Origin of the sequence: Asaia sp. HumB, assembly GCF_030263835.1 — a bacterium.
GTDB lineage: Bacteria > Pseudomonadota > Alphaproteobacteria > Acetobacterales > Acetobacteraceae > Asaia > Asaia bogorensis.
The window spans coordinates 1,167,501-1,225,171 of record NZ_JARPML010000002.1; the positions used below are offsets into that span (position 1 = coordinate 1,167,501).

Consider the following 57,671-nt stretch of genomic DNA (forward strand, 5'->3'; position numbering starts at 1 on the left):
AAAAAAGTCCAAAAAAAAGGAAAAAACTCACACCACAGGAAACGCAGGACTCAAATGACCACCAACGCGAACCGCCTCAATCCTCACCGCCAACCCCGTCCGGTCATCCGTCTCAACAAAAACCCCACACACGGTCGCCTCACCTTCGGCCGGTTGCAGGCGCTCACCCGGCAGCTTGCGTACGAAGCGATAGAGCGAGGCTTCCTTGCCCATGCCAATTACACTGTCATAGTCGCCGCACATGCCTGCATCGGTCTGGTAAGCCGTCCCCTTCGAGAGGATACGATAATCAGCCGTCGGCACATGGGTATGCGTACCCACCACAAGCGAGACCTTGCCATCGAGGTAATGACCAAATGCCATTTTCTCGCTTCCTGTCTCGGCATGCAGATCCACGATAATGGCATGGGCGGTCATGCCAAGCTTGTGACGCGACAGGCACTCCGTGACGGCCCGGAAGGGATCATCAAGCGGGTCCATGAAAAGACGCCCCATGACATTGATCACGAGCACCTTACGCCCGTTGGGGAGCACGATCACGAAGGACCCCTGCCCCGGCGTGCCCGGCGGAAAGTTCAGCGGCCGAATGATACGCGGCTCCGCGTCGATCTCGCGCAGCAGCTCCTTCTTGTCCCAGGCATGGTTTCCCAGCGTGATCACATCGACCCCCGCCTTGAACAGATCGGTGGCTATAGCAGAGGAGAGCCCAAAGCCATGTGAGGCGTTTTCGCCATTTACCACCACGACATCGAGCTTCAGGGTTTCACGCCACGCTGGCAGACACGCCATGACCGCCTCACGGCCCGAACGCCCCACAATATCCCCAAGAAAAAGTAGTCTCACCCTGCTCTGCCTTCCCCGGCCTGTTGTCTGATAATTTCCCGCTCCGTCACGATCCGGTCGAGGGGCTCGTCATGCGCGCCCACGGGCACCGAAGCCACTTCCTGCCATGACAGCGCAAAGCCGAACGCCCTGCATTTCAGCGCGTCGAGAGTACGGTCGTAATACCCCCCGCCATAACCAAGCCGATTGAATGTCCGATCAAACGCCAGCAGCGGCACCAGCACGAGATCAGGGCGATCGTAATCGCCATCGGGATGGTGTGTTCCAAAGCGCCCCGCCACCATCTCGCAATCCGGCCTCCACCGTCGAAACAGCAGAGGCTCTCCCTTGGGCGTTGTCTCAGGCAGCAGCACATGCCGCCCGGCGTTGAAGAGCAGATGGCACAAGGCGCGCAGGTCCGCCTCACCAGGGAGGGGCCAGATGCAACCGATCTGGCCCAGATCTGGCTCAGCCAGAATCTGCATGGCGAGATTATTGTTGAGGGCCGTGTTTCCAGCGGGGGAGATGGGGCGTTCGATCCGGCGCTGTCGCATGATGCGGCGCAGAGCCTGCTTTTCTTGATCGATATTCATGTGTGGAACCACCATGGCCGTCGGTCTTTCAGCCCTCCCGGACCTGCTCACGCAGGTGGGCGCCAGATATCATGACCACGATCACGACAGAGCCAGCTCCCTAAGGAAGTGCTTATCGGCCCAGGGGTTGAGTTGCCTGACGTACCCGGCAGTCCCACCCGACACTAACTAGGCACTCTCCAGCTCGGCTGCAATGCCTTCGGCACGCTCCGCCAGCAAATTAAGCTTCTGCTCGCGCGATTCATTCTCGGCGATGATGCGCTCGGCACGCTGGACGCGCTCATTCGTGGTGGTTGGCAGAATTTCCTTGGCCAGATCATGCAATTCATCCGCCATGAACAGCGCCGCCATGACGAGCGTCCATGACTCGCCACCTTGCGTGCCAAGCCCGCGCACACGATCGATACGCCGCTCAACCTGCCTGGCCAGATCCTGAAGATAGCGCTCCTCGCCATCCTTGCAGCCAATTGTATAGGAATAGCCGTTAAGTCGAATGGAAACCTGTGCCATGATCAGACAGCCTCCTCATCAGCCAGATACTCGATCATGTCCCGTACCCGCAGCCGAAGCGCTTCGATATTGGCCGCAAGAGGCTGCCAGTCCATGGGCTCAGGCGCGTTCGCCTGCGGATGATGCAGAGCATAGGCGATGCGATCGAGCGCCTGCTCGATCCGGTCCTCAGGTCTTGCCTGTCCTGTGGCGCTATCGGTCTGATCCGTCAAAATGGCCTCATCATCCACACCGGGTTTCCGCTTGTGCTAGAGAAGCTCTCATAATGTCACAAGGTCAAGCATGAAGCCGGTGCAACATCTTCCCCGTAGGATTGTCGCTCTCTCGGATGACTCGCTCCTCCCGCTCCTCAGCCAGTCGGGTTTCAGCGTCCCCTATGCAGTCATATCCGGTGAGGGGCTTGGGCCCATCATGGGGTTTCCGTGGTGGTGCGCCCTGACCGAGGGCCTTACCGTACCCACGATTTTCGATGCTGGTTACGCCGCCTCACTCGCAGCCTGCGCCCTGCGGGAGGGTCAGAAATGGGTGATATGCACGGCAGATGCCCCCTCTATCGAGACCGTGCGCGATATTGCACGGCAGTGCGGTGGCCATCTTTTGACAACACGCCCCGCTGCACTCGCTCTTGGCAGGCCGCCTTATAACGCTTACCGGATTGGACAGCTTCACCAATATCTCGCGCCAGAGTCCTGAGCGCCCTATCGGACGGATTGCCACCATGCTGCCTTGCGAACTCTATCTGGTCACAATGCCGGATTTCGACCCGTCACGTGAGCTGGCCGATCTGGCGAAAGTGCTTGAGCGCTGGACCCCCGCCGCCCTCCGTCTGTCCACAACCGATGAGACCCGTGCCAGAAGCTGTGTGCATGCCATTCGCGAGACCGTGCAGGCCAGCGGCACGGCCCTGATCCTGACCGACCTGCCGGCTCTAGCGCATGAGCTGGGTTGCGACGGCGTGCACCTCACCAGCAGCCCGGCCCAATGCCTGACTGCCCGTGAAGAACTGGGGCGCGATCTGCAACTTGGCGTCTATTGTGGCACAAGCCGTGACGAGGCCATGAGCGCAGGCGAACTGGGCGCTGACTATATCGCCATAGCCCCCAATGCGCCTGATCTGGCCGCATGGTGGTCACAGATGATGGAGTTGCCGGTCATCGCCGAGGACATTGAGACAAAGGAACAGGCAATCGCCATGTTCAAGGCCAATGTCGATTTTCTCGCCGTCCCCCTCAGCTTCGTCGATGCCGACGAAGCCGGGGCAAGACTGAGCGATATCGTCAGCCGCGCGGCGGAAGAATATCCTGGGTGATATAAAGCGTCCCGTTGGACTGCGGGGCGCCATTAAGCCAGATTCTGGCGACACGACCGGTCATATTCACCAGCGTGAATTGCCCGCTCGACGCGTCGCGCTGCAGGGTGAGCGCATCTCCGCCAAGTGTCTTCAGCGCGATGCGGTCACTCTTCAGACGTTTCATCGTGGCATTCAGTCCGGCTGGTGACCAGTTGCCCCGTACGATCGTGTAACCAAGTATCTGTCGCAGGGTCGTCGCGTTTTGCGGGTTCATCAACCCACCCGGCACCTGCGCTGCATAGCGTTCGAAGGGCTCGTTGGGGATGGCGAACACCGTAAAGGGCCCGTTCCGGCCCAATCGGGCGAACATGGCCGATTGACGCAGGGCCTTGCGGTAGTCGGCCAGTTCCAGAGACGCCGATATGTTGTCCAGCAGCGGCCTGTCGCTGAACGAGAAAGTCGGGGGTTCTTGATAGGCAACCGGGCTCGACGTCTCGCTCTTGGTCGAGGCGTGGTACATGTGACTGCTACTCACAGCCGGCATCTGCACAGCGGAGAGTGAACCCTTGATATACAGAGGGTCCTGGGCAGCCCTGCTCTCGCACCCGGCCAGAGCAAGAGCCATCACTGCCCCGCCCAACACCCGTGTTCTTATTGTTCTTGTTCTAGTCGGCAACATAAGGTTCAGCATCCATCTCCACGCATGGTCCAGCCGACCACACGACTATTGGTCAGCTCGAAAGTCGTCTGACAGGTCGTATTGTAATAGCTGGGCGGGAAGCCGCCAAAGCCACCGCCAAAGCCGCCATAACCACCCCAGCCGCCGCCCCAGCCGCCATAGCCGCCCCACGGGCCGCCACCCCAGCCCCAACCCCAGCCACCAGTACCCGGTGAGTAGTTGGTCTCGTTGTCGATATAGGCGAGGAAGTCATGACCGCTGGCCTGATAGGTGCGCGTGGGCACGCCGAAAGTCCGCAACACATCCACATCGCTCTTGCCGATCATGGAATCCAGCACCTTGCGTTGCTGAACGGTCGGAACATCGCATGCCGACAGGGTCAGCAGCGCAGCAAACGACAGAAAAACTGTTTTCTTCATCATCCTGATACCCTTTCCGAAGCTGAAGCCGCCTGCCGGATCAGTTCGAAGCTGGCGCCACTGTAGGCCATGAGAACGATTTTGCCCCTCAAAAAGGTGCATTGCTATCATAAGGTTTAAGAAAACCACACAATGTCACACAAGCGCGGCGCGCCGGTTGCCAGCATCACAAGCCGGTCAAACCCCAATGCAATCCCACTGCACGGCGGAAGATCCGCCAGATCAGCCAGAAAAGCCTCGTCGAGCGGCCAGTCCTGATCCGGCGTCAGAGCGATCCGCCGCTCCCTGTCCGCCACAAAGCGCGCACGCTGTTCCACCGGATCGGTCAACTCCTCGAAGGCATTGGCCAACTCGATTCCTGCGGCATAGAGCTCAAAACGCAGCGCCACACGCGGATCTTCCGGGTCACGTCGCGAAAGCGCTGCCTGCGCCGCAGGCCAATGCGTCAGGAAAGTCGGTCGATCACGCCCGATATGCGGCTCGATACGCTCCAGCAGCAATCGGAAGAAAAGATCCTCCCATGTCTCGCCGACGCGCAAGACCGTGCCGGCCTCCTGCGCCAGACGGGCGGCGTCGTTGCCAATACCCAGCAGATCGACCCCGACATAGCGCCTGAACGCCTCGGCCATCGTCAGTCGCTCGAAAGGCGCGTCAATTCTGATCGTGGTATCGCCGCAGGTCAGGGTGGGCGGCAATAAATGCTGCAACAGCGCCTCGGTTTCATCCATCAGGGAGTTGAGCCCCGCCCCGGGCCTGTACCATTCCAGCATGGTGAATTCAGGCGCATGCAAGGCACTCTGCTCGCCATTGCGCCAGACACGCGCCAGCTGAAAAACCGCGAGCCCGGTAGCCGCCACAATGCGCTTCATCGCAAATTCGGGACTGGTGTGCAGGTAGCGCGGCTCTGTCGTGCCATCGGGTCGCTCGAGCTCGGTCCGGAAGCAGCGCAGATGCACCTCCTCACCCGGCACAGGCACCGCGCATGGCGTCTCCACCTCCAGATAATTGCGGGCGTCGAAAAAGGCACGCACACCACGTTGCAGCAGGGCGCGACGCTGCAAGAGCGGCAGCCTGTCTGAAATTGCGTTTCGTCCCGCCATGATATGCGCTCTCCGGTTGCGAAAACAGTTGTGCCTGAAGTACAGCCCCCTGATGCCAGAAAAGGTCAATCCCCCCGCCGAACCGCGCAACGCCGGGCCACGCCCTGTCGTGCGCACGCCATCGCAGCTGATTGCGCTTGGACTCGTTCCGCCGGATCAGGCTTCGGCGCTTGAGGCTCTCTCCAGCCAGTTCGCCACAGCCATCCCACCGGCCTTTCTGGATCTGATCAACCATCCGGATGATCCGATCGGGCGACAGGTTGTCCCGACTCCTGCCGAACTTCAGACCGCCCCATGGGAATTGCATGACCCGATTGGCGATGACGCCCTTTCTCCCGTACCAGGTATCGTTCATCGCTATGCCGATCGCGCGCTGCTCAAGCCTTTGCTGGTCTGCCCGCTTTATTGCCGGTTCTGCTTCAGGCGCGAGCATGTGGGGCCGGACGGTGGACTCCTCTCAGACGAGGCCCTGAACACGGCACTGGACTGGATTGCCGATCACCCCGCCATCAGTGAGATCATCCTGACGGGTGGGGACCCACTCATGCTGAGCCCGCGTCGACTGCGCCATATTATCGAGGCGCTGTCGGCCATGCCCCATATCCAGACCATCCGCATCCATAGCCGTGTGCCTGTGGCCGACCCCGCACGGATTACATCGGCCCTGCTGGACGCTCTCGAAACCGATCGCGCCCTGTGGATCGTGCTCCATGCCAACCATGCAAGCGAAATGACGGGTCAGGCTCGCGCCGCCATACGGCAGATCCAGAGTCGCGCGATACCGGTGCTCAGCCAGTCGGTCCTGCTGCGCGGTGTCAATGACACCGAGGAAGCGCTGGAGGCCCTGCTTCGTGCGTTCGTTACCGCCCGCATCAAGCCCTACTACCTGCATCAGCTCGACCCCGCCCCCGGCACATCGCATTTCCATGTGCCGATCGATGAGGGGCGTGCCCTGCTGGCCCGCCTGCGCGGCCGCGTGACAGGCCTCGCCTGGCCAACCTACGTGCTCGATATCCCGGGCGGTGCGGGCAAGGTGCCGTTGGGGCCGGATTACTACCACCCCAAGACGCAGCCCGGCGCCGTGCAGGACCCGGCGGGCAACACCCACACTCTGCCCGCCATCCCGTCAGAGCGGGGATGAACCGGAGAACATCTCGCCTATCAGCCCCTTGAGCACCCGCATCGTCAAACGGCGAAGTGCGGGAGAGACACGATAGGGCTGTGTCTCGGGATCGGCCATGCGGGTGATCGTTTCACGCATCGAGGCTGGCAGGGTCGGAAACGGGTCAACCCCTGTCACCCTGACCAGCGTCGCAACAGGAACCTGCGTGCAGGATGGCGAGAGAGTGTTCTTGCACACATAAACCGTCACCGCTTGGCGGGACGGCAGATAGACCGCCTTCCATGTCGAGGTCGGCACGGGCAGTTCACCGGGTCCGATATGGGCAGGGGTCTGCGTACGATAGGCTGGCCCCGTCACGACATAGGCCTCACCCTCTGAAAGCACGAGCTCGCGCACCTTCTTCTCGACCCCGGCCCAGAGGCCGCGATTGAGGTCAGGTGTCTGCGGCACCATATTCGCAAGCGAGAATGTCTCCTGCTGTGAAGCCCGGCTGGGGGCATCACCGCTCGGCATCATGTGCCCGCGGTCGAACCCGGACCGCTGGTAATCGGCCAGACGGGCCCTGTCCGCCTCCGGCTGGCGTGTTTCCTCGTGAAATTTGCCCTCGCGCAATTGATGCTGGGCATGGCGTATCTCGTCACGGGTAAGATGCTCTGCCACCCAGACAGGTTCATGCGTGACCCCGGACACGAGAACAGCGAAATCCGTGTTGCACAGAAACGTATTGCGCGTTGTGGGGGCGGGTGCCGTCAGGGTCGGCGCAATTCCACCGGAGAAATCTGCCGCGCACGCAACCGTGCCTGGCGTCTGTTCAGCTGAAGCCGGAGCCTCGGCATAGGCGCGCGACAGGCCCGCAAAGCCCGAGGCGCCGGAACTACCCCAGAAAACAAGACCCAGCCCGGAGAGGGCAAACACGCAAGAAGATCGAAACCGCATGGCTGCGCTCTAGCTGTCACTTTGCAAATACACAACCAGGTCGCACACAGCGCCTCCAGCGCGGCATCCCGGAGGGCAGACCATGCATCTTGCTTGCTCTTGAGCGCCCGCTTCGTTAGAACCCCGCCTTTCACGGCGGCACAGACCCGTCGTATCCACATCACGATTCCCGGGATCTTTCTTCCATGAAGCAGCAGGCAAACCTGATTCGCGCCGGACAGGTTATTGAGCATGACGGTCGTCGCTGGACGGTTCTCAAGCAGCAGATCATCACGCCGGGCAAGGGTGGCGCTTTCATCCAGGTCGAAATGCGCGACCTGAACACAGGCAACAAGACCAATGAGCGCTGGCGCACCGCCGACACCGTCGAGCGCCTGATGACGGAAGACAAGGACTACACCTATTCCTACACGGATGGTGACAACATCGTCCTGATGGACCCGGAAACCTTCGAGCAGGTAATGCTGCACAAGGACATCTTCGGCGACCAGCTGCCCTTCCTGCAGGACAACATGGAGCTGAACGTGAAGCTGGTTGAAGGCGACCCGGTTGGCGTTTCCCTGCCGCCGCACGTCACGCTCGAAATCACCGAGGCCGATCCTGTGGTCAAGGGCCAGACGGCCAGCTCGTCCTACAAGCCCGCCATGCTGTCCAATGGCGTCAAGACCATGGTGCCGCCCTTCATCGAAGCCGGTGAGCGCGTGGTTGTCCGTACGGACGACGCCTCCTACGTCGAACGCGCCAAGGCCTGATCACCCTCTGAAACGGGGGCGCAGCCACGCTGCACCCCCGCAAGGCCAAGCCTGCCTGCCGGGCTTGGCCTCAATACGACTACCCTGCTCTTTCACAGTTTCTCATCAGGATTATTGCCATGCGTCTCTCGCCGCATATGACCGTCATGCAGAATGCTGCGCAAAAAGCAGCCAAGCGTCTCCTTCGCGATTTCGCCGAAGTTGAGCAGCTTCAGGTCAGCATCAAGGGCCCCGGTGACTTCGTCTCGCAGGCCGATCTGCGTGCCGAGCAGACAATCCGTGAGGAACTTGCCCGTGCTCGCCCCGGCTACGCCTTCCTGATGGAAGAGAGCGGCAATTCGGGCGGTGAGAACTGGACATGGCGCTGGATCGTCGATCCTCTGGATGGCACATCGAACTTCCTGCATGGTATTCCGCAATGGGCCATTTCCATCGCCCTGCAGCGTCGCCACCCCGATGGCTCGACCGAAATTGCCGCTGCCATGGTCTATAATCCTGCCGCCAATGAGATGTTCTGGGCAGAGAAGGGCATTGGTGCCTTCCTGAACGAGCGTCGTATTCGCGTCTCGGCACGTCGTGACCTGTCCGAATCGCTCATCGCCACCGGCATTCCCTTCGCCAAGACACCCGCCGATCGCCGTCTGCCGTTCGGTCGCACACTGGCGGCACTCATGCCCCATGTCGCAGGTTTCCGTCGCTTCGGTGCCGCAGCGCTCGACCTCGCCTGGGTTGCTGCCGGTCGTTATGAAGCCTTCTGGGAAATCGGCCTCAAGCCCTGGGATTGCGCGGCCGGTCTGCTGATCGTGCGCGAGGCTGGTGGCTACGTGACCGATCCGGAGGGTCTGGAAATCACCGATCTCGACAATGACGTGACGCTGGTCGCCGGTAACGGCCACCTGCATGGACCGATCCGCAAGATCGTGCTCGACGCCCTGACCCGCAAGGCTTGAGATCCCAACCTGCCCGCGCTCCGGCGTGGGCAGGCTACGAAAACCGGTTATTCCGCAAATAAAACCGGATAGCGTGGGAACCATCGGGATAACGAGATCTCATTCCCCATTGCTAGCGCGGGGGGAGCGCGATTAGGATCACCCGGTCATGAAACGGCCGATCCTCCTCTCCCTCCTGTTTTCGGCCGGTCTTCCGGCTGCCCTGCTGACCGCGATGCCTGTACAGGCGCAGGTCACCTCCAATGATGATGCCATCCCCGCAGCCAAGCCTGCGGCGAAATCAGCATCGCAGAAGAATTCCCAGAAAGCCTCCAAAGGCAAGACCGAGAAGGCAGACCACAAGAGCGAGCGTAAAGCGGATACAAGCTCCGCCACCAAGGGCAAATCTGCCCCGTCCCATCCGGCTACGTCCTCGGCCACCAACCCGGCACCCAACAGCAATCTGCCCGGCAAGAGTGCACCGGCCGCAACACCCCGCGCCCCTGCAGCACAGCGCGTCGGCGCACCACCGGATGTTCCCGCCCAGCCCCCGCGCCCCGTTGTCATTCCGCCGCCCGGCGTGACCGTACCGACTCACCCCCCTGTCCCGCCTGAGGAGGTCAAGCCCGACCCGGCATCGAAGGGCAAGGTCGAGAAGCAGGCAAACGGCCTGCGTGTGCTGTTCGATGCCAATAGCAGCGGCATGAGTCAGGCCATGATCGACGCTGTGCGCGATGAAGCCAGGGTGCTGGCAGGCAAGCCCACCCTGCGTGTCACGCTCTGGGCCTCGGCCAGCGGCACAAATGAGGATCTTTCCACCCCGCGCCGTATTGCGCTTGCCCGCGCACTGGTCGTGCGCTCCATCCTGATACGCGAAGGCGTGGCTACTACGCGCATCTATCCGCGTGCCACCGGTCTGGCAAAGCCCGGTACGGCACCGGCAGACCGTCTCGACATCGTCGCCGAGGGTGCCGTACCGGCCCCGATTTCTGAAGCCCAGTTCGGAACCGCATCGAGGACCCCCACGCCATGACCCGCCCCACCCTTTACCTCCTGCGCATGGGGATCTTTCTGGTCCTCGTCGCAGCCGTAGCCGCCCTGCTCAGCAAGACGCTCTATGCCGCCTTCTTTGCCAATCCGGCGCTGGATGGACTGATTCTCGGTGTGCTGGTCATTGGCATCCTGTGGAATCTGCGCACGGTGCTGCGTCTGATGCCCGAGGTGAAATGGGTCGATCAGCTGCGTGTGAACCGCACCGGCCTTGCCCAGCCCCAGCCCCCTCGCCTGCTTGGCGCGCTGGCGCGTAATCTCGCGGCCCGCACGGCAACAGGTCGGCTGAGCCTGTCGCACCAGTCGGCTCAGGCCACGCTCGACAGTCTTTCGGGCCGCCTTGACGAATCCCGCGATATCTCGCGCTACATGACCAGCCTGCTCATCTATCTGGGTCTACTTGGCACGTTTTACGGCCTGCTGCTCACGGTCAGCTCCATTGCCGGGGTGATTGGCAGCATGAGCGTGGGTGATGGCAATCTGGACGCCATGTTCGGCCAGCTCAAAACCGGCCTTGCCGAACCTCTCAAGGGCATGTCCACCGCCTTCTCGGGCTCGATGTTCGGTCTTGCGGGAGCGCTCATCCTGGGCTTCCTCGATCTCAACGCAGGCCAGGCCCAGAACCGGTTCTTCAATGAAGTCGAGGAATGGCTGGTCGGTATCACCAAGCAGGGCGGCACCCTGATCGAAGGAGGCGATGCCTCAGTGCCCGCCTATGTGCAGGCTTTGCTGGAACAGACAGCCGAGAATCTCGAAACCCTGCAGAATGTCGTCTCGCGCAGCGAGGAAAGCCGCATGCAGCAACTTCAGGTCATGGACGGGCTGCAGGAGCGCCTCAAGGCCATGACGGACCTGCTCCAGTCGAACCAGAAGATGATGAACCGTGTGGCGGAAGGGCAAGCCCTCCTCGGTCCGTTCCTCAAGCATGTCGGCGAGGCCGCAACACCTGGCACGACAGCCTTTAACGATGCGAAGGACAGCCGCGAGCAATTCAGCCGAATCGAGGGCCATATCGTACGCCTGATCGACGAGCTTCACAGTGGACGTGCCCAGATGGCTGGCGAGATCCGCAATGATCTGCGCGTTCTGGCGCGCACCATCGCCGCCACCAGCCCCGGCGGGTCAACGGTCATCCCCCCTTCGGCGCAATAAGGCGAGGCGGCTCTCATGGCACGACGCTCAAGACGCAGCTCCCACGGCGGAGAACTCAATGCCTGGCCCGGCTATGTGGACGCCCTCTCCACGCTGCTCATGGTGGTCACCTTCGTTTTGCTGGTTTTTGTGCTGGGCCAGCAATTCCTGTCCGTGGCCCTGAGCAAACGCACCCACTCGCTCGATGCCCTGCGCCAGCAACTCGCTGCCCTGCAGCAGACATTGTCGATGACTGAGGCCAAGAACACGCAGCTCAGCTCGATGGTGGCGAGCCTCACGACCGATCGCGACAGTGCCAAGCGTCAGGCTGATGTGCTCACACAGCAGCTTGCCACGCTGAATGGCACCATTGCTGAAAAGGAGCAGGCGCTCGCCGCTGCCGGTCAGGCCACGCAATCCGATCAGGCCACTATTGCCGAACTCAAATCACAGCTCGAACAGCTCAACCAACAATTACTCGCCATCGGCCAGGCGCTCGATATCGCGAAAAAAGATGTCACGGCACGCGACCAGCAGATCACGGATCTGGGCAACAAGCTCAACGTGGCGCTGGCCGACAAGGTCAATCAGCTCAAGCGCTACCGCTCAGAGTTCTTCGGTCGCCTTCAGGATATCCTGAAAAACCAGAAAGGCGTCGAGATTGTTGGTGACCGCTTTGTTTTCCAGAGCTCCATTCTCTTTCCTCAGGGCAGCGCCGATCTGACGCCAGAGGGTGAAAAGGAAATTGCGGCGCTGGCCCGTACCTTCAAGCAGGTCTCAAGCCAGATCCCGGCCGATATTCCCTGGATTCTGCGCGTGGATGGCCATGCCGACAAGCAGCCCATTCATACCGCCTTCCCCAGCAACTGGGAGCTGTCGAGCGCACGTGCGATTACCGTGGTCAAGGTGCTCATCCGCGAGGGCGTGGACCCGCATCATCTCGCAGCGACCGGCTTTTCGGATTATCAGCCGCTCGACCAAGGCAATACGGCAGCCGCCTATACCCGTAACCGCCGCATCGAATTCCGTCTGACCGATCGCTGAAGGCCTCAAAGCAGCCCTGAACAGGCAATGAAACGTCAGGGAGAAATCGTATGGCGGCGGTTTCTCCCCAATGACAAGAACGGCGCAATCGCTTATGTATCGCGCCATGACCGGCACGCCCCTCTCCCAGATCCGCAATTTCTCGATCATCGCCCATATCGATCACGGCAAGTCCACGCTGGCTGACCGTCTGATCCAGGCCTGCGGTGCGCTTACGGCACGAGAAATGAAGGAGCAGGTGCTCGACAATATGGAGCTCGAGCAGGAGCGCGGCATCACCATCAAGGCGCAGACCGTGCGCCTGACCTACCCGGCCAAGGATGGCAAGACCTACATCCTGAACCTCATGGACACGCCGGGCCATGTCGATTTTGCCTATGAGGTCAGCCGCTCCCTTGCCGCCTGCGAGGGCTCCATTCTGGTGGTCGATGCCTCGCAGGGCGTCGAGGCCCAGACACTGGCCAATGTCTATCAGGCGATTGACGCCAATCACGAGATCGTTCCGGTTCTGAACAAGGTCGATCTGCCTGCCGCCGATGTCGAGCGCGTGCGCGCCCAGATCGAGGAAGTGGTCGGCATCCCGGCCGATGACGCTGTCGAGGTGTCGGCCAAGACCGGCCTCAACATCGAAGGCGTGCTTGAAGCCCTCGTGACACGTCTGCCCCCACCGAAGGGCGATGCCAGCAAGCCGCTCCAGGCTCTGCTGGTCGATAGCTGGTATGACCCGTATCTCGGCGTCATCATTCTCGTGCGCATCATGGAAGGCACGCTCAAGCGTGGCGACAAGATCCGCATGATGCAGGCTGGCTCGACCTATCACGTCGATCAGGTGGGCGTGTTCCTGCCCAAGATGACCGCAGTCGAAACCCTTGGCCCGGGCGAGATGGGCTATATCAATGCCGCCATCAAGACGGTGGCCGATGTGGCGGTGGGTGATACCGTCACCCTTGATCGTACCCCTGCCGACAAGCCCCTGGCCGGGTTCAAGCCTTCTATCCCTGTGGTGTGGTGCGGTCTCTTCCCCATCGACGCCGATGATTTCGAGAAGCTGCGCGACTCGCTCGCCAAGCTGCGCCTGAACGACGCCTCGTTCCATTTCGAGGCTGAGACTTCGGCGGCCCTTGGCTTCGGCTTCCGCTGTGGCTTCCTTGGTCTGCTGCATCTGGAGATCATCCAGGAGCGCCTGTCGCGCGAGTTCAATCTCGACCTGATCGCAACCGCGCCGTCCGTGGTCTACAAGATGCACCTGACCAACGGGACGCAGGAAGATCTGCATAACCCGGCAGACATGCCTGACCCCGGCAAGATCGAGAAGATCGAGGAGCCGTGGATCAAGGCCACCATTCTGGTGCAGGACGAATATCTCGGCAGCGTGCTCACGCTTTGCAGCGAACGTCGCGGCATCCAGATGGATCTGACCTATGTCGGCAACCGCGCCATGGCTGTCTATCGCCTGCCGCTCAACGAAGTGGTGTTCGATTTCTATGACCGCCTCAAGTCACTGACGCGCGGCTATGCCAGCTTCGACTATCAGATCGATGGCTATGAGGAGAGTGATCTTGTGCGCATCTCCATTCTGGTCAATCAGGAACCCGTCGATGCCCTCGCCTTCGTTGCCCATCGCAGCGTTGCTGAAACGCGTGGCCGTGCCATCTGCGGTAAGCTCAAGGATCTGATCCCCCGCCAGCTCTTCAAGATCGCTATTCAGGCCTCCATCGGCTCACGCATCATCGCGCGTGAGACACTGGGTGCCTTGTCCAAGGACGTGACGGCCAAGTGCTATGGCGGCGATATCTCGCGCAAGCGCAAGCTTCTGGAGAAGCAGAAGGAAGGCAAGAAGCGCATGCGTCAGTTCGGCAAGGTGGAAATCCCGCAGAGCGCCTTCCTCGCCGCGCTGAAAATGGATTGAGACTTCCCTGACCCTTCCCAGGGTTGCCGCAGGAATAACAAGAAAAGAAGGATTTCCCCGATGGCCTCCACTGCTGCGATCGTTTTCGTCAAGAATGATGTTGACGATATCGGCTGGTGGATGGCCCATCATCTGGCGGTCGGCTTCGATGCGCTGATCGTGATTGACGATCATTCCACCGATGGCACATGGGATGTCATTCAGAGCGCAGCGTCTATTTTGCCCGTCGAGCCGCAGCGCACTCGCCCTGACGACAAATCCTCTTACGCCGAGCGTCGATCCGATGCTTACGGCCTTGCCATCGAGTCCTGCCGGAACCGGTTCGACTGGGTGATCTGCCTCGAGAGCGACGAATACGTCTCTCCTGAATCCGCTCCCGATATGAGCAGCTTTCTGTCCCGCTTCGATCAGGCCGACGGCATCTTTCTCAACTGGTCCATTTTCGGCTCCAACGGCCATGTTACCCGCCCGACCGAGTCGCCGACCTCTGCCTATACGCGACGTGCGCCGCTGGAATTCGCGGATCATCGTCCAGGCAAGACATTCATTCGCCCTGACTGCTTCACCGGGCAGTTCATCGATGGTTGTCACTGGGCTATTGCGTCGGAGCGTTATTACCGGGCCGATGGCACCCTGTTCGACCCCGAGGCCCCGGTAAACTGGCAGGGTGCGCGTATCCTGCATTACCTGACGCGCAATCTGACACACTACACCAGCCGCCTTGCCCGACTCCCCACTCCAGGTCAGGCAACACCCGATTTGTGGTCGCATTTCAACCGCAACGAGGTCGAGGATCTCGAACCCCGGCGTTTCCTGGCGGCTACTCGCGAATACGCGGCCCGTCTCGGGCGGGTCATGCTCGATACGTTCTATTGGCGCATGCGCAAGGATATTCAGGAGAACAGCCTGAGCTTCATGCCTGACACCTCGCTGAGCATACGCAGTCATCAGAGCATGACCTCGCCACGTCCCTTGCGTTTTGCCTCACTCGTCACATCGGCCGGTGAGACACTGGCTTATGATCCCCTCTCGCATCGCCTGACCTTCCTTCCGGCTGGTGACGTCACGAGTGAGGGGCAGCAGGTCCTGCTCGTCATGGAGCATGTCGAGGCCCGTCAGGATGACGATCTGTCTCAGCCGAATGGCTTCCTTCTCCTGCCCTCCGCCATCGACACAGCCCCCACAGCGCCGGGTGCGTTCCTCACCCACTGGGTGCCCGTCCATTCAGACGCATGCGATGATGACGCGCAGGCAATGGCCCTCTTCCTCCCAGCCAGTGCGCAATGGCTCTCGCGTGACGAAACCGGCGCCATGGCGCTCGAGCCGACGGCATCGCTCAGGCTCACCCCCCAGCCCGTAACACCCGCGCAATCTATCCTATCGCGCATCCGCCCCTTCCATGCCCTGCGCAGTTATGGCGACACGCTTCATGATTTCTGCCTCGGGCTCGATCTGCTGCGGGCGCCTCAGGCCGATGCCATAGCCTGTGCCATTGCCCACCTGCCCACCTCCAAGCGGGGGCTGCTCCAGACCCGTTATCCCGGCCTGATTCCGCCGTGGCTCGCCCAGGCCTGAGACCGAAACGCGAATCCCGGGCGACTGACCAGCGGGTTTTCCCGGCTACCTGACAAAGCCGCCATAAGGCTTCTCCGGAACTCCTTTCTGCCAATCTCGTAATCAACGGATCACCCCGGACAGGGGTGGCGTGTTGGTTGTTGCATCGCGGGTGCCGGGAAAACGGCTCCGACGATACGCCCTTCTGCCTCCTCTGTTCTTATCGGCGTCCCTAGGCAGCAGAAAGGCACAGACCGTGGCAGAAACCGGAAACCCCCCGAACCCGCCACGGCGACGCCCTGTGCACAGAGCGCTTGCCATCATATCAGGCGCACTTGCAGTCATTCTCGTACTGCTCATTCTGTTGTGGAACTGGGACTGGTTCGTACCCTTGGTCAACCGGCGTGCCAGTGCAGCCCTGCACCGTCCCGTCACCATTGCTCACCTGCATGTCCGACTTGGCCTGACGACAACAGTCGCGGTCGATGACCTTCAGATCCATCAGCCCGAAGGTTTCGAGTCAGAAAAAGAGTTGTTCGCCAGCGCCAAAAAAGCGACGGTGGCCGTCAATGTCTGGCATTACATTACCCATAAAGGGCTTGAGGTGCCTCTGATCGCGCTCGACACGCCCAAGGGCGATATCGTCGCGCTGGCCAACGGGCGCAATAACTATACGTTCACCGATCCGAACGCCAAGCCCGAGCCCGCATCGCCGCAGCAATCTACCCCTCTGCCCAAAATCGGCACGGTGACGATCACCGATGGCGATATCCGCGTCGCCATGGCCAAGCTGAAGACGGATATGCATGTCCTGCTTCATACGACGCCGGCCAAGGGTGATCAGGATGGTACCATCGTCGTCGATCTGAAGGGGCGCTATGCGCAGGCACCGATCTCCGGCCATATTGTGGGTGGCTCGCTCCTGACGCTCACCAATTCCACCCGTCCCTATCCTATTGATGCCCGACTGGAAAACGGACCCACTTATGTCACGCTCCGCGGCTCGGTTGATGACCCCCTGCATTTCAAGGGCACGAAACTCGTCCTGCATTTCGCAGGTCCTGACATGTCGCTGCTTTACGCCCTGACGGGAATTCCCATCCCACAAACGCCGTCTTACAGCATCTCGGGTAATCTCGATTACACGGCGGCCCATATCCGCTTCACCAATTTTGCCGGCAAGATGGGTTCATCGGATATCGGCGGCACGATTGCTGTCGATCCTCAAACCAAGCCCATCACGGTCGATGCCAACCTGCATTCGCACAATGTGGATCTGAAGGATCTCGGCGGGTTCATTGGAGCCAAGCCCGGTCATGAAGAGAGCAAGAAGGCCGCGACAAGCGACCGTATCCTTCCCTCGACGCCCATCAACGTCCCGAAGCTGAACTCGGTCAATGCGCATCTCGTCTATAAGGGCGACCATATCGAAAACAAGGATATGCCACTTGACGATATCGTGGCCGATATCGTTGTGCAGGACGGTGCGATCACGATCAACAAGCTCAATTTCGCCGTGGGCAACGGCACATTGGGCCTGTCCGGTGCGCTCGATCCCGTCGCGAATGGCCAGTTCAAGACCCATTTCAAGGTCGACGTGTCGCGCCTGTCGATCCAGCGTTTGATGAAGGCTACAGAAACCTTCAAGGGTGAGGGCACGCTTGGTGGCCATATTACCCTTGCCGCAACCGGCAACTCCATTGCCTCGCTCCTCGGCCATGGTGATGGTGGCGTCACGCTGGTGGTCGATCATGGTGGTGATGTCTCTGCGCTTCTGCCCGACCTCATGGGGCTCAAGGTGGGCAGTGCCATTCTCTCGGCACTCGGCATCCCCCAGCGCTCCGACCTGAAATGCTTCATTGCGGACATGCCGCTGCGTCAGGGTATCCTGAGCACCAACTCCCTGCTGCTCATGACAAACAATACCCGCACGCTGGGTGGCGGAACCGTCAATCTGCGCAACGAGACACTGGACTATCACGTCACGACCCGCTCGACCTCGTTCAACATCCTCTCGTTCCCCGGGCGAGTTAATATCAGCGGCGCGATCAAAAGCCCGACCATCATGCCGGGGGCCGAAATCATCGGTCGTGCCGCTGCTACGGCTGGGCTGGCCATTGCTTTCCCTCCGGCGGCCCTCCTGCCCACCATCCAGTTCGGTGTCGGCAAGGGCAGTGCATGTGAGGATGCCCTGGGTCAGGCCAATGCCAACCCGGCTGCCGGAATCAAGCCGGGGAGCACGACCGGCGCTGGCGCTGCAACCGTCCAGCCCAATGCCCCCGCGTCACAGCCCCAGGGCAAGAGACTGAGCCGCAAGCAGATCCATTCTGTCTGGAAGGAACGCCTGAAGCAGAACTGAGACAGGAGCGTGATATCGGGCGTCACCCGCATCATCACGATTGATCAACAAGCGCCATCCTGCCAGTCTGCATGGATGGCGCGCAAATCCCTGTTCCTCACCGCTCTGTTATGTCTGGCTGGCTGCGAGGCTCCCGCCACACCTGCCAAGACAGACACCCAGAGCGGCCTGCCACCTGTTATCCTGGTCTCAATCGACGGCTTCAGGCCCGATTACCTCCATCATGACGACACGCCGGTACTGGACAGTCTGACGGATGAGGGTGTGTTCGCGCCGATGCGCCCTTCCTTCCCGTCCATCACCTTCCCCAATCACTATACGCTGGTCACTGGATTGCGCCCGGACCATCATGGCGTGGTTGGCAACACCATGACGGACCCGGATATCCCCGGCGAGACCTTCAGTGTGGGGCATCATACCGGCGTCGACGATCCACGATGGTGGAATAACGGCACACCGGCCTGGGTCACCGCCCAGATGCATGGTCTGATGAGTGCCTCTGTTTTCTGGCCGGGCTCGGATGTCCCCATTCTCAACACGCGCCCCGAAATCTGGTACCATTTCGACCATAAGATCACACCGGCAGAGCGCGTCGGGACAGTCCTTTCATGGTTCGACCGCCCGGCTGAAAAGCGCCCGGCCTTGTCTTTGCTCTATTTCGACGGGGTCGATCATCACGGCCATGTGGATGGCCCCTTTGCGCCCGAAACCAAACAGGCCATTCATGAAGTCGATGACGCGCTTGGAGTCCTGATCGCTGGCCTGAAACAACGTCACGTCCAGGCCAATCTCATTATCGTTTCCGATCACGGCATGACGGCGCTCAGCTCCCAACGCGTCATTTCCCTTGCCGCTCTTGCGCCGGCGCAGGCCATGAACGTGGTCACAGCAGGCCCTTATGCCGGCATCAATCCTGTTCCGGGGCATGAACGCGAGCTTGCCCGCGCCCTGTCCGCGCCTCATGAGCACGTAACCTGCTGGCCCAAGGCTCAGATCCCGCCCCGGCTGCATTACGGCACCAATCCACGCGTACCTGCCTGGCTCTGCCTGGCTGAAAATGGCTGGACGCTTGCCCGCGATGCCCATGATCACATCTCGAAAGGCGGGCACGGCTACGACAACCAGGCCCCGGACATGCTGGCCACTTTCATCGCAGCAGGCCCGGCCTTCGTTCCGCACAAGACCCTGCCCACCATCGACAATGTCGATGTCTATCCACTGGTCATGATGCTTCTTGGCCTGCTGCCTGAGAACAATGATGGCACGCTCACCCCCCTGCAGAGCGGCCTGAGGGACAGTTATCGTGCGATCCAGTAACTTCGATCGTCAAACCGCCCTGCTAGCGGGCTACTGGCCCGCCGGTCTGCCTGTCTAAATGGCATCCCGGCCGTGAGATGAAACAGGATGCGCCGGTTATGATGCAGGAACCAAGGAGAGACGCCTCATACCCCTTGTCGTCACGCCCCCTGCCCACCTAGAAGAACGCGACGCCCCTTTCCTGCCTGGAGCCCGCCCTACGTGTCTGCCTCTCCCTTTTCCTCCTGGCTGGAACGTCGCTTCAGTATCGGTCAGCGCGGCTCGACCGTTCAGCGTGAAGTGCTGGCTGGTCTCACGACATTCGGTGCCATGGCCTATATCATGGCGGTCAACCCCGCCATCATGGCCAATGCCGGGCTCGCCCAGCATGACATGATCATGACCACCATTGCCGCAGCCATCTGCGGCACGCTGCTCATGGCCCTGTTTGCCAATATGCCCATTGCGCTGGCCCCCGCCATGAGCAGCAATGCGATCTTTGCCCAGATCGTGGTCAAACAGATGCATGTCGATGTGCGCACGGCGTTCACCATCGTGCTGCTCGGAGGCGTGGCCTTTACCGCGCTATCCGTAACGAAACTCCGGCATCGCATCATCCAGGCTTTTCCCGAACCGATCGTGCTCGGCATTCAGGTCGCTATCGGGATCTTCATTGCCCGTATCGGCATGGTGACAGGTGGGCTTGCTGTCCCGGCAGGCGATGGACTTCATTTTGGCGCCCTCAGCGACCCATCAGTGCTGCTGACATTGTTCGGCGTGTTTCTGGCGGGTGTATTCATGGTGATGCGCGTCCCTGCCGGGATGCTCATCACCATTCTGGCAGTCACCCTCGTCAGCCTGTTCGTGCACAAGAACGGCCATCCTATGGCAAGCCTGCCAAGCCAGGTGGTCGAGTGGCCCCATTATCCCACCCACCTGCTTTTCCCGTTCAACTTCAGAGATTTCTTCTCCCATCTCGAATTGCTGCTGCCCATCACGCTCTATTTCCTGATCAGCGACTTTTTCGATGCGACAGGCACCATGTACAGTGTCGCCAACAGGGCACGTCTGACAAAGCCTGATGGCACCACCCTGCTCGGGCGCGCCGCTTTTGCGGCTGACGGGTCTGCCAGCATCATCGGTTCAGCGCTCGGCACCAGCACGGTCTCGGCCTATGTGGAAAGCCTTGTGGGGGTCGAGGCTGGCGGTCGGACGGGGCTGACAGCGCTGGTCGTGGCGCTGCTTTTCGCTGCCTCTTCTGTGCTGTGGCCGCTCATCGTCATGATTCCCCCCGAGGCTACCGCACCGGTGCTCATCCTCGTCGGCCTCTCGATGCTTTCTGCTCTGGGGCAGGCCGCCAACCATTCGCAGGAGGCCTTGCTGACGCCGGCCTTCATGCTGCTCATTGCCGTGCTCACCGGTAATTTCATGATCAGCCTTGCGCTCGGGCTGCTGTTCTACTCCCTCATGCTCGTCGTCACGCGGCAGTTTGTCCGCCTCACCCCAATGGTGCTCGGGCTCGATGCCGTATTCCTGTTCTATCTCATCCTGATCAGCCGAACGGGACTCGGTCAGGGCTAAATACCAGACCTGATCAGCCATTGGCCTTCAGTCATCACACAGCCCACCCACAGGATGTGCTGTGTGTGCCGTGCCCTCGCCATCCCGTCGGCACGGCAAACCGGCGCAGACTTGCGGATCGTCATCTTGTGATACCCCGCCAGCGCCAACCACTCTGCCTCGATAATCGTTGACTCAGTCAAGCAGGGCCCCATTGCCAGAGGCCCGCATGAATGAAAGAGGCTGCCACCGTGTCTACCCTTCTCAAGGATCTTGCGTCATTCAAGGATGAGTTCGTTGCCCTGAGGCATGATCTGCATACTCATCCTGAGCTCGGTTTCGATGAAAAACGCACCAGCGATATCGTTGCTGAAAAGCTCCAGTCATGGGGCTATACGATCGAACGTGGCTTTGCCGGTACTGGTCTTGTCGCCACGATGCGCCATGGAACCAGCAACAAGGTTATCGGGCTGCGTGCCGAGATGGATGCGCTCCCCATTCTCGAAAAGACCGGTCTGCCCTGGCAGAGCGCCCAGTCAGGCGTTTCTCATATGTGCGGCCATGATGGCCACACCACGATGCTGCTTTGCGCCGCACGCTATCTTGCCGAAAAAAAGCCCTTCGATGGTATTTTGCATCTGATATTCCAGCCTGCCGAAGAACTTTTGTGTGGCGGAAGCCGCATGATCGATGACGGGCTGTTCAAGAAATACCCCTGCGATATCCTGTTTGCCCAGCACAACATGCCCGGCTTCCCCAGCGGTAATTTCTATTTCCATAAAAATGCCAGCATGGCGTCCTCGGATACCGTTCGCATTACGCTCAAGGGTACGGGCGGTCATGGTGCCTTTCCCCAGAAGTCGCATGATCCGGTCGTCGCCTCTGCCCAGCTGGTACTGGCCCTGCAAAGTATCGTCTCGCGCAATGTCGATCCCTTCGCGCCTGCCGTGGTCACGATTGGTGCGCTCAATTCCGGCAGTGCGGCCAATGTCATCCCTGACAAGGCCGAGCTGCTTCTGAGCATCCGCACCATGACCGATGAAGTCCGCCAGCTGGTTCTCAAACGCGTTACGGACATCGCCACCAATACGGCAGCCGCCAATGACTGCGCAGCCATGGTCGAGCATCTGAATGGCAGCCCTGTGCTGGTCAATGACGGCAAGGCCATCGACTTTGCCCGCAGCACCGCCGCCGCGTTGTTCGGAGCGGATCATTGCCATGACAGCCCGCCCTTCATGGGAAGCGAGGATTTTGCCTTCATGCTGCAGGCGCATCCCAATGGCTGCTACTGGTTCATCGGCAATGGTACCGAGGGCTGCAACGGCACCCCGCTCCATAATGGCGGGTTCGATTTCAACGACGACAACATCCTCCCCGGCGCAGCACTTTTCATCGGCCTCGTGGAACGTTATCTCGCTCCGGCCGCCTGAGGCACAGAACGAGATTTCTGCGCTTTTCAGAACGCTTGACGATACAGCCCGATCATCTCATTCTCAGTAATCGGGACAGGGTTGTTCACGAGAACACGGGTCTGGGTTATCGCATCCGCGGCCAGAGCGGGCAGCGACTCCTCGGTGACCCCGACATCGCGCAGACGACGCGGCAGACCACTTTCATCCATCAGATTTTCCAGAAAGCGAATGAATGTCTCTGCCTTTTCGGCGGATGTAACGCCCTGCGTCACGCCAAGATCATCGCCGAGTTCAGCGTAGAGCCTGGCCGCTTCACGCATGTTGAACCGGAGCACATGAGCAAGCATCAGTGCGTTGGACAAACCATGCGGCACATGGAAATACCCGCCAAGCGGATAAGCCATGCCGTGAACGAGACCAACCGGTGAATTGGCAAAGGCCTGCCCGGCCAGCATGGCGCCGAGCAACATCGCCTCGCGCGCAGGGCGATTCTCGGGTTCCCGGCATGCTGTAACCAGATTCCTGCCCAGCAAACGCAGGGCCGATCGGGCGAGGTGATCCGAGACAGGATTTTTGCGTCGTTTGCCTGTATAGGCCTCAATGGCGTGGACCATCGCATCCAGCCCGGTCGCTGCGGTCTGGAGAGGCGGCAAACCACGCGTCAGTTCGGCATCGAGCAGCACATAATCGGCAAAAAGCTGCGAGGCGACCACACCGCTCTTTCGCGTTCCATCAAGGGTGATGACTGCCACATTCGTCACCTCTGACCCCGTCCCGGAAGTGGTCGGCACTTGGACGAGAGGCAACCGCCTGCCCTCGACACGATCCACACCATACATGTCTGCAAGAGGCTGATGGGTCGTGCCGAGCAGCACCGCAGCCATCTTGGCAACGTCGAGCGATGACCCGCCGCCCAACCCCAGCACCAGTTCCACTGCGGCCTTTCGACCGACGGCCACACATTCCAGCAATACGGACTCAGGGGGATCAGCAACGACGTCATCAAACAGCGTGATCTTCAGACCGGCGGCGGAAAGAGAAGCGATAACAGGCACCAGCAAGCCTGAACGGGCCAGACCGCGATCCGTCACCAGAAGCACGGAGGTCACAGAAAACCTGCCTTTGAGATCCTGCCCGAGGCCAGAGATCCCTCCCCATTCCATCCTGATTGTCGGTACGGTCTGAAAACAGAAAGCGGGCATATTCATCAGGAATTTTTCCCCTTTGAAAGCGGCCCTGAACTGCCCCGACTGTTCTGCACGACGCGCTCGACAGCCTTCCCGAGAAGCAATCGGCCTTAACCAGCGCTTAGGGACATTACATTGCCTGACTTTCATCGGCATGTTGGGTCAGAGGCCCGGATGACCTGTGACGTTGCAGCAGCCGTGGGACAACCCGATCACGTCCGGCCCGGACGCCGGATCATCCCTTCATTAGAGAACCATGGCACAGGTGACGAACGAGGGGCCAGACGAAACAGCCATATCTCATAAATTTGTTATCTATAACATTACCGCTTCTAACGAGACCTGGTGAACGTCGAGAATGCAACAGGTGACCCAAGAGAGACCATCGGCCTGGCCTGCTAACGCTAGCGCCCAAGACGCATCTTCGAACTTCCCCTGAGCGGCAGAGAAAGACGATACAGAGGCATCAATAGTCTGAACGCTGTTTTCTGACCGACATTATCACATCCTGAATTTCTTCAGGATGAAGCGCGCCAATGAAACGGCGCCAAAAAAACTGGAAAAAGATGCCTTTACAAATCAGTGCCTATTTTCGGCCATAGTATTATCGTTCATAAGGGTGGCGATACCGGGAGCGTGATGCAAAACTTCCCCGGTATCGCCACCCTTAACGTTTGTTTCCAATTATTTCACAATCGGAAACTATACAATTATTTATTGCATGGGCGTATCCCACACCTTGAGCCCTGATGACTCAAAACGAGTCGTCCGACATTCCATGCAGATCGCACTGTCTGGCCCAAAATCTGCTCAGGACAGGCCGGATAGGAATCCTGCCATGGCCCGCCGTGCTTTCGCCGCATCACGACCGAGCGCCATCAAGGCCGGTATCTGCCCGGGCTGTCGCCCCAGACTGGCAAGCAGTCGCAAGGTAGAGATACGCCCTCCATCAAGCACATCCCGCGCTGCAGGTGGCAGATCACGCCGGGAATCATCACAGACCACGCGCAGCACGGCAAAAGGCAGGCCGGTGCGCGCCACAAGACCGCTTTCCATATCAACGGCCAGGCAGCCTGTCTGGGCATGGTAGCTGTTTTTCTCGGTCGCCGTCGCAACAATCGTGTCGCTATGGAGGATACCGCCATGCAGCACCCCGTCTCGCCCCACGCCAAATTGCCCTGAAAGCCCGGAATCGGTCTTGAGGCGCTGCCCGTCGACCATCACCCATTGCGGGATGATAATCGCTCCCGGCATCAGATCGGGCGCCAGACCCGCCGCGCAACCGAAAGATAGCAGTTCCGTCGCCCCTGCGGCCAGCAGCCGATCAATCCCGCGCAGAGCGCCGTCACGCGTTGCCCCGCTGAGCGCAACGAGTGACTGCGGCACATGGGGCCTGATCAGGCGTGCTTCAGCCTCCAGCCCGGCCAACACACCCAGCATGTCAGAAACCGTGCTCGACGCGGCCTGAATTGCTCAGACCGAGATTACGGAAACGCGAAAGCGCCATGAGCGGGAAGAACTGCTTGTACCCGTGGTAACGCAGATAGAACACCTTGGGGAAACCGACCGCATTATAGGGCTGCTCTTCCCACTCACCCTGACCGTTCTGCTGGGCAACAAGATACGAAATCCCGCGCTTCACCGCCGGTGTCTCACGACGTCCGACGGCCATGAGCCCCAGAATGGCCCAGGCTGTCTGCGTCGGCAGGCTCTTGTCATATTCTCCCGGTGTCGCACCCTCGTATGAAGCGCAATCCTCACCCCAGCCGCCATCCTCACGCTGCACGCTCTCAAGCCAGGCCACGGCGCGTTCGACCGCAGGGTCATCATGCGGCACGCCTGCAATATTGAATGCACACAGGGTCGACCATGTGCCGTAGATGTAATTCGTGCCCCAGCGCCCAAACCAGCAACCTTCCGGCTCCTGTTCGCGACGCAGATAGGCCAGACCCCGCTCGATCACGGGCCGGTCTTCCGGGAAACCCAGTTCACAGAGGAATGAAACGCATCGTGCCGAGACATCCGCTGTCGGAGGGTCGAGCAGAGCCCCATGATCGGCAAAGGGAATATGATTGAGCGCATCGAGATCATTGTCGATATCGAACGCACCCCAGCCCCCATTGGTGCTCTGCATACCCACGATCCACTCGCGGGCGCGTGCGATGGCCTCCTGGTTTCCCTCGGGGTCCTCGCGGTTAAGCAGCATGCCGACAACGGCTGTGTCATCCACATCAGGATAATAGTCGTTTTCGTACTGAAACGCCCAGCCTCCGGGGCGCACATCCGGGCAGTTGATAGCCCAGTCACCCTTGACGTTCAGAATCTGGCGCTTGCGGAGCCAGTCCATGCTGCGCCGGAGGGCTTCACGCGTTTCCTTAGGGCGTGTCGCATCGGGACCCGATGATGCCTCGGCCAGCGCAAGACCCGAAAGCCCTGTATCCCACACAGGCGAAACGCAGGGCTGGCAATAGGTCTCATCACCATTGCTGACCAGCAATTCCTGGATACCCTTCCAGGCGAGTTCCACGCGCGGGTCGTTATCGGGCACGCCCATGCCGCGATACATCATCACCACATTGGCCATGGCCGGGTAAATCGCGCCCAGACCGCCCTCACCGAGGCGGGGCTCGATAAAGTCGAGTGCAACCTTGATGGCCTTCTTGCGCAAGGCCGCAGGAAAACGGGGCTCGATCGGTCGAAGCATGGTGTCCACTTTCTTGAACACATGCCCCCAGATCGAGCGGTAAGGCCCACGGATCCAATCCTTCACCTCCTCAGGCGGGGTGATGAAAAGCTCCTGGATATGGATATTGCGCGGGTTGATCGCACGCGGCTCGAGCGTGCGCAGAACGAGCATGGGCGCCACCACGCTGCGCGACCAGTACGACATGTTCCACATCGAGAAGAGCGCCGCTTTGGGCATCAGCATCAACTCGACCGGCATGACCGGCGTCGCACGCCAGGGCACTTCACCGAACAGCGCCATCTGGATACGGGTAAACACGTTCGCGCGCGCCGCGCCGCCCCGGTCAAGAATGGATTCGCGGGCGCGCTTCATGTGCGGCGCCTCGATATCGTCACCAACCGCCTTGAGGGCAAAATAGGCTTTCACGGAAGCAGAGAGGTCAAATCCGCCATCGTGATAAAGCGCCCAGCCACCATGTGAGCCCTGGGTGCGCCGCAGGTAATTGCCGATACGGGCCTGCTTCTCGTCATCAATACGATCGAGATAATGCTCAAGCAGTACATATTCAGCCGGGATCGTGGCATCGGCTTCCAGCTCGAACACCCAGTGGCCATCATCATTCTGCCGGTTCGACAGGGCGGCATGGGCTGAATCGATAGCCTGACGCACCTGGCCCATATCCGCCTCGGCCGGAATTTCGGCTTCGTGACGCTCCAGAACGTCGGAATAGATCAACATTGTCCGCCCTTGTCCTTTTCCCAGCTTGAATGTGTCGTTGATATGACAGATGCCCGTATCACAGTTTTCTGCGCAACAGACAGCATTGTCTGCATACAGGTGATCAGAGATCCAGAACCCTGATCGCCTCGACGCCTGAACGGATTGCCCCTTCAATGGTCGAAGGGAACCCTGTCTGTGTCCAGTCTCCGGCCAGAGCCAGATTGCCCAGTGCGGTACGGGCAACTGGCCGCATGCGGTCCTGAGCCGGTGTTGCGGCAAAAGTCGCTCGCTTCTCACAGACCAGCCGCACAGGCGGCACGGCCTCGGGTAGTCCACCTACCACAACGGGCCCGACAGACTGGCGGATCTCCGACCAGATCGTCGCAATCAGCGCCTCATTATCATGGGTCGCATAGCGATTCGCAGCACTTACGGTGACGGAAAGTATCTCGCCCTTGAGATAGATCCACTCCGCAATACCACCCACGAGCCCGACGAAACCGACCTTGCCCAGCATCCCTCGTGCCTGAACAGGCGCGGGCAGACGGTAATGCACGTTGATGATGCTTTCATAGGCATCGGGCGCTGTGAAACCGGGCAGATGCGGCCCGAGCAGCGTACGTGCGACGGGGGAAGGGGCTGCGAATACCACCCTGTCTTCCGGCCCGAGCGCTACCGTATCGCTACCGATACGCAGGGCGGTGACACGGCCCTGTGCCACATCGAGGCCAGAAACACGCGTGCCACACCGGACCTCGCCCTGCAGGCGGGCCAGATGGACGATGGCAGGATCAACAAAACTCTCGGAAAGTCCCTCGGCCGGATACCAGGGGCAACAGGCTTCACCACCAAGGGCCAGCGTTTCGCGCACGATTGCAGCCAGCAGCGACGCGCTGGCGGTCTCAAGAGGTGTGTTCAGGGCCGAAATGGCGAAGGGCTCGACAAGCCGATTGGTCAGCATACCCGTGCCCATGAAGGCACTGACCGTCTCATCCGGACCCGCCTTGAGAATACGGGCCAGCATGGACAGTTCGCCAAGCTTCATGCCCGGCACCCGACGCGCCCTGGACAGCGCCCAGAACGGAAACCGGCCACGCGACAGGCGCAGCGTCCAGCCAAGACCCGCTTCGAGATCGAACCACGGGAATATCGGGGCTCGGGGTCCGGTAAGGGTCTTTTCCGCCCCGATCAGCCCGAGATACCGAAAACTCGCCTTGTTGGCAGACAACAGCAGATGATTGCCATTGTCGATACGCGCATCGAGCGCCTTGTCATAATAAGAACGCGCCCGCCCGCCACAGGCTGGCCCCGCCTCGTATACCGTCACGCCGGCCCGACCGATCACATCGACTGCGGCAGAGAGACCGGCAAGCCCGCCTCCGATGATATGCACATGCGTCATGGGTCAGCGATAATAGGCAATGAGAGAGCGCAGGATACGGGCTGCCTTGCTGATTTTCACAGGCTGGTCCGGATGACGCCACCCGCGGCGCAGCAGGGCTGTCAGAATGGGGCGATAGGAGGCAGCCATGATGCGTGCAGGGCGCATGGCGACACCGTCACATCGCTTCATCGCGCGTGTTGCTTCACGGAAATGATCTTTTGCCCGCACGGCCAGAATACGGGCCAGCGGGTCGAGCCCTACGGCATACACCGCTTCCTGCGGGTCAGTCGGCACATTGTAACGCACGAGCAATTCGCGCGGCAGGTAAAGGCGACCGCGATCGGCATCTTCCTGAATATCACGCAGGATATTCGTCAGCTGCAGGGCACGCCCCAGATGATGCGCCACGCGATCCGCCTCAGGCGATGAATCACCAAAGGCCCGAACGGACAAACGCCCGACGGCAGAGGCAACACGATCGCAATAAAGGTCGAGGGTTGCCTCGTCGGGGGCGACGATCGGGCCTGCGGCATCCATGGCCATGCCATCGATCACCGCGGCAAAATCTTCCTTGCGCAAACCAAAGCGGGTGATTGTCGCAACCAGAGCCCTGTCCAGGGCATCGCGCGTCTCGCCCTCATACAGGCGATCAATACGGGCATGCCATTCCTTCAGGGCCAGGGCACGATCGGGCACCTGCACATCGCCATCGGCAATGTCATCAACCTCGCGGCAGAAGGCATAGACCGTGAACATGCCAAAACGCCTCTCGGCAGGCAGGATCTTCATGCCCTTGGCAAAAGATGTGCCAGCCCGGGTTACAATGGCACGGACGTGCTCAAGATCGGCCGTGGAACAACCCAGCACCGCTTCCTGTTGAAACCCGCTCACCGCTTCATCCCTGTATCATCCAAGTGCAGCGCCTTTTACCTGCAAAAGGTCAAACAGCAAAATCCATGCCGTCTGGCAAACGTTCAGTTCGCATCACTTATCCCATCCTCCGGAGCCCTGACCCATGTCCTTCTCCATCGCCAGACCACCCATCAGCCGGCGCGCACGCACCATGCTCGGGTTCACCCTTGTCGCCGCGACCTCGCTATTCGCGGCAGGACAGTCCCATGCACAGGAAACTGCCTCGGCCCACGCAGATCATCTGCTCAAGGCCGACCGCTCATGGAACGGCAAGCCCTATACGGCCTATCCCCCCGGGGCGCCGACGCTGAGCATGATACGCCTGACCATACCGCCCCACACGGCTCTGCCCTGGCACACCCATCCGGTGCCCAATGCAGGTTATGTGCTGCAGGGCCAGCTCACGATCCAGGACAAGGCCAGCGGCGCCAGCCATGTGTTCCATCAGGGCGAGGCTTTTGCAGAAAGTGTGAACGATGCCCATCGTGGAGTCTCGGGCGACACAACAACAATCTTGATCCTTTCCTACGCAGGCGGCAATAATCTTCCGACTTCCATCCCCCTCAAGGGGGAAAAGAACGAATACTGACCGACAGGACGCAATTCCGTATCGAAAATGATTTGACAAGCGAAACGAATAGCCGTCACCTTGCCGGTATCAAAGCCACCGGAGACACGCTCATGACCGCGCCCCTCACCCAGGAAGCCAAGGAAGATTTGCTCGAACGTGGATATTCACGTCGTCATTTTGGCCGCCTGACAAGCCTGCTCGGCATGAGCGCCGCCCTGACCCAGTTCGGCTCATCTGCCTTCGCCGCCATCAAGGCACCGGGTGATGACCCGTTCGTGGGCCACCCCGACATGATCCGCATCGGCAGCAATGAGTGCTGGACCGGCCCGTTCCCGAGCGCCGTCACCGCCGGTCAGGCCCAGGTGCCTTTCGGCAACCGCTATGAGCCCGATCACCTGCGCTCAACCCTGCTGCGTACCGCCTCCTCCGTGGAGAACATTTCCGAAGAGCACATCCTGCCCTGGCCCGGGTCAAGCGATCCGCTCTGTCGATCGGTCGTGACCTTCTGCTCACCCGAACGCGGACTGGTCACGGCCAACCCGACCTATGAAGCAGCCTGGCGTACCGCCGACTGGATGAAGATCAAGCTGACGCGCGTGCCGCTCTCGGCCCATAACGGCTACGCCACCGATGTCCGCGCCATGCTCAAGGCTGACCCCAATGCGGGCGCCTATTACATCTGCTCGCCCAACAACCCGACCGGCACTGTCACCCCGCTGGAAGACATTGCCTGGCTGGCCGATAACAAGCCTGCTGGCTCCGTTATCATTGTCGACGAGGCCTATATCCATTTCTCGGGTGCGCCGAGCGCGATTTCTTTAGTGAAGCAGGGCAAGGACGTGATCGTTCTGCGCACCTTCTCCAAGATGTTCGCCATGGCTGGCCTGCGTCTGGGTCTCTCCTTCGCCCGTCCGGACCTGCACAAGCGCATGATGCGCTATGACGGCCCGAACATGATTTCCATGCTGAACATCGTGGCCCTCGCCGCTGGCGCTGTCAGCCTGACCCAGGCCGACGCCATCAAGGCGCGACGCGATGAAATGATCGCTGCCCGCAGCATGACCTTCAATCATCTGGCCAAGCGCAATATCCGTATCGTGCCCGGCAGCCAGGCCAACATGTTCCTCGTGGACTGGAAGAAGCCTGCTTCTCAGATGAAGACGGCCTTCGCCGCCAAGAAGGTCGAAATCGGCCGTAACTGGGACATCTGGCCCACCATGTCGCGCGTCAGTGTCGGTTCCATGAAGGACATGGAAGCATTCTGCGCCGCGCTCGACCAGATCCTGGCCTGAAGTGTTTCCTCATGGGGCCCTGCCCCATGAGCCTGCAGGGGAATTATCCCCAATAGCGCCTAGTCGAAAGACCGGGATGAAAGGGGCAAGCCCCCTTCCGGGATGCGGGGCAAAGCCCCGCCTCACCGCAAAAAACCCGTACTTCTCATAAGCTGCACCCCTGCCCCCTTCGAAGAACAGGCATCATGTGCAACGCCGCCTGGTAAAGCCAGAGTGACTCACTCCCCAGCAAGCCGTACCGGCATGATACCGTCTAGCGTATCAGGGCCAGCACCCCACGCAAAAGCGCCTGCAGGGCATCAATACGGCCCAGCTTGACGCGCCCTGCGACCGGATCTTCCCGGCGCAGACGTGCAGCAAGACGATGCGAGAGCGTGACGACCACAGCGCAATAAGCCCGCATGCGACGATCGCACACCAGACCCGGCAAAGCCGCTGCCTGTCGATTGAGATGATCGACCTCGTCCAGCAGATGATCGAACACACGACGCAGCCCCGGCTTGCTGCGCGCCAGCAGAACATCCTCCACCTTGGCACCCTCCGCCGTCAGCATGTCCTGCGGCAGATAGGAGCGATCAAGCCTCTTCAGATCCGCCGTTACATCCTGCAGATGATTGATCACCTGAAGGGCGCTGCACAGCGCATCCGACAAGGGTAGCGTTTCCGCGCGCTCACCATGCAGCAGCAACAGAAAGCGCCCCACCGGATTGGCCGAGAACCGGCAATAACCGAGCAGCTCATCCCAGTTCTGATAGCGGTTCTTCACAGCATCCTGACAGAATGCCGTGATCAGGTCTGTGGCTGTCTCCAGCGGCACATTTGTCTGGAGCAGATGACGGCGCAGAACAACGGCCGTCTGGGCATCTGCCCGCTGGGGCGCCTCACGCTCACCACGGACCACCTCTTCCATGCCACGCAAGCGAGCGATCTTGGCTTCGGAAGAGAGCTGCTCGTTATCGACCATATCGTCGATAACCCGTGCGAAATTATAATAGGCCGTGACATGCGCCCTGTTGCCCTTGGCAAACAGCAACGACCCGACAGGAAAATTCTCGTCAGCCGCGCACTTGGCCGAAGTCACATCGGCTTCACCCCAGACGGGATCAGCCTGTTTGCCGATCACATTCATCAGGCATGTGTCTCCTCGGTATAGAAACGACTTTTCCATTGCACGCCCCGACCACGGTGATGGTCAACGGCCGATCCAAGGGTCGCGGCCATGTAAAAGGCAGCAACGACCGGCAAGGCCAGTGCACGGACCGGCGAGAGCTTGAAGCGCGACAATGTGGGCAGGAAGGAGATCACGGCCAGAAAGAGCGACGCGCCCCCCATGACCCTAACTCGCCCGCGACCAAACAGGGCAAAATAAACAGGTGCCAGCCAGACCAGCGTCATCCCCAGCACAGTGCAAAGCAGTATGATCGGGGAATAACGTAGCTGCACATAAGCCGTACGTGCAATCATCCGCCAGATATCACCAGCCCCCCGATAGGGGCGGATCGACCATGCCAGCATGCTGTGACCCAGATACAGCTTGCCACCCGCCTTTTTGATATCGGCAGCCAGTGAGCAGTCATCGATCAGTGCGCCCCGTACCGACTCGACCCCGCCGATACGCTCAAGCATGGACCGACGGACAAGTATCGTCCCGCCTGCAGCTCCCGCCACCGGCGAGGCCGGGTCGTTCACCTTCTCGAAAGGGTAGAGCATCGCAAAGAAATAGACGAAGGCTGGCACAAGCAGTCGTTCTGCCGCGCTTTCACAGTTCAGCACGACCATTTCAGACACCATGTCGAGTCCGTCACGCTCTGCCTTTTCCACCAGCGTCTCAAGATGAAGGGCAGAATGAAGGATATCGGCGTCGGTCAGCAGCACGAACCCATTGGCATCGAGTTTTTCTCGCGCCAGACATTCCCCCTGATGCACGGCCCAAAGCTTGCCGCTCCATCCCTCGGGACGTGCCTTGCCTGTGAGTACGGTAAGACGTGCATGAGGGTCAGCGACCTGACGCGCCAGATCGCCCGTGCCATCGGTACTGCCGTCATCCACGACAATCACGCTCAGCTTGCCGCGGTAATCCTGCTGCACCAGCGTCGCCACACAGGCCTGGATCGACTCAGCCTCATCTCGGGCAGGCACGACAATGGCCACATCCGGCCAGATTTTCTCACCGGATTTCAGTCCCGTCGTTCCGGTCCCCGGCGCAAGACGCTCGCCGGTACGCCAGAAACGCCCATGCCCGAAAAGCAGTTTACCCCATGCCGCCAGAGCCGAGGCTGCCATGAAATGTCTGATCATTTCGTGGCAATCCGTCCGTGTTCACGAAACCAGGTGACTGCGTCAGCCACCGCCTCACGCGCCGGACGTGGCGCATAGCCAAGCGTTTCCTGAGCCTTGAGCGAGGTGAAGAACATCATCTTCTTCGACATGGCCAGGGTCTCCCGTGTCACACGGGGTTCGATACCAAAACCTCGCGCCATCCATTCGGATACGACAGCGACCGGCTGCAGCCATGACTGCTTGAGCTTTATCCGGGGCGGTTTGACACAGGCGACCTCGCCAATCAGGGCAAAAAGATCGCCCAGCATGTAGTTTTCGCCGCCGAGAATATATTTCTCGCCAATCACGCCCTTTTCGAGCGCCAGAGCATGACCCTCGGCCACATCATCCACATGCACGATATTCAGGCCACTATCGACATAGGCCGGCATGTTACCCGACGCGACATCCACGATCATCTGTCCGGTGGGCGTGGGCTTGATGTCACGCGGTCCAACCGGGGTGGAAGGGTTCACGATCACGGCAGGCAGACCGCGCTCGCGCACAAGCTTCAGCACTTCCTGCTCGGCGCGATATTTGGAGAGCTTGTACACGCCAATCACATCGTGCTCGGTCACCGGCGTCAGTTCATTGGCCGGGCTGCCATCCTTCGTCAGCCCCAGCGCCGCCACGGATGAGCAATAAACCACCCGCTCGATCCCGGCATCGAGTGCCGCCATCATGAGCCGCCTCGTACCTTCGACATTGGCCCGCATCATCACAGCCGGATCCGGCACCCAAAGGCGATAATCCGCCGCCACATGAAAGAGATAGCGGCAGTTTTCCAGCGCCGGTCCGAAGCTCTCGGGGGCCGTCAGGTCGCCAATCACCAGATCGGCATCGAGCCCTTCAAGGTTGGAAAGATCGGCCCCGGCACGGACCATCAATCTGATGCGATGGCCCCGTTGCTTGAGAATACGCGCCACTGCCGAGCCAACAAAGCCGGTCGCGCCGGTAATCAGCGTGTATTCACCCATGATAGGCCCTGATGCTCTCATTTATTGCAAATCGATACCGCACCATACCGCTCGCGCAAGGACAAGCAACCTGCGCCTGATGGCTTTTTCGTCATATTGAGCCGCGCAGTAGCGAAAACTGACTGTCTGGTGTAGACAGCCGCGAGCACTCGACAGCGCACATACTCGCAAATTGCCGCAGGAGCTTTGTCCAACCTCCCGCATTGCCGGGCCTGTTCCTGGCCAGACAATGCGCCTCCGCAACCCTGCGACGTTCGGAACCGACTGGCCTTGAAAACACTCACCCTTGTTCTCGCCCTCATGGGCCTTGCCCTTCTTACGGGAATCATGGCCTGGCTTGGCATCGGTCATGTTTTCAGCGCCATGCAGCGTATCGGCATAGGGGGCTTTGCATCCATCGTCGGTGGTCAGGCGCTGGTTGATATCGGTCTCGGCATTGCCTGGTTCAGTGCCTGTCCCGAGCTCGGGCTCTTTCGGGCCATTGCCTCACGCGCCGTGCGTGACGCCGCCGGGAACTGCCTGCCCTTCTCCCAGCTTGGCGGCATGGTGATTGGCATACGCGCCACATGCAGCATCCCTACCCTTACCCGCAGACTCGGCCCGCTCCAGTGGCCTGCTGCTGTCGCCACCAACATCGTGGATATCACGACCGAGGTGCTGGGTCAGATCGTGTTCGTGATCATCGCCCTCGCCTGCCTGTTCGACCATGCGGGCACCAACAGGTTCACCTGGCCTGTTCTGGGCGGCATGGCGCTTCTGGCGCTCGGTATCGCCGGTTTCATCTGGACACAGCAGCGTGGCGGGGCTGCCATCCATTATGCCGCCCGCTTTCTGGGCCGTCATATTGCCGATGGCTGGCGTACCTCACTGATCGACAACATGGACAATTTCCAGGCCGAACTCGATCAGCTCTGGTCACGCCCCGGTCGCATCGCTCTGGGTGCCACCATCCACCTTCTTTGCTGGCTCGGCGGTGCCGCCATCACCTGGCTGTCACTCGAATTGCTGGGCGCCCATATCGGTGTTGTCGGCGCCATCGCCATTGAGGGTGTCGTTTGCGGCCTCATGTCCGCCTCGTTCCTTGTGCCAGCCGCTCTGGGCGTTCAGGAAGCCGCCTATGTCGCGCTCGGCTATTTCTTCGGCGTCGATGCCGAAATCTCGCTGGGTCTGTCGCTGCTGCGTCGTGGCCGTGACATCGCCATCGGCATCCCTGTCATGGCCCTGTGGCAGCTTTCCGAAATGCGCCGCCTGCGTCAGCCCAAACGCCCGACATCCGCCGATACGACCCTTGATTACGCTGACACATCCTCACGGAGCGAAGCCTCATGACCACGCCCTTGTTCGAGACGCTCTGCGTCATCGGTCCCGGTCTGATCGGCTCCTCCGTCCTGCGCCGGCTGCGCGAGCGTCCCGGTCTGGTCAATCACCTCGTCGTCGCCGATCGTGACCCCGCGGTGCTCGATCGGGTGCGCGCCCTCGATCTCGGCGACGAGATCACAGCCGATCTCGCCAAGGCTGTCGCCGATGCTGATTGCGTCATGCTCTGCGTACCCGTCGGGGCTATCGCCCCGGTGGCCGAGGCCATCATGCCTCACCTCAAGGCGGGCGCGATCCTGACCGATGTCGGCTCGACGCGCCGTAGCGTGGTTGACGCCCTCACACCCCATCTGCGCGACGATATTGCCTATATCCCGGCCCACCCCATGGCCGGTACCGAACACTCAGGCCCGGATGCCGGCTTTGCCAGCCTGTTTGAGGATCGTTGGTGCCTCCTGACGCCGGACCCCCACGCGCCGCAGACCGACATCGACCGTCTTGCGGCTTTCTGGCGAGAAATGGGCGCCCGTATCCGGATCATGGATGTCGATCATCACGACACGATCTGCGCGATGGTCAGCCACCTGCCTCATCTGATCGCCTTCACCATCTGCGGCACTGCCGATACGCTGGCAGAAGACATGCGTGCCGAAGTGCTGGACTTCGCCGCCTCGGGCTTTCGCGATTTCACCCGTATCGCCGCCTCAGACCCGACCATGTGGCGTGACATCTTCCTGAACAACAGCGACGCCCTGCTGAGCGTTCTGGACCGTTTCAGCCAGGACGCCGCCGCCATGGCTAAGGCCATTCGCGAAGGCGACGAAAAAACCATCGTCGACACGATTTCACGCGGTCGACGCATCCGACGTTCCCTGCTCGAAAATCGTCAGGCCTGAGCCTCCGCCTGCTGGCAAGTGAAGGGAATGGTGGGTCTTAGTCATGGGGCGCTGCCCCATACCCCACCAAAGGACGGTCGTCCTTTGGGAGCCTGTTTGAAGAAATCAGGTCCTGAGGGGAGTGGCTCTTATCGGAGTGTTGGGCTCGTACATTTGGCAGTCGTGGGGCTTAGCCCCACACGCCACCGACGGACACTCGTCCTTCGGGAGTCTACCAGTACCAATCGGGATACAGGGTTTACGCCCTTTCCCCGGCGCGGGGCAGAGCCCCGCACCTGACCCTGATCAGATCGTGACAACACGCAGGGTGTTGGTCGAACCCTGCTGCCCGAAGGGAAGGCCGACGAGCAGAACCAGCTTGTCACCCTTCTCGGCGTAACCCTCGGAAACGGCCAGACCGACCGCCTGATCGACCACGCCTTCAACACCGTAAACCGGCGTTTCCTGACCCACAGACATGGCGCGTACGCCCCAGACCATGTTCAGACGACGTGCGGTTTCATCATCCGGCGTCAGCGCCAGAACCGGGCAATCGGCGCGCTCACGGGCAATCTGCAGGGCGCCACGGCCGCTCTGCGTATAAACCACGATCACGGCAGCCGAGACCGACTGGGCAACATGCCAGGCGGCTTCAGCAATAGCACCGCCGGTCGTGCCGTCGCTGTCAGGGCGAAGGGCCTCTTCCTGCATGCGCCATTCGAGATCATTCTCGACGCGACGCGTCACCCGGGCCATCACCTCGACGGCTTCGCGAGGATACTTACCCGCAGCGCTCTCGGCCGAGAGCATCACGGCGTCGGTGCCGTCGAACACGGCGTTCGAGACGTCAGAGACCTCAGCGCGCGTCGGCGTGGGCGAGGTGATCATGCTTTCCAGCATCTGCGTGGCCACGATCACCGGCTTGCCCTGGAAGCGCGCTTCACGAATGGCGCGCTTCTGCTCGATCGGCACTTCCTCGGCAGGGAGTTCGACACCAAGGTCGCCACGCGCCACCATCACAGCGTCAGAAAGCGCGATGATGTCGCTCAGACGCTCCATGGCCTGCGGCTTTTCGAGCTTGGTCATGATCCAGGCACGGCCCTTGGCAAGGTCCTTGGCTTCCTGCACGTCCTCGGGGCGCTGCACGAAGGAAAGGGCCACATATTCAACGCCAAGGTCCAGCGCGAAAGTGAAGTCCTTGTGGTCCTTCTCGGTCAGGGCCGGGATGGGCAGCACAACGTCAGGCACGTTCACGCCCTTGCGCTCTGACAGCCAGCCACCGACTTCAACTTCGGTCTCCATATGCGTCTCGTCGCAGGAGATCACGCGCAGACGCATCTTGCCGTCATCGAGCAGCAGGCGGCTGCCAGGCTCGGCGGCGCGCATGATCTCGGGGTGCGGCAGACAGGCGCGGCGGGCATCGCCCGGTGTACGGTCCAGATCCAGACGGAAGCGTGCACCTTCGATCAGTTCCACCTTGCCCTCGGCGAAGGTACCAACGCGCAGCTTGGGCCCCTGCATGTCGGCCAGAATGGCCAGTGGGCGGCCAAGCTCGGCTTCGACATCACGGATGGTGGCGTGACGCTTGGCATGGTCTTCATGCGAGCCATGCGAGAAGTTCAAACGGAACACGTCAGCCCCGGCCAGCGCCAGGGTACGGATCATCTCATGCGTGGAGGAGGCCGGGCCGAGGGTCGCAACGATCTTCGTGCGGCGCTGTTCGGCCTCTTTCTTCACTCCCATACCCTGAGCCGAAGCTGCTTGAGGTGAGGACGTCATACTGATCTCCGATCCATTTGCTGCACGTTGCATATCATAGCTTCAGCTAGGCTGAAGCGTCTCTCCTGGCAACAGCCCCCAGAACACACGTCTGGGAAGCCATCCCGTATAGCCCTTGACCACCACCTTGCACCATGTTGACCCCTGGGGGCACAGCTTGAGGGTGCCCACTGTCCCGGGTTGCAACACAGCCACGACAGCGCTGTTTTCATCCGACTGGCTGTAGAGCAGCGTATCGCCCTGGCGCTGGCGTGCCTCGGTCTCGTTCGGCACATAGCCCAGCACGCGGGCATCGGCCTTGCCAATCACGTCGCCTGCTTTGGCCGAGGCCTCACCCACCGCGGCCGCATGACCCTCGGGTGGTTGCCCCGGAATCACGAAAGTGCGCTGTCCGACGAGCGTCGCCTGATGGACCCAGCCCTTCATACCATCCGAATCCTCGATCAGGCGCCAGACATCGAACTCGCGCTCGACCTCAACCGGCAGACCACGGCGATGATAGACCCATTCGATCGGATAGCGCTGACCTGGCCCCTTGCGCATGAACACCTTGTCGGCACGCATTGCGGCAAAGCGCGGCAAGGGCAGACCCGTATTGGTTCCCTTGTCCTGCGGCGGTGCATCAGGTGCGGCGGCAGCCGCTGCGGCCGCATCGTCACTGGCAGGTGGCGTGGCAGGCTGGGCGGCAGCTGTCGCCGCACCCGCTACAGCGGCACCGGCAGCGACACCTGCGGCCGTGCGCACATGATGCTTGCCCGCATGATGCGCATGAGCCGCCCGGGCTTCCTCCGCCGCACGTGCGGCCTTGCGCTTTTTGCGGCTACCCGCGGTCGTTCCGTCTGTCGCCTTTGCCGCGGTCGCTTTCGTTTTACCGTGATGGGCAGAAGCACCGTGTGCTGAGCTCTTGCCACTGGCGGAAGCTGGCGCCGCGCCATGTTTGTGATGGTGAGGCGCGTGTTTGGTCGTCTGGGGCGCGGCTTCTGCCTGTGCGCCAAGCGGCAGCAGAATCGCCAGCCCGATGCCGTAGACGATGCGGAATGTCTTCATGGGTGCATGGGTGCCAAGTTGTGGCGTTCGGGGCAAGAGGGGGGCCGCTTCACAGGCTCAGAATCTGGGCATCGATCGTGCGTTCCAGAAACGTCGTCACCCCACAGATACGCACGCTGGGGCACAGATCGGCCTGCGTCAGACCTGAGGCCTTCATACCGGCTTCGCAGGCCAGCACCTCACCGCCCAGCTCGAAAATGGCGGAACGCAGCGTTTCGAAGCCAGCAACCCCGCGCGACTGAAACATCTGATCGAGCCCCACGTCGTCGAGCGAGGACCAGTCCCGGCATAACGCCGCAACACTCAGCCCCCCACCGAAGAGGACGACTTCGCGCCCCAAAGCCAGAGCCCCTGCGGCGAGCACAAAAGCGTGATGAGCCCGTTCGAACGAGCGATCCGCAAGAGTAATGCCCATGACACGCATCATACGCCCTCAATCCCGCTCTCGGACCCTGCCCCTCGGCCACAGCACGGACAGTCGGGATCGGCTGGGAGCTCGAAACTGCGGAAACTCGCCTCCAGCGCGTGCCAGATGAGAACACGACCACTCATGCTGCGCCCCAAATTCAGGATTTCCTTCAGGGCCTCAGTCGCCATCAGCGTACCAATCACCCCCGTAACAGCGCCGAAAATGCCCGCCTGACCGCAGCTCAGCGCCGCGTCTTCATCGGCATCGGGATAAAGGCAGCGATAGCAGGGGCCACCACGTTGGGGAGCAAAGGTGGAAAGGCTCCCCTCAAAGCGCTGCACAGCGCCCGAAACGAGCGTTTTGCCCAAGGCATGACAGCAATCAGCCACCGCGTATCGGGTTGTGAAGTTGTCACTGCCGTCACAAACGAGGTCGTACTGGCTGACAAGTGAGGGCAGATTATCGGCATCCACCCGCAGGTCATGCGGTATGACCTCAATACCCGGATTGAGTCCGCCGAGCCTTCCAGCTGCCTGCTCGGCCTTTCCACCCCCGATATCCTGCGTGGAAAACAGGATCTGCCGTTGCAGATTGCTCAGCTCCACCCTGTCATCATCCACCAGCCCGATGCGACCGACACCCGCCGCGGCGAGATAAAGAGACAGCGGGCTTCCGAGCCCCCCTGCACCAATCACGAGCACTGACGAGTCGCGCAGCTTTGCCTGCCCTGATGCGCCCACTTCGGGCAGCAGGATATGGCGTGAATAGCGGTGCAGTTCCTCGTCGGTGAAGGTCAGATCAGACAAGATGGACGACATTGCGAAGAGGGAATCCGAGCTGGAAAGAAAACTTCATCGGCTTTCAGGATTTAGATGACAAAAGCCTGCGTGATCCCATAGCATAGTGATGTTGAGTGAAGAAAACAGAGGCATCTGCCATTCGGAACCAGGCTTGTTACCGGCTTGATCGATAAAGGCACGCATAGGCTGCGTGTTCACGTCCCTTTCGCCAGTTGCAGAGAAAAGAAATGAGAGACCCCGCAGGATCGCCCCCGGCAGGAATGCCCGTAGAACTCGCAACGTTCCCGGACAGGCTGTCATGGCCATCCAGCAGGAAGCTGCCTCATATCGCTGGCGCCCTGATGGTTGCCGTCGTCTGCATCTATGCGCTCTCGCCTTATCTGGCGCTTTGGTCGCTCTCCTCTGCCCTGCGCACGCACGATACGACGACCCTTGCCCAGCATATCGATTGGAGTGCGCTGACGACCAGCCTGAAAACCGAGGCGATCGACGCCCTGATCGGACCGCCACCAGCTTCTGACGATCTGCCGGATTTCGGCTCATCTTTCGCGACCAGCGCCGTCTCACATGCGATCGATACCCGCCTGACGCCTGAGTTGCTCATGACCTTCGCCTCCCAGATGGTCACAGGACACCAGCCTGCGGCTTCCCTGAGCATGAGCCAACTCTACAGCAGGCTCTCGGCTCATTTCGTGTCGCCTCTGCACTTCGAGGCCGGGCTCGTCACGACGCCTGGCCAGAAACCGGCCATCGTGCATATGAAATTCGAGCAGTGGCACTGGAAGATCACCCAGCTGGATCTTCCCAAGGCAGTCTGACGCCCTCTGCGCTGCCGCGGTTTTACCGGCGGCAGCTAAGGGTGCGCTGTGCCTGACACTGCCGACTGACCGTCTTATCGCGCTCGGCACGCCACCAAACCCAAGACGGTGACTTCCTATACGCCGGCGGGATCACCGCCTGGCGCGAAAACCCAAACCGAGACGGCGCAGCACACGGGCAATCGTGTAGGGCACGACCAGCATACGGCGCGACCTTTGTCTCAGGCACAGCTGATAGAGCCGCAGTTTGAGACGGTCCTCAAGGCGTAACCGCGTATTGGCCGCCACCAGAGATGCGAAGGTATCGAGCATCCCCACCAGTTCGTCGCTATGCTGCGCCATGCGCTTTTCGTGCTCGTAGCGCGAAAAATAGATCGACTTGAAAGCCTCCCCGGCAATCAGATTGCAAAAGCGCGGAAAGATCAGATCACGCACATACACGCTGCGTCGCTCAGGATCCGAGTCGAACATGCCGCAAAGCTTGCTGATATAGCGCATGCGGCTGCGGCTCATGCGGATGCTGTACGAGGTGCTGTTCTTGTTGATGCACCAGGCGGTTACAGCTTGCGGGAAAAAGTAGTTTGTATAGCCCTTGCGGAAAATCCGCAGGAAAAGATCGTCATCCTCATAACCCATGAACTGAGGATCAAAACCGCCCACGGCCTCGAACGCTGTCCGGCTGATGATCGAGGCTGAAGGCAGGACATGCATGTCACGCTCGAGCAGATCCTCAATCGAGATCTTGGGGTGCTTGCTGTAACGCGCGGCGATCGAGGTGGCGACAATATGCCCCTCCTCATCGGCCTCCATCAATTCACCATAGGCCCAGCCGAAATGGGGGTCTTTCGTCCTGACCTGTTCGAGCAGCAACTCGATATGGCTCTTCAGGAAGAAGTCGTCCTGATCGAGAAAGCAGATATAGGCCGATTGAGTAAGCGATACGCCCAGATTGCGTGCGCTTCCCTGCCCGCCATTTTCCTTGCGATGCACCGTGACACCGGATCTCGCAGCGATTTCAGCCAGGGCGGTGCGCTCCGCCTCGCTCGATCCATCATCGATGATCAGGAACTCGTCGGCGGGAACAGTCTGCGACAGGACGCTTTGTATCGCCCGCTCGATATATTTCGCGCCATTGTAGAAAGGGATGATAACGGCGACAGAATTCAGCCTTGCATCGGCCATGGACAAACAATCCTTACTTTCCAGGCCCGTGCATTGCTACGCAAGCACATGGCGGCATAGTACCCGGCTCCGCACCCTGCTTGCACATACGCTACCCCGACCTGCTTTTTTCATACGTACAGACCGTGCAGGCGCTGCCGTTGCCGGGAACCCTGCCCTGATGATTCAGACATTGCGCATAATGTGAGTGGGGACAGAGGCCAAACTGAGGCAGGAAAATGCTGGGCGTCACTGCCCTCTCGGCATCGCCCTCATACGCTCCGGGGTAATCCGGCATCTTTCGGAAAGGGAGTGACCCTGCGCCTGCCTGTAAGGTCAGGACCCGTTGGGGACGGACACGGCCTGCCTTTCATGCACGACCTTGCAGAAAGAAAAGCCGATGCCGGGTATCACGTCCCCGATAACGCCCTTAATCAGGCCGGAGGAAGGTCTTCTTCGAGAACGGTGATGTGGATGGCATAGGAGACCTCGCCTTCATCATCATCCCGGTGCACGGTGCCAATCACTTCGCCATTGACGGCCAGCTCAACCGTGTGGCCAGCGCGTGCCGGGGCATTGATCGTCAGTTGCAGGGAACCGAGCAGACGACGCAGGGTCGTTTGCAGACGGGACAGCTCCGAAGCAGAAATAGCAGCCATGATAACTCCTGGAATTTGGCAGGTTGTGCGATCTGTAGAACATCCCGCCCCCCTGTGAAACCACCTTTAACGCATGTCGAAAATTCCGGATTGGGCCACGATGCTGCCATGATTGATCGGCACGGTTCACGCCTTCGTCATTGAACCGGCACTTTCAAGACAGGGAGAACCATGCGCCGCATCCTCTTTGCCTTTGCGCTTCTCGCGCTTGCCTCGACCGGGTCGAGCCTCGCTGCTGCCGTGCCGCCCCATTTCGGATCAGCGCTCTCGCAACAGATTTCAAGCGACGGCCCCCGTGCCGTGGCATGGTCGCTTACGCTCAGTCATGACTGGGCCAAGGTGGAACAGAATATCGCAGCAAATGACCCGGCGCTGAGCTCGGCCACGCTGCGCGCATTGCTCGATTATACCCCCCGGTTCGAGCGATCCGCCATGCAGCACGCCCTGCGGGCAAGACTCCAGAATGATGCGCTGTCAGGGCTTGCAGTGCTGTCGCCGGTTTCGCGCAGCCCTTACTCAGGCCGCGCCATATGCGGTGCTGGCGAAGCACGCTGGAAGCATCAGGTTGCGCCCATGGTCATGGCGACGCACGACATTGTCTATGCGTTGCAACGCGAGGCATGTTTAAATGCGTTAAGGTTACATTCCAGGCGTTGAATCGCGTGGCGTGAGCAGGCACACAGAACTTCTTCCCTCAAGTTCTGTTGTCATAACGAAACCCTTCCGGGTTCCCTGCTCCCTTTTCGCATCGAGGAAAATCTTTGACTTCCACCCTGCGTCTCGCCCTCGGCGTTCTACCGCTCGTGGGCCTCACTGGCTGCGGCTATTTCGACTCTCGCGAAGCCCACAGGGCACAGCTTGCCATGATTGGCATGACATCGAACGATCTTCAGGCCTGTGCCGGCATTCCGGCATCAACCAAGACCCTGAACGACACCACGCAGATCTATCAGTATACTGCGACCATGAACCTGCCCACGGCAAGCGATTCAACCATCATCCCAGTTCAACAACTCTTGAACATGACGCAGGTCACCCTCGGCGGGGCAGGCACGACCTGTAAGGCGATCATCCGCCTCGACCATGACCGGGTCTCCGAGGTCCATTACGCCGGTGATGATGACGAGATCATCGGCTCCGACGGTATTTGCTCGATCATCACCCGTGGGTGCGCCAGACAGCCCGAGGCCAGCATGCGCAAAGTCAGCGGTGGTCCATTCGGGCCAGTCTCCGCTTTCCACTCCCCTGCGGCGCCTAATCAGAGCACGAGTGCGACCTACAACAAGCAGTCCGGCGAGACCGTGCCGAACTACACCGACAAATCAAAGCCGGTTATCGTACCACGGCCCTGAACAGCGCTCCGGTCGCGATTTCCTGCTTCATGCGGGCAATCGCGGCGGGCAATCCGCTGAAGATTGCCTCTCCAATCAGGAAATGTCCGATATTGAGCTCTTTCAGCCCGGGCAGACCCGCCACCCGTCCCACATTGGCGTAAGTAAGCCCATGACCGGCATGGAGCTCCAGCCCATTCGCCGTGGCGGCCTGCGCACCTGCAAAAAGCCTCCGGAACTCCGCCTCGCCGTCGTCATGGGCATAAGCGCCGGTATGGAGTTCCACCACCTGTCCACCAATTGCGGCGGCAGCCTCGATCTGGACAGGGTCAGGGTCGACGAAAAGCGAAACACGAATACCGGCGTCTCTCAGCCGTGCCACCTTGGCGCGTAGATCATTCATCTGACCTGCCACGTCGAGGCCGCCTTCGGTCGTCACTTCCTCGCGTCGCTCGGGCACAAGACAACAGGCATGAGGGCGCAAGGCGCAGGCCAAACCAACCATTTCTTCCGTCGCGCCCATTTCGAAATTGAGCGGCACGGTCAGTTCACGACGTAGCCTCTGCATGTCTTCATCACGTATGTGGCGCCGGTCCTCGCGCAGATGGGCCGTAATGCCGTCAGCGCCATGCATGGCTGCCAGAAGGGCTGCCCCGACCGGATCAGGATGCGTGCCACCCCGGGCATTACGGACGGTCGCCACGTGATCGATATTCACGCCAAGTCGGATCATGGTCTTTTTTCCTTGCCTGAGGCACGTCTCACGCCAAGATCGCGCGCAAGACGCAAGGCTGAAAGCAGGCTCGTCGGGTCGGCCCTGTTCTTGCCTGCAATCGCAAAGGCTGTCCCGTGGTCGGGCGATGTCCTGACAATGGGCAGGCCCAGTGTCACATTCACACCGCTGGCCATGTCGAGCGTCTTGAGCGGTATCAGGGCCTGATCGTGATACATGCACAGTGCCGCGTCATAGAGTGGCCGTGCAAGATCCGTGAAAAGCGTATCGGGCGGATACGGACCGCTGGCATCAATGCCAGCTTCGCGCAGAATCCTGATGGCCGGCTCGATCATGACCTGCTCTTCCAAGCCCATCACCCCGCCCTCACCCGCATGAGGGTTCAGGCCAGCCACGGCAATACGTGGCGCCTCAAACCCGAAGTCACGGCGCAAAGCCTGAGCAAGTGCCTTGCCAACCTGCACGATTTTATCCGTCGTCAGACTGTCCAGCGCCTCGCGCAGGCTGACATGCACCGTGACCGGCACCACACGCAGCTGTGGCGAGGCCAGCATCATGATTTCCTCACCCGGCACGCCGCAAAGCGAGGCCAGGAATTCGGTATGACCCGGAAAGCCGAAACCGGCAGCTTTCAGCACCGCCTTGCTGATCGGATTGGTCACGACGGCACTGACACGCCCCTCAAGCGCCAGCCGGGTCGCGCGCTCGATCGAGGCGATCACCTGACCTGCCATTGCGGAATCTGGCTGACCCGGCAAAACAGGGCCGGGAAGGTACACGGGCAGGACAGGCAGGGCATGGGGGAATACCGCTTCTGCCTGCACAGGTTCGTCCACGATTTGCGTGGGGATCCCCTCGATCAGAGCCGGATCACCGATCCACACAAACCCTTCGCCCTGGGTTCTGAGCTGCTCCCAGGCCTTGACGGTCAGTTCAGGGCCAATCCCGGCGGGATCGCCCATCGTGAGTGCAGGCAGCATCATGCCCCCCTCAAGGGTCACTTGGTGGAAAAGGCATCCAGAATACGAACCCAAGAGCGAATTCCCTTATGGAAGGATTCGACGCCATATTGCTCGTTAGGCGAGTGGATACGATCGTCATCCTGGGCAAACCCGACAAGAAGCGAGTCCATGTCGAGCGCTTCCTTGACCTCGGCAACGACAGGAATCGATCCACCGCAACCGATCGATACGGCAGGAACACCCCATTCCTCGCCCAGCGCGGCCAGGGCCGTTTGCAGAAATGGCCCTTCTTCCGGCACGGCAAAGCCGCTCGATGCACCATGCTCGGCAAAGCTGACCTTGGCATCCACCGGCAGGACCGATCGGATATGGGCGCGGAACGCCTCACGCACGCGCTCCGGGTTCTGCCCCGGTACTAAGCGGAACGAAACCTTGGCCATTGCCCGGGCGGGGAGCACGGTCTTGAAACCATCGCCCTCATACCCGCCTGAAATGCCGTTGATCTCGTAGCTCGGCCGGGCCCAGATCTGCTCGATGGCCGTAAAGCCATCCTCACCGGCAGCGCTCGACAGCCCCACCGGGCCAAGTGTCGCCGCGTCATCGGGGAAAATGGCTCGCCACTGCGCGCGAACCGTGTCGGATGGTGCCACCACCCCATCATAAAACCCGGGAAGCATCACACGGCCCTTGTCGTCACGCACACTGCCCAGCGCCTTGCAGAGCAGTTCGATGGGGTTGCGCGCGGCATTGCCGAACATGCCTGAATGAAGGTCGTGCGTGGCGCAGTCGATCACCACTTCCTCACCAACCAGCCCACGCAGCCCCGTCGTGATCGCCGGCGTGCGCCGATCGGGCATGCCGGTGTCGCAAATCAGCGCCACATCGGCCTTGAGCTCTGCGGCATTGGCCTTGAGGAACGGCATCAGATTGGCCCCGCCGCTTTCTTCCTCACCCTCGATCAGGATCGAGATCTTCAACGGCAGATCGCCCTTGATCGCTTTCCAGGCACGGCAGGCTTCGATGAAGGTGAGCAGCTGTCCCTTATCGTCCGATGCACCACGCGCCACGATGATCTTGCGGCCATCGGCCTCGGTCACAATGGCGGGGTCGAAGGGATCGCTCTTCCACAGATTGAGCGGGTCCGTGGGCTGAACGTCATAATGGCCATAAAACAGCACATGCGGGCCGGATGACGCTGTCTGTTCATGACCCACAACCATCGGGTGCCCGGCTGTTTCACGCACGCTGGCATCGAACCCGAGGGCTGAGAGCTCCTCACGCAGCCATTCGGCGGCGGTCCTGCAATCGGCAGCATGTTTCGGCTGGGCCGAAACACTCGGTATGCGCAGGAAGGCAAAAAGACGATCCAGACTTTTTTCCAGATCCCGGTCGACCTGCTGCAATACCGCTGCCGTGCTGTCAGTCACGCATCTCTTCCTTTACCAAGCTCTGTCGCAACAAGGAGGCAAGCGTATCGCGATAGACGGTCGTCATCGCTCGTGCCTGCTGCCTCGCCTCATCGGACAGACGCTGCCACGTCTCCCGATCCTGATAAAGGGTGATGATCGCCTCTGCAAACGCTGTCGGATCGAGCAGCGCTGACGCGGCGCCTTGCAATGCTGCCTCACCGCCCGTGACGGCAGGCAGTCCGCAAGCTCCGGCGGCAAGACGGTCGAATGCCACATGGCCCTCAACCTGATCGGGTGTAATCAACAGGCGGCATTGCGCAGCGAGTGCCGCGAAATCTGCCTGACCATCACGCAATGGCGCGACATTCTGATGATGCGTGATCATTGATAGATCATGCGACTGGGTGGTTTCACAGGCCAGAACCAGTCTGACCGGTTCGGCCAGACGCCCGTTGAGGCGCGTCATGACGTTGCGCACGAACCATTTGAGAAAGGTTGCGCTGTAACCCGGCGCCGTCGCGGGCTGAGCGGCAAAAAGCAGGCCGTGTCTGTTATCGAAGTCCGGACTGTCATGCAGGGGCAGATCATCCCCAAGAATCGTCACGCCGGTGACACCAACCTTGCCAAGCACCTGCTCCTGAGCCACGTCGGCAACCACAATGTCCTGGCAGAACCAGGCATTGGCGACTTCATCCGCCAGTACCTGATCGAAATCGGCCTCGTCAATTCTGTCGCGAACCGCCTGCACCTTGCGGGCGTCAAACCGGGCCTGGACAGCATCCAGCGACCGCAAATCCAGAACCACACCTTCCTCAGGCAGAAGGGCGGCCTTGTCATTGAAGAGCTGGAACACGGCATTGAGCGTATGGCCGCCCATGATCCAGATCTGATCGAAGCCGCGCGGGCGCTGCTCGATCAATTGCCCCAAACACTCAATACCCCCCTGAAGGTGTTCGATTTCGTCAGGCAGAGTGGCGCTTATCGTCTCTGTATGCGGGCGCTGCTCATCCAGGGCAAAAACCGTAGACTGCAGACCGAGCGCCACGAAAGCACGGCACAGGGATTGCAGGCGCTCGCGCTGCGTGGGCTGAGCGCTTGAAATTGCCCTTTTGACAAGAAGGATGCGCTGCCCCCAGCGAACCGGCTTGTGCAACATGATCGCACTGCCAGGGCGATGCGGCTGATTTCCACGAAGCACTTCTGCAAAATGGCGACGCAGTATCAACGCCTCCTGCGCTACGAGCGCCTCGCCGGCTATCTCGCGTTCAGGCACACGAATCAGAAAATTAGGATCGTAGACTATACGACCGGAACGCATGATCTGGCGCAGGGTCAGGCACAGGCCAGCCCATGAATGCGCGGCGATACGCAGCGCACCAAGCCCGTCATCGATTGCGGGTATGGCACGTAGTACACTGGTGCGACACAGCAGGGCGCCGCCCCCGACACCGTCACAAGTACGCACGAAGTTCACGATCGGGGCAAAAGCGTCCTCACCCGCACCATGAGCCGTGCAACTCCCATCACGTGCAACACTCACACCGGCCTCGACGACCCGCAGATCCAGTCCCAGTATCTGCGGTGCGACAGCAATGACACCCGGCTGCGCGAGACGGGCGATAGCTGTGTTCAGTGCCACGGCAAATAGTGTGGTACCCGGATCGATCAAAAGAACCTGAGGTGCTGCGATCGCAGCGCCAGCCCGTCGCCAGCCCCCCTGCAGATTGCCCTGTTCGGAGGAAATTACCTCGAGACCGTAGGCGTAGCGCGCGACATTGGCCGTTTCATCCCGCGCATGACCACTGAGCAGAATGACCTGCATTGCCCCGCAATTGACATCGTGCAGCGACGCAAGCGTCTGGATCAGATCGAGGAATGTTTCAGGGGCATTGATGATCACGCTAAGGGCAGGCTGGCCTACATAGCGAAAATCGAGCGGTGTCCGGGCGAGAAGCGGCAACAGACTCTCACCGCGCAAGGCCTGCAGGGATGCCAGCGCGCGCAGTGAGGGAAGCTCCGGAATGTCCGCTTCGTTTGCTTCGCCATCGCGCTTAACAAAGGCCGTGTACGGGTTGTCGCAGATCGCCTTCCAGTCCGGCATGTCACCGTCACAGGAGAAGGGGGGGAAAGCGATCTCCTTGGTCGCACGACGTCCCTCGAATACACCAAAGCGCACGAAATGCTCATAGCCGTTCCGAAGCGCACGCGCGGCGACCTGCCTGCCCACATCCTCGTAGCGCGCGAGATAGAAAGTCTCATCGAAATACGGGGTGGGGGAGTAGGCCGTAGGTGTCTCGTTGGAGAGATAATGATGCAGGGGCGAAGCATATTCCCCGCTTGCGATCTGCGCCGAGACCTCGGGGTACTGGTCGAGATACCAGACCGGATCGAAATACCAGGACGTACGCAGGGCTCCGAGATCTGTGCTTGTCAGCAGACGGGAGAATTCCCCCGTAGCCGGATCGAACGGCAAGCGATTCTGGAAGATCCCTGCACGCAGCAGATCGGGGACAAAGAACGCGGAACTGGCACGCCGCTCCACCTGCCCAATCGCCAGATAATGGTCGTAGCCATTGGCAAAGCCCAATTCACGCACCAGCGACGGGGTCAGATCGGGGTTGAGGCTGAAATATCCCCCTTCTGAAAACAGCCAGTGGCAGGAGCGGCCGCGATGACCCGTCTCGCAATAATGCTGAAAACCGGAGTCAAACACCCCCATCCGGATGCCGTTCTCAACATCGAAATGCGCCCTGCGATACCAGATTTCATCGAAATACCGGTTGGGCGAATGAGCATAACGAGCCCCGTCACGTAGCCAGAACTCATAAAGTCCCCGGTCATCCGGCATGCTGCCCACCATGCCGATTACTGCATCCCGGTAGCGCTCCCGATACCAGTCAGGATCGAAAACGGCCCAGAGCGGGACATGGGCGCGCGGCTCGTCGCCAGGGCCGTACGCAGAGGGGATATCGGGGGTCTGTGTCATCGTTCCGGTCCGGGCTTATCAGGGCGCACGTGTCTCAGGACTGGGCGCGGCGGCTCAGCATGAGCGCATGAAAATCGACAGGCTGGATATTGGCCACCGGGAAACCCGCCTCACGGATCAGGCTCAGCAGCACATGGCGTGCAGAGGGGAAAAGCCGACGCGGCGCTTCGACCAGAAGCAGTTCCTCCAGCATGTCGGGGCTGGCATTCTGCACAGTGAAAATACCCGAATACACCAGTTCGATCTTGTACAGCGTCTCGGGCTCAGGCGTCTCGGGCGTGGGGGCCGTGCGATAACCAAGCCCCTGGAGTGCCAGGCTGACTTCGAAATTCGGCTGATCTTCGGCAAGCTGGCGGGCATTCACATCAATACGCAGGCCAATATGCGGTCTGGCAGGCAGATTGAAAAATACTTCGGGGGCCCCGACAGAAGCAATCGTGGAAGATTTCAGATACTGCATTCCAGAGACGAGCAATGTCTCCAAGGCAGCCTGATCTGCACGTCCAGACTGCTCCTTGTTCTCACTTTTTGACATGACGTCTCGTTCCTTTGATGTCTTTCTATGACTATGCTTGCCAATAACAAGCATAGCGCGCCAGTGCTTCTGTCATGACTTGGCGATCAAGACCAGATGAACCAGACCAAACCACGGCTCTGTTCATATTTTAAAACAGATCCGGCTAACGCCCCTGCACGCTCCCGCCCGGGAACAGGCTGATCCGCTCTTGTCAAAAAGACTGATTACGCAGGAATCCGAGAGCCGGCAGCGGCGACCAGCTTCGAGGCAGTTCAGCACGACCGATTTGCCTAACATCGTAACGCAGCGGTGCCTTTTGCTCCGAAGCCAGAAAATGCCGGTATTCGTGAACCTGACGGCTGCGCCACTCACAATCGGCCTGGGCGGCCTCACGCGTGGCATGCACATTGGCGATACGACTGCGCCGCCCCTGCCAGGCCATGACGGCCCATAACCGATCCGTATTCGGCAGGGGCGGTCGGAACATGATAAGCTGGGACATGATGGGGTTAAGCCTCCCTCAGGACCATGAGCGGCCTGCCACGCCACCACGCCATCTGCCTTGGGGTCAAGAAAAAGCAACAAACCTTGCCGCTGACAGGAACCCGGGCTAAGGCGATACGATGAATGCGCGGCACGAAATTCTTGCGCCGATAACCCGGAAATAAGGGGTCTTTGTGATGGTTCGCCTGCTCGTTATCGTCGTTTTTCTTGTCATTCTCATCACTTTTGCTTTGAGCAACCCCGATGCACAGCCTCTATGGATTGTGTCCTATGGCTGGCAATTCTCGGTCGGGATGCTGGTTCTGGGCGCAGGCGTTGCCAGCTTCCTCATTGGCGGTTTCGTGATGTTCATCGGCGAGATCAAGCAGCGCTCACGAGCCCGCAAGGCCGAGCAGCAGGTGCGTGCCCTTGAAACGCAGGTGCTTGACCTTCATCAGCGTATTGACCGCCTGACGATCGCAACTGACCCAAGCCGCGCGCCCTACGAGACCCAGACCAGCACCGTTCCGCCTGCCCCCTGACTTGACCAGGCCTCCCCATCCGGGCGGCCTGCCCCGTTCCAAGCCCCTGTATCGAGACAGTTTCATGAAACGTACCCGCCTGATCGCCGCCCTCGACACCCAGAGCCTGGACCAGGCGCGTCACTGGGCGAGCGCGCTCGATGGTCATGTCGATGCGATCAAGCTTGGTATGGAATTCACCTATGCCCAGGGTTTTTCCGCCCTGCGTGAGGTCGCAGGCCGCAATCCGCTTTTCCTCGATCTCAAACTGCATGACATCCCTAATACGGTCGCGAAGGGCCTGAGCAGCCTCGCCCCGATCGGGGCGTCGCTGCTGACAATCCATGCCAGCGGTGGCACCGCCATGATCGCGGCAGCACGACAGGCAATCGATGCGAGTTACCCGCCGCTCCACCGGCCGGTACTGCTGGCCGTGACCGTACTGACCAGCATCGATGAGGCCGCCCTGCGGGAAATCGGTGTGCCCGCCACACCCCGTGAGCAGGTAGTACGTCTTGGGCGTCTGGCCATGACGGCAGGGGCGGACGGCCTCGTGTGCTCGGCCGAGGAGATTGCCCCCCTGCGTGATGCGCTGGGTGACGCGCCCGTTCTGGTCGTGCCCGGCATCCGCCCTGCGGGGACAGAGGCCAATGACCAGAAACGCATCATGACACCCCGTCAGGCCGCGCAGGCAGGGGCAGACTGGATTGTTGTTGGCCGCCCCATTACCCAGGCCACCGATCCCGCAGCTGCTGCGGCTGCGATCCAGGCCGAGCTGGCCACGGCATGAAGCCCGGCAGGGCTGAACAGGGCGCTCCTGACGGTAAGGCGCCAGTGGGCGTGAAGATCTGCGGGATCACAACCGAACTCGCCCTTCAGGCCGCCTGCGCGACGCAGGCTGACTGGATTGGCCTCGTATTTTATGACCGCTCACCACGCCATATCACGCCCGCATCGGCACAAAACCTCCTGGCGCGACATCAGGGTGCCACGCCCGATCTTGTCGGATTATTCGTCAAACCGGATGACAGAGCTATCGAGGCGGCCCTTGATGCGTGCGCGCTCGATGTCCTGCAAATTTACGACACGCCAGAGCGTGCCTCTGCCATAAGAGAGAAATTCGGACGGCCGGTCTGGCTTTCATGCCCGGTTACGACGGAGGACGATCTTCCTCGTGCCAATGACGTGGACGCGCTCGTGATCGAACCACGCGCCCCAGCCTCGGCAGCCAATCCTGGCGGGAATGGATTGCGTATGGACTGGAACGTTTTTCGTGACTGGCTCGCGCCTTCCCCGTGGATGCTGGCTGGCGGCCTTACTCCTGACAATGTCGGCCAGGCAATTGCCGAGAGTGGCGCACGCTTCGTGGATGTCTCATCCGGCGTCGAGACCGCGCCCGGCCAGAAATCAGCCTCGCTGATACGAAACTTCGTCAAAAACGCCCGCACTCCGTATCGCAGCCCTTGCGCACCCCATAAAAACTGATATGGTCCGCCCGCGCTGGAGAGATGGCCGAGCGGCTTAAGGCGCACGCTTGGAAAGCGTGTGTACGTTAATAGCGTACCGTGGGTTCGAATCCCACTCTCTCCGCCACTAACTCCTTGAAAAACAAGAAAATTATGCCGCTCGCATATGCGAGAGCGGGTTTTCTCCAAAACTCTTCTCCACTTTGGAGAAGCGTGTTTGCTTCGTCTTGTAAAAAGCCACTACCATTTTCGCAGGGTGGTCCCGGTCGCAATACGCGATGTGGTGGGCAAGCGTGAGCTTTGGTTCAGCCTTCATACCGCCGAGAGGTTTACAGCCAAAGGACGTGCGTCTTACCTTTATGGGCAGACATCAATCCTGTTCCAGAGAGCCCCCTTTATGACTCCCGCTGAAGTCGCTCAGCTCCTGAAAGAGCAGGCAGAAGCCTATGAAGCCATACTTCTCGCAGAGCGTAAGGAAGCCGAACTTGCTCGCGCCGAGCATCTGCTTCAGAGGCTCCAGGACCACACGAGATCCAAAAGCCAGATAGACAAGATGGTCTCTGCCTATGAGGAGCTATCGAAGATACTGGACCTTCACGCTATTCGTGTGAGCCTTCGTGAAAACATGCTTCAAGAGCGGATTGATGACCTCAAAAGTATCATCTCCGAGATTGCCAGACCAACCGCACAGCCTCTGCCTTCCGCCTTACCCGAGGAAAAGCCAGAAACGCGCCCCAAAGGGATTCGCAAAGCCAAGCTTCCCATCTCAACGGTCGTGACCAAACATCTTGAGGGTAAGAAAGTCAGCAGTCATACCATCAAAAACGCGAAGAAGACCCTGCAACTCTTCATATCCTGCTTTGGTGATATGGATGTCAGAGACATCAACGGAAGCACCGTGGGTGATTTCAGGGATGCGCTTCTCTCCCTCCCCACCGTTCATGGCAGAGGGCGCAAAGGTCTCTCTATTCAGGAGGAGATTGACAGGGTTCTAAGCGAAGAGCTGGAAACCATTGCTCCCAAAACAGTGAAAAATCACTTCTCCCGCATCTCTCCGGCATGGGCAGATTTGGTTCGTCGTGAGGTTGTTTCACGCAACCCGTGGCAAGGTTGGGACTTCGATACAACCCAGAAGGTTATCCGACGCGCCTGGACAGAGCAGGAACTGACGACCCTCATAACGACGCGATGGGAACGAACCGCCATCAGCGAAAGAACGTTTCGGGGCATGGTGACGATGGCTCTCTACACCGGCATGCGACTCGGAGAAATCGCCAACCTCCGCAACGAGGATATTATCGAAAAAGATGGCATCCTCTGCTTTGTGATTGGCCCTCATGACGACGGATGGAAGCCCAAGACTCCGGCAGGCATACGGGTCGTCCCGGTTCATTCAGAGCTGATGAGATTCGGCATAATGGATTACACGAAGAAGGGTGAGAGATATCTCTTCTCCGAACTTAGAGGGTCAGATGTTCGCTCTCGTGGCCAAACATTTGCCAATGAGTTTTCGAAACACAAAACCAGTCTTGGCCTTCCTCTAGCCGTAACGTTTCACGGCTTCCGCCATACAGTCTCGACACGTTTACGAAATGTCAAAGCAGACATCAGAGAGGTGTGGATTGATGCTCTGCTGGGGCATGAAGCCTCCCATAAATCCATGGGTACATTGAATTACCTTTCAGGCATCGACACCGAGAATCTCCACGAGGTCGTGGAAAACATCCGGTACCCGATGGAAATATTCACCATATAAACAAATACGCTTATCTGGGTGCTATACTCCCACCTACAGCCAGAAATTGACCCAGACCGGCTGCACGAAGGAGTAACGCTATGATTTGCACCGCTGACAGAGAGTATACATCATTTATCGCATCTCCATTTGTGTGGGGAATGCGTAGGATGATGTGCAATATGAAGAGATAGAGAGTTATATCAGGACCGACAAACCAGACATCTGGCGCAGGCTGTATCCCCTGCATGGGTTCTACAAAGACCAAATCACACGAATAACCGCAGAAAACTGCATCTTTCTCGCCTGTTACGAAGAGGCTGAACAGGTCGCCCGTGAGGTCATTGCATGGGTTGAAACACAGCCAGATGAACTGGTTTCAGGGTTCGACCTTCTCTCCCAATCTCACGCCGAGCTGAGGGAACTCAGACGAATCACCGGGCGTGTCTTCACACGCAAGACGAACAGATTACGGCGCAATCTCCGCAGGGCTATCGGTCTGCGTCCGGAACACGACGAGGTTCAGCAGGACTTCGATAACGCCAGAACCGCAAGCGCCAAAAACTTCATCATCATCCCCGATGCAGAACACCCCGAACAAAGCCTGTCAGCTCATGATTTGCGCCAGTTCCATCTTCGCAGGAGCTATGCGGTAAATCTTGCCATAGCCGATGGGATTCATGACCTCGCCGTCAACTTCCTCGATTACGCCGGATTGTTCCTGACCCTCACCCTGCCGGGGGAATACCGCAACTGCTCCTATGAACAGGCCAAGACTGAAATCAGCAGACGCTGGAAGCGTGTCAGACGCTGGAAGCGTGTCAGACGCAAAGCCCGGGACAGGGATATTCCCCTGCTGGGTATGACAGCGCTGGAACTGCATGAGGATGAAACACCGCATTATCATATCCAGCTCTATGTCTCACCTGAACACAGGGCATGGGTCGAGGAACAGATACTCGATGCGTTCCCCAACGAATGCGACAGACGAGATGAGGCTATCAAGGATATCCGCGATGTCGCCAGAGCGTCACATTACACGACCAAGGACCATGGCAAGCCTGAAACCAGCCTGACCTTCATCGGACTGAGGAAAGACATCAAGCGCCGTTACCGAGGTGTGTTCGAGGGCAAGGACACCAGCACCCTCTCTGAATGGCGTATCAGCAGAGCCAGACAGCTCATGAAGCAGAAGACACTCGGAGGGGCTGTCCTTCTGCTTTTGCGTGGGTTTGCTGATGAGAGACTGAACAGGCTGTCAGCTCGCCATCCCGATCTCCATTATGCCGGAACCGATACCCAGAAACTGCAAACCATGTTCCTGCATACCCTTCATTTCAGGGTCGTGAAGGATTTCAGGGAGACAAACACATCTAGGGATTCCATGATTTCAAAGGCGCCGAAGCAGGAGAACACAGTCTCTCACTCTGGTCCTGTTCCAACTTGTTTATATAAGAACCAAGAAGGTGTTCGAGCTTATGGTCTGGCTTGCGAGTGTATAGGCTCCCTTGGACAGCCTCCTCCTGCAACCGAGGCAAAATCCTTATCGTCATGGACTTGCAGTATTCGGCTTACCTCCTTCATGATGCATGGGGAGATGACTTCCTGACAGGCTGGAGACACATAGGTTGAAGCAATGGGCATCCATCCTCTCAGTCATGTCGTTCTTCGTGCCCTTTCACCTTTCGCACGCGAAACCTGCACCTGCCCTCAGGAAGGGAGAAGGTTTCGACACGAATATGAAAAGCATAGAGTCCTATCAGGTTACGGGAAAATATCATCCACCTCCCGGATACCAGGACACCCCATCAACCGACATAACTCATGGTCCAGACCCCGATGACACATCGGCAATGCGTAAGGACCCTATCACGGGAACCGACCTGACCAGATTTGGGTCCGCCTATATGGATAGTAATCCGGTGAAAACAGGCAAGCCCGGTGACGCCACTGGCAACGTTGCTTCAAGAGACAATTTTTCTCACTAACCCGGAACATGGTATCCGGCTCTGCTTGAGGCAGAAAGGCGCTCAAGAGCATCTCGTTTTGCAAGCATTGGCATGCTCTACAAAGTGGCAGGGCTGACCCAACCACCCGCCCCCCTTGCATAATCCCGTGTCACAATAGTCCTCAGAAACGAGGACAC

At 59.9% G+C, this 57,671-nt stretch carries 55 protein-coding genes, 1 tRNA gene and 1 other RNA gene; 27 read left to right on the forward strand and 30 right to left on the reverse strand.

The genetic code is table 11. The features are described 5' to 3' along the window. Window positions 1-27 precede the first annotated feature (27 nt). The 5 genes from P5689_RS06315 to P5689_RS06335 all read right to left on the reverse strand — a co-directional run bounded on the left by P5689_RS06315 (window position 28) and on the right by P5689_RS06335 (window position 2,155). Window positions 28-843, reverse strand: a complete 816-nt coding sequence (locus P5689_RS06315; protein ID WP_031241143.1) for a TIGR00282 family metallophosphoesterase — start codon at window positions 841-843, stop codon at window positions 28-30. Further along, the gene (locus tag P5689_RS06320; protein ID WP_285532513.1) at window positions 840-1,415 is read right to left on the reverse strand and encodes a 5-formyltetrahydrofolate cyclo-ligase; all 576 of its coding nucleotides are present in this window, start codon (window positions 1,413-1,415) and stop codon (window positions 840-842) included. Before P5689_RS06320 ends, P5689_RS06315 begins: the two co-directional genes overlap by 4 nt. Window position 1,416: 1 nt before the next feature. Beyond that, a non-coding RNA gene (gene ssrS / locus P5689_RS06325) (6S RNA) lies at window positions 1,417-1,573 on the reverse strand. 10 nt (window positions 1,574-1,583) lie between these two features. Then, window positions 1,584-1,925, reverse strand: a complete 342-nt coding sequence (locus P5689_RS06330; protein ID WP_023979294.1) for a cell division protein ZapA — start codon at window positions 1,923-1,925, stop codon at window positions 1,584-1,586. A gap of 2 nt (window positions 1,926-1,927) precedes the next feature. Beyond that, window positions 1,928-2,155 carry a hypothetical protein gene (locus tag P5689_RS06335; protein WP_062165414.1) on the reverse strand — a complete coding sequence of 76 codons (228 nt, stop codon included), beginning with the start codon at window positions 2,153-2,155 and terminating at the stop codon, window positions 1,928-1,930. Window positions 2,156-2,216: 61 nt separating this feature from the next. On the opposite strand from P5689_RS06335, the gene P5689_RS06340 reads away from it, so the two are divergent. Continuing rightward, complete coding sequence (locus P5689_RS06340) at window positions 2,217-2,618, forward strand: hypothetical protein (RefSeq protein WP_146926693.1); 402 nt, start codon at window positions 2,217-2,219, stop codon at window positions 2,616-2,618. A 25-nt stretch (window positions 2,619-2,643) separates the two neighbouring features. After that, window positions 2,644-3,234, forward strand: a complete 591-nt coding sequence (locus P5689_RS06345) for a thiamine phosphate synthase (protein ID WP_023979297.1) — start codon at window positions 2,644-2,646, stop codon at window positions 3,232-3,234. On the opposite strand, the gene P5689_RS06350 is transcribed toward P5689_RS06345, so the two are convergent. From P5689_RS06350 to epmA, 3 genes are all read right to left on the reverse strand, one after another. Next, window positions 3,203-3,751 (reverse strand): fasciclin domain-containing protein, encoded by a 549-nt coding sequence (locus tag P5689_RS06350; protein WP_285532517.1) that lies wholly within the window; start codon window positions 3,749-3,751, stop codon window positions 3,203-3,205. The genes P5689_RS06345 and P5689_RS06350 overlap by 32 nt on opposite strands. 149 nt (window positions 3,752-3,900) lie before the next feature. Further along, a complete protein-coding gene (locus P5689_RS06355) occupies window positions 3,901-4,317 on the reverse strand; it encodes a hypothetical protein (RefSeq protein ID WP_374709064.1) in 417 nt (138 codons plus the stop codon). A gap of 113 nt (window positions 4,318-4,430) precedes the next feature. Continuing rightward, a complete protein-coding gene (gene epmA, locus P5689_RS06360) occupies window positions 4,431-5,414 on the reverse strand; it encodes an EF-P lysine aminoacylase EpmA (protein WP_285532519.1) in 984 nt (327 codons plus the stop codon). 52 nt (window positions 5,415-5,466) lie between these two features. Here epmA and P5689_RS06365 point away from each other — a divergent pair, with 52 nt between their 5' ends. Continuing rightward, window positions 5,467-6,555, forward strand: coding sequence for a lysine-2,3-aminomutase-like protein (locus P5689_RS06365; RefSeq protein ID WP_285532520.1), 1,089 nt, complete (start codon window positions 5,467-5,469; stop codon window positions 6,553-6,555). On the opposite strand, the gene P5689_RS06370 is transcribed toward P5689_RS06365, so the two are convergent. Next, the gene (locus P5689_RS06370; protein ID WP_285532521.1) at window positions 6,541-7,473 is read right to left on the reverse strand and encodes a DNA/RNA non-specific endonuclease; all 933 of its coding nucleotides are present in this window, start codon (window positions 7,471-7,473) and stop codon (window positions 6,541-6,543) included. The genes P5689_RS06365 and P5689_RS06370 overlap by 15 nt on opposite strands. 185 nt (window positions 7,474-7,658) lie before the next feature. Here P5689_RS06370 and efp point away from each other — a divergent pair, with 185 nt between their 5' ends. From efp to P5689_RS06420, 10 genes are all read left to right on the forward strand, one after another. Beyond that, a complete protein-coding gene (efp, locus tag P5689_RS06375) occupies window positions 7,659-8,225 on the forward strand; it encodes an elongation factor P (RefSeq protein ID WP_023979275.1) in 567 nt (188 codons plus the stop codon). A 119-nt stretch (window positions 8,226-8,344) separates the two neighbouring features. Next, complete coding sequence (locus P5689_RS06380; protein WP_023979274.1) at window positions 8,345-9,175, forward strand: inositol monophosphatase family protein; 831 nt, start codon at window positions 8,345-8,347, stop codon at window positions 9,173-9,175. 148 nt (window positions 9,176-9,323) lie between these two features. Next, window positions 9,324-10,187 (forward strand): hypothetical protein, encoded by an 864-nt coding sequence (locus P5689_RS06385; RefSeq protein WP_285532523.1) that lies wholly within the window; start codon window positions 9,324-9,326, stop codon window positions 10,185-10,187. Continuing rightward, window positions 10,184-11,356, forward strand: a complete 1,173-nt coding sequence (locus P5689_RS06390; protein WP_285532525.1) for a flagellar motor protein MotA — start codon at window positions 10,184-10,186, stop codon at window positions 11,354-11,356. The genes P5689_RS06385 and P5689_RS06390 overlap by 4 nt, the downstream gene beginning before the upstream one ends. Before the next feature lie 15 nt (window positions 11,357-11,371). Beyond that, window positions 11,372-12,379 carry a peptidoglycan -binding protein gene (locus P5689_RS06395; protein ID WP_285532526.1) on the forward strand — a complete coding sequence of 336 codons (1,008 nt, stop codon included), beginning with the start codon at window positions 11,372-11,374 and terminating at the stop codon, window positions 12,377-12,379. A gap of 106 nt (window positions 12,380-12,485) precedes the next feature. Then, window positions 12,486-14,288, forward strand: a complete 1,803-nt coding sequence (gene lepA / locus P5689_RS06400; RefSeq protein ID WP_023979824.1) for a translation elongation factor 4 — start codon at window positions 12,486-12,488, stop codon at window positions 14,286-14,288. Window positions 14,289-14,348: 60 nt separating this feature from the next. Further along, window positions 14,349-15,863 (forward strand): glycosyltransferase family 2 protein, encoded by a 1,515-nt coding sequence (locus tag P5689_RS06405; protein ID WP_285532528.1) that lies wholly within the window; start codon window positions 14,349-14,351, stop codon window positions 15,861-15,863. 280 nt (window positions 15,864-16,143) lie between these two features. Next, window positions 16,144-18,201, forward strand: coding sequence for an AsmA family protein (locus P5689_RS06410; RefSeq protein WP_285532529.1), 2,058 nt, complete (start codon window positions 16,144-16,146; stop codon window positions 18,199-18,201). A gap of 9 nt (window positions 18,202-18,210) precedes the next feature. Next, window positions 18,211-19,518, forward strand: coding sequence for an ectonucleotide pyrophosphatase/phosphodiesterase (locus tag P5689_RS06415; RefSeq protein WP_285532530.1), 1,308 nt, complete (start codon window positions 18,211-18,213; stop codon window positions 19,516-19,518). Window positions 19,519-19,719: 201 nt separating this feature from the next. Then, on the forward strand, window positions 19,720-21,078 hold the full coding sequence (locus P5689_RS06420) for an NCS2 family permease (protein ID WP_285532531.1): 1,359 nt from the start codon (window positions 19,720-19,722) through the stop codon (window positions 21,076-21,078). Here P5689_RS06420 and P5689_RS06425 read toward each other — a convergent pair. Then, the gene (locus P5689_RS06425) at window positions 21,075-21,260 is read right to left on the reverse strand and encodes a hypothetical protein (protein WP_285532532.1); all 186 of its coding nucleotides are present in this window, start codon (window positions 21,258-21,260) and stop codon (window positions 21,075-21,077) included. The genes P5689_RS06420 and P5689_RS06425 overlap by 4 nt on opposite strands. 48 nt (window positions 21,261-21,308) lie before the next feature. Here P5689_RS06425 and P5689_RS06430 point away from each other — a divergent pair, with 48 nt between their 5' ends. After that, complete coding sequence (locus P5689_RS06430; RefSeq protein WP_285532533.1) at window positions 21,309-22,487, forward strand: M20 aminoacylase family protein; 1,179 nt, start codon at window positions 21,309-21,311, stop codon at window positions 22,485-22,487. 26 nt (window positions 22,488-22,513) lie between these two features. Here the strand turns inward: P5689_RS06430 and P5689_RS06435 are convergent, their stop codons facing one another. From P5689_RS06435 to hpnD, 5 genes are all read right to left on the reverse strand, one after another. Then, complete coding sequence (locus P5689_RS06435) at window positions 22,514-23,677, reverse strand: iron-containing alcohol dehydrogenase (RefSeq protein WP_285532535.1); 1,164 nt, start codon at window positions 23,675-23,677, stop codon at window positions 22,514-22,516. Between the two features lie 789 nt (window positions 23,678-24,466). Further along, window positions 24,467-25,096 carry a hypothetical protein gene (locus tag P5689_RS06440; protein ID WP_285532536.1) on the reverse strand — a complete coding sequence of 210 codons (630 nt, stop codon included), beginning with the start codon at window positions 25,094-25,096 and terminating at the stop codon, window positions 24,467-24,469. A 1-nt stretch (window position 25,097) separates the two neighbouring features. Next, a complete protein-coding gene (gene shc / locus P5689_RS06445; RefSeq protein WP_285533852.1) occupies window positions 25,098-27,020 on the reverse strand; it encodes a squalene--hopene cyclase in 1,923 nt (640 codons plus the stop codon). A gap of 163 nt (window positions 27,021-27,183) precedes the next feature. Beyond that, the gene (hpnE, locus tag P5689_RS06450; RefSeq protein ID WP_285532538.1) at window positions 27,184-28,464 is read right to left on the reverse strand and encodes a hydroxysqualene dehydroxylase HpnE; all 1,281 of its coding nucleotides are present in this window, start codon (window positions 28,462-28,464) and stop codon (window positions 27,184-27,186) included. A gap of 3 nt (window positions 28,465-28,467) precedes the next feature. Beyond that, window positions 28,468-29,337 carry a presqualene diphosphate synthase HpnD gene (hpnD, locus tag P5689_RS06455; RefSeq protein ID WP_285532540.1) on the reverse strand — a complete coding sequence of 290 codons (870 nt, stop codon included), beginning with the start codon at window positions 29,335-29,337 and terminating at the stop codon, window positions 28,468-28,470. Window positions 29,338-29,509: 172 nt separating this feature from the next. Between hpnD and P5689_RS06460 the strand changes: the two genes are divergently transcribed. Both P5689_RS06460 and P5689_RS06465 read left to right on the forward strand, forming a co-directional pair. After that, on the forward strand, window positions 29,510-29,947 hold the full coding sequence (locus tag P5689_RS06460) for a cupin domain-containing protein (protein WP_285533853.1): 438 nt from the start codon (window positions 29,510-29,512) through the stop codon (window positions 29,945-29,947). 92 nt (window positions 29,948-30,039) lie between these two features. Then, entirely contained in the window at window positions 30,040-31,221 is a 1,182-nt protein-coding gene (locus P5689_RS06465) for a pyridoxal phosphate-dependent aminotransferase (protein ID WP_285532541.1), read from the forward strand. A 253-nt stretch (window positions 31,222-31,474) separates the two neighbouring features. On the opposite strand, the gene hpnC is transcribed toward P5689_RS06465, so the two are convergent. From hpnC to hpnA, 3 genes are read right to left on the reverse strand one after another with little or no spacing between them, the layout of a single operon-like run. Further along, complete coding sequence (gene hpnC / locus P5689_RS06470) at window positions 31,475-32,350, reverse strand: squalene synthase HpnC (RefSeq protein WP_285532542.1); 876 nt, start codon at window positions 32,348-32,350, stop codon at window positions 31,475-31,477. Further along, window positions 32,350-33,519, reverse strand: a complete 1,170-nt coding sequence (locus tag P5689_RS06475; protein WP_285532543.1) for a glycosyltransferase — start codon at window positions 33,517-33,519, stop codon at window positions 32,350-32,352. Before P5689_RS06475 ends, hpnC begins: the two co-directional genes overlap by 1 nt. Next, on the reverse strand, window positions 33,516-34,517 hold the full coding sequence (gene hpnA, locus P5689_RS06480) for a hopanoid-associated sugar epimerase (protein WP_023979839.1): 1,002 nt from the start codon (window positions 34,515-34,517) through the stop codon (window positions 33,516-33,518). The genes P5689_RS06475 and hpnA overlap by 4 nt, the downstream gene beginning before the upstream one ends. Before the next feature lie 270 nt (window positions 34,518-34,787). Here hpnA and P5689_RS06485 point away from each other — a divergent pair, with 270 nt between their 5' ends. Both P5689_RS06485 and P5689_RS06490 read left to right on the forward strand, forming a co-directional pair. After that, window positions 34,788-35,846 carry a lysylphosphatidylglycerol synthase domain-containing protein gene (locus P5689_RS06485; RefSeq protein WP_240993701.1) on the forward strand — a complete coding sequence of 353 codons (1,059 nt, stop codon included), beginning with the start codon at window positions 34,788-34,790 and terminating at the stop codon, window positions 35,844-35,846. Beyond that, window positions 35,843-36,730 carry a prephenate dehydrogenase/arogenate dehydrogenase family protein gene (locus tag P5689_RS06490; RefSeq protein WP_122050849.1) on the forward strand — a complete coding sequence of 296 codons (888 nt, stop codon included), beginning with the start codon at window positions 35,843-35,845 and terminating at the stop codon, window positions 36,728-36,730. The genes P5689_RS06485 and P5689_RS06490 overlap by 4 nt, the downstream gene beginning before the upstream one ends. A 285-nt stretch (window positions 36,731-37,015) precedes the next feature. Here the strand turns inward: P5689_RS06490 and pyk are convergent, their stop codons facing one another. From pyk to P5689_RS06510, 4 genes are all read right to left on the reverse strand, one after another. Beyond that, window positions 37,016-38,452: a pyruvate kinase gene (gene pyk, locus P5689_RS06495; RefSeq protein ID WP_285533854.1), complete on the reverse strand. Its 1,437-nt coding sequence runs from the start codon at window positions 38,450-38,452 to the stop codon at window positions 37,016-37,018. 78 nt (window positions 38,453-38,530) lie between these two features. Then, window positions 38,531-39,535 carry an SH3 domain-containing protein gene (locus tag P5689_RS06500; protein WP_285532546.1) on the reverse strand — a complete coding sequence of 335 codons (1,005 nt, stop codon included), beginning with the start codon at window positions 39,533-39,535 and terminating at the stop codon, window positions 38,531-38,533. Between the two features lie 49 nt (window positions 39,536-39,584). Continuing rightward, on the reverse strand, window positions 39,585-39,962 hold the full coding sequence (locus P5689_RS06505; protein WP_023979844.1) for a hypothetical protein: 378 nt from the start codon (window positions 39,960-39,962) through the stop codon (window positions 39,585-39,587). Beyond that, window positions 39,959-40,762, reverse strand: coding sequence for a HesA/MoeB/ThiF family protein (locus tag P5689_RS06510; RefSeq protein WP_408734837.1), 804 nt, complete (start codon window positions 40,760-40,762; stop codon window positions 39,959-39,961). The genes P5689_RS06505 and P5689_RS06510 overlap by 4 nt, the downstream gene beginning before the upstream one ends. Window positions 40,763-41,004: 242 nt before the next feature. Here P5689_RS06510 and P5689_RS06515 point away from each other — a divergent pair, with 242 nt between their 5' ends. After that, the gene (locus tag P5689_RS06515) at window positions 41,005-41,562 is read left to right on the forward strand and encodes a DUF2939 domain-containing protein (RefSeq protein WP_285532548.1); all 558 of its coding nucleotides are present in this window, start codon (window positions 41,005-41,007) and stop codon (window positions 41,560-41,562) included. 132 nt (window positions 41,563-41,694) lie between these two features. Here P5689_RS06515 and P5689_RS06520 read toward each other — a convergent pair whose 3' ends face one another. After that, the gene (locus P5689_RS06520) at window positions 41,695-42,744 is read right to left on the reverse strand and encodes a glycosyltransferase family 2 protein (protein ID WP_023979847.1); all 1,050 of its coding nucleotides are present in this window, start codon (window positions 42,742-42,744) and stop codon (window positions 41,695-41,697) included. A 413-nt stretch (window positions 42,745-43,157) separates the two neighbouring features. Further along, window positions 43,158-43,382 carry a DUF3126 family protein gene (locus P5689_RS06525; protein WP_285532550.1) on the reverse strand — a complete coding sequence of 75 codons (225 nt, stop codon included), beginning with the start codon at window positions 43,380-43,382 and terminating at the stop codon, window positions 43,158-43,160. A gap of 171 nt (window positions 43,383-43,553) precedes the next feature. On the opposite strand from P5689_RS06525, the gene P5689_RS06530 reads away from it, so the two are divergent. Then, window positions 43,554-44,039, forward strand: a complete 486-nt coding sequence (locus P5689_RS06530) for a hypothetical protein (protein ID WP_023979849.1) — start codon at window positions 43,554-43,556, stop codon at window positions 44,037-44,039. A 104-nt stretch (window positions 44,040-44,143) separates the two neighbouring features. Continuing rightward, on the forward strand, window positions 44,144-44,734 hold the full coding sequence (locus tag P5689_RS06535; protein WP_051757643.1) for a hypothetical protein: 591 nt from the start codon (window positions 44,144-44,146) through the stop codon (window positions 44,732-44,734). On the opposite strand, the gene P5689_RS06540 is transcribed toward P5689_RS06535, so the two are convergent. From P5689_RS06540 to P5689_RS06565, 6 genes are all read right to left on the reverse strand, one after another. Further along, on the reverse strand, window positions 44,715-45,446 hold the full coding sequence (locus P5689_RS06540; RefSeq protein ID WP_023979851.1) for a pyridoxine 5'-phosphate synthase: 732 nt from the start codon (window positions 45,444-45,446) through the stop codon (window positions 44,715-44,717). The genes P5689_RS06535 and P5689_RS06540 overlap by 20 nt on opposite strands. Next, complete coding sequence (gene pdxA / locus P5689_RS06545) at window positions 45,443-46,429, reverse strand: 4-hydroxythreonine-4-phosphate dehydrogenase PdxA (RefSeq protein WP_023979852.1); 987 nt, start codon at window positions 46,427-46,429, stop codon at window positions 45,443-45,445. The genes P5689_RS06540 and pdxA overlap by 4 nt, the downstream gene beginning before the upstream one ends. A 14-nt stretch (window positions 46,430-46,443) precedes the next feature. Beyond that, a complete protein-coding gene (locus P5689_RS06550; RefSeq protein ID WP_023979853.1) occupies window positions 46,444-47,835 on the reverse strand; it encodes a M20/M25/M40 family metallo-hydrolase in 1,392 nt (463 codons plus the stop codon). Beyond that, the gene (locus P5689_RS06555; protein WP_285532554.1) at window positions 47,828-50,803 is read right to left on the reverse strand and encodes a hypothetical protein; all 2,976 of its coding nucleotides are present in this window, start codon (window positions 50,801-50,803) and stop codon (window positions 47,828-47,830) included. The genes P5689_RS06550 and P5689_RS06555 overlap by 8 nt, the downstream gene beginning before the upstream one ends. A gap of 34 nt (window positions 50,804-50,837) precedes the next feature. Continuing rightward, window positions 50,838-51,338 (reverse strand): protein-export chaperone SecB, encoded by a 501-nt coding sequence (locus tag P5689_RS06560; RefSeq protein WP_023979855.1) that lies wholly within the window; start codon window positions 51,336-51,338, stop codon window positions 50,838-50,840. A gap of 193 nt (window positions 51,339-51,531) precedes the next feature. Further along, entirely contained in the window at window positions 51,532-51,822 is a 291-nt protein-coding gene (locus P5689_RS06565) for a hypothetical protein (RefSeq protein WP_023979856.1), read from the reverse strand. Window positions 51,823-52,000: 178 nt separating this feature from the next. On the opposite strand from P5689_RS06565, the gene P5689_RS06570 reads away from it, so the two are divergent. The 6 genes from P5689_RS06570 (at window position 52,001) to P5689_RS06595 (ending at window position 57,134) form a co-directional block, all read left to right on the forward strand. Beyond that, window positions 52,001-52,345 (forward strand): LapA family protein, encoded by a 345-nt coding sequence (locus P5689_RS06570; protein ID WP_285532555.1) that lies wholly within the window; start codon window positions 52,001-52,003, stop codon window positions 52,343-52,345. Between the two features lie 64 nt (window positions 52,346-52,409). After that, window positions 52,410-53,114 (forward strand): orotidine-5'-phosphate decarboxylase, encoded by a 705-nt coding sequence (gene pyrF / locus P5689_RS06575; RefSeq protein WP_285532557.1) that lies wholly within the window; start codon window positions 52,410-52,412, stop codon window positions 53,112-53,114. Beyond that, window positions 53,111-53,809: a phosphoribosylanthranilate isomerase gene (locus P5689_RS06580; RefSeq protein ID WP_285532559.1), complete on the forward strand. Its 699-nt coding sequence runs from the start codon at window positions 53,111-53,113 to the stop codon at window positions 53,807-53,809. The genes pyrF and P5689_RS06580 overlap by 4 nt, the downstream gene beginning before the upstream one ends. 17 nt (window positions 53,810-53,826) lie before the next feature. Next, window positions 53,827-53,917 (forward strand) — tRNA-Ser (locus tag P5689_RS06585). Window positions 53,918-54,007: 90 nt separating this feature from the next. Continuing rightward, entirely contained in the window at window positions 54,008-55,546 is a 1,539-nt protein-coding gene (locus P5689_RS06590) for a tyrosine-type recombinase/integrase (RefSeq protein ID WP_285532561.1), read from the forward strand. Window positions 55,547-55,700: 154 nt separating this feature from the next. Beyond that, the gene (locus P5689_RS06595; RefSeq protein WP_285532562.1) at window positions 55,701-57,134 is read left to right on the forward strand and encodes a replication endonuclease; all 1,434 of its coding nucleotides are present in this window, start codon (window positions 55,701-55,703) and stop codon (window positions 57,132-57,134) included. Window positions 57,135-57,671 lie beyond the last annotated feature (537 nt).

Bases quoted from the DNA above. Each gene is read 5' to 3' on its own strand.
- P5689_RS06460 (WP_285533853.1), top strand. From the start codon at position 29,510: ATGCTCGGGTTCACCCTTGTCGCCGCGACCTCGCTATTCGCGGCAGGA.
- P5689_RS06365 (WP_285532520.1), top strand. From the start codon at position 5,467: ATGCCAGAAAAGGTCAATCCCCCCGCCGAACCGCGCAACGCCGGGCCA.
- epmA (WP_285532519.1), bottom strand. From the start codon at position 5,414: ATGGCGGGACGAAACGCAATTTCAGACAGGCTGCCGCTCTTGCAGCGT.
- P5689_RS06390 (WP_285532525.1), top strand. From the start codon at position 10,184: ATGACCCGCCCCACCCTTTACCTCCTGCGCATGGGGATCTTTCTGGTC.
- pdxA (WP_023979852.1), bottom strand. From the start codon at position 46,429: ATGATGCTGCCTGCACTCACGATGGGCGATCCCGCCGGGATTGGCCCT.
- P5689_RS06565 (WP_023979856.1), bottom strand. From the start codon at position 51,822: ATGTCCCAGCTTATCATGTTCCGACCGCCCCTGCCGAATACGGATCGG.
- pyk (WP_285533854.1), bottom strand. From the start codon at position 38,452: ATGGGAGTGAAGAAAGAGGCCGAACAGCGCCGCACGAAGATCGTTGCG.
- P5689_RS06510 (WP_408734837.1), bottom strand. From the start codon at position 40,762: ATGTCGTCCATCTTGTCTGATCTGACCTTCACCGACGAGGAACTGCAC.
- P5689_RS06490 (WP_122050849.1), top strand. From the start codon at position 35,843: ATGACCACGCCCTTGTTCGAGACGCTCTGCGTCATCGGTCCCGGTCTG.
- P5689_RS06530 (WP_023979849.1), top strand. From the start codon at position 43,554: ATGCGCCGCATCCTCTTTGCCTTTGCGCTTCTCGCGCTTGCCTCGACC.
- P5689_RS06330 (WP_023979294.1), bottom strand. From the start codon at position 1,925: ATGGCACAGGTTTCCATTCGACTTAACGGCTATTCCTATACAATTGGC.
- P5689_RS06580 (WP_285532559.1), top strand. From the start codon at position 53,111: ATGAAGCCCGGCAGGGCTGAACAGGGCGCTCCTGACGGTAAGGCGCCA.
- P5689_RS06520 (WP_023979847.1), bottom strand. From the start codon at position 42,744: ATGGCCGATGCAAGGCTGAATTCTGTCGCCGTTATCATCCCTTTCTAC.
- P5689_RS06395 (WP_285532526.1), top strand. From the start codon at position 11,372: ATGGCACGACGCTCAAGACGCAGCTCCCACGGCGGAGAACTCAATGCC.
- pyrF (WP_285532557.1), top strand. From the start codon at position 52,410: ATGAAACGTACCCGCCTGATCGCCGCCCTCGACACCCAGAGCCTGGAC.
- P5689_RS06500 (WP_285532546.1), bottom strand. From the start codon at position 39,535: ATGAAGACATTCCGCATCGTCTACGGCATCGGGCTGGCGATTCTGCTG.
- hpnE (WP_285532538.1), bottom strand. From the start codon at position 28,464: ATGACGCATGTGCATATCATCGGAGGCGGGCTTGCCGGTCTCTCTGCC.
- P5689_RS06465 (WP_285532541.1), top strand. From the start codon at position 30,040: ATGACCGCGCCCCTCACCCAGGAAGCCAAGGAAGATTTGCTCGAACGT.
- P5689_RS06560 (WP_023979855.1), bottom strand. From the start codon at position 51,338: ATGTCAAAAAGTGAGAACAAGGAGCAGTCTGGACGTGCAGATCAGGCT.
- P5689_RS06355 (WP_374709064.1), bottom strand. From the start codon at position 4,317: ATGATGAAGAAAACAGTTTTTCTGTCGTTTGCTGCGCTGCTGACCCTG.
- P5689_RS06555 (WP_285532554.1), bottom strand. From the start codon at position 50,803: ATGACACAGACCCCCGATATCCCCTCTGCGTACGGCCCTGGCGACGAG.
- P5689_RS06435 (WP_285532535.1), bottom strand. From the start codon at position 23,677: ATGAATATGCCCGCTTTCTGTTTTCAGACCGTACCGACAATCAGGATG.
- P5689_RS06440 (WP_285532536.1), bottom strand. From the start codon at position 25,096: ATGCTGGGTGTGTTGGCCGGGCTGGAGGCTGAAGCACGCCTGATCAGG.
- hpnA (WP_023979839.1), bottom strand. From the start codon at position 34,517: ATGGGTGAATACACGCTGATTACCGGCGCGACCGGCTTTGTTGGCTCG.
- shc (WP_285533852.1), bottom strand. From the start codon at position 27,020: ATGGGCCAGGTGCGTCAGGCTATCGATTCAGCCCATGCCGCCCTGTCG.
- lepA (WP_023979824.1), top strand. From the start codon at position 12,486: ATGACCGGCACGCCCCTCTCCCAGATCCGCAATTTCTCGATCATCGCC.
- P5689_RS06370 (WP_285532521.1), bottom strand. From the start codon at position 7,473: ATGCGGTTTCGATCTTCTTGCGTGTTTGCCCTCTCCGGGCTGGGTCTT.
- P5689_RS06505 (WP_023979844.1), bottom strand. From the start codon at position 39,962: ATGATGCGTGTCATGGGCATTACTCTTGCGGATCGCTCGTTCGAACGG.
- P5689_RS06380 (WP_023979274.1), top strand. From the start codon at position 8,345: ATGCGTCTCTCGCCGCATATGACCGTCATGCAGAATGCTGCGCAAAAA.
- P5689_RS06525 (WP_285532550.1), bottom strand. From the start codon at position 43,382: ATGGCTGCTATTTCTGCTTCGGAGCTGTCCCGTCTGCAAACGACCCTG.
- efp (WP_023979275.1), top strand. From the start codon at position 7,659: ATGAAGCAGCAGGCAAACCTGATTCGCGCCGGACAGGTTATTGAGCAT.
- P5689_RS06515 (WP_285532548.1), top strand. From the start codon at position 41,005: ATGCCCGTAGAACTCGCAACGTTCCCGGACAGGCTGTCATGGCCATCC.
- P5689_RS06405 (WP_285532528.1), top strand. From the start codon at position 14,349: ATGGCCTCCACTGCTGCGATCGTTTTCGTCAAGAATGATGTTGACGAT.
- P5689_RS06385 (WP_285532523.1), top strand. From the start codon at position 9,324: ATGAAACGGCCGATCCTCCTCTCCCTCCTGTTTTCGGCCGGTCTTCCG.
- P5689_RS06570 (WP_285532555.1), top strand. From the start codon at position 52,001: ATGGTTCGCCTGCTCGTTATCGTCGTTTTTCTTGTCATTCTCATCACT.
- P5689_RS06475 (WP_285532543.1), bottom strand. From the start codon at position 33,519: ATGATCAGACATTTCATGGCAGCCTCGGCTCTGGCGGCATGGGGTAAA.
- P5689_RS06320 (WP_285532513.1), bottom strand. From the start codon at position 1,415: ATGAATATCGATCAAGAAAAGCAGGCTCTGCGCCGCATCATGCGACAG.
- P5689_RS06345 (WP_023979297.1), top strand. From the start codon at position 2,644: ATGCTGCCTTGCGAACTCTATCTGGTCACAATGCCGGATTTCGACCCG.
- P5689_RS06540 (WP_023979851.1), bottom strand. From the start codon at position 45,446: ATGATCCGACTTGGCGTGAATATCGATCACGTGGCGACCGTCCGTAAT.
- hpnC (WP_285532542.1), bottom strand. From the start codon at position 32,350: ATGAATGTGATCGGCAAACAGGCTGATCCCGTCTGGGGTGAAGCCGAT.